48 protein-coding genes and 1 pseudogene (1 of these 49 only partly in view) are annotated in these 56,940 nt (G+C 70.8%); 25 read left to right on the top strand and 24 right to left on the bottom strand.

Annotated features, from left to right (window positions below; genetic code table 11):
* Positions 1-802 carry the 3' portion of an alpha/beta fold hydrolase gene (locus HLA95_RS19970; RefSeq protein ID WP_222184304.1) on the top strand. Its footprint begins 38 nt before the window's first position, so only the last 802 of its 840 coding nucleotides appear in the window; the start codon falls outside the window, past its left edge; the stop codon is at positions 800-802.
* Here the strand turns inward: HLA95_RS19970 and HLA95_RS19965 are convergent.
* Together HLA95_RS19965 and sugE are read right to left on the bottom strand one after the other, a co-directional pair.
* Positions 771-1,670 carry a Gfo/Idh/MocA family protein gene (locus HLA95_RS19965; RefSeq protein WP_222184302.1) on the bottom strand — a complete coding sequence of 300 codons (900 nt, stop codon included), beginning with the start codon at positions 1,668-1,670 and terminating at the stop codon, positions 771-773. The two genes, HLA95_RS19970 and HLA95_RS19965, sit on opposite strands and share 32 nt — an antisense overlap.
* Before the next feature lie 76 nt (positions 1,671-1,746).
* Positions 1,747-2,067, bottom strand: a complete 321-nt coding sequence (gene sugE, locus HLA95_RS19960; protein ID WP_191062327.1) for a quaternary ammonium compound efflux SMR transporter SugE — start codon at positions 2,065-2,067, stop codon at positions 1,747-1,749.
* Positions 2,068-2,139: 72 nt separating this feature from the next.
* Here sugE and HLA95_RS19955 point away from each other — a divergent pair, with 72 nt between their 5' ends.
* The 3 genes from HLA95_RS19955 (at position 2,140) to HLA95_RS19945 (ending at position 4,064) form a co-directional block, all read left to right on the top strand.
* Entirely contained in the window at positions 2,140-2,691 is a 552-nt protein-coding gene (locus HLA95_RS19955) for a TetR/AcrR family transcriptional regulator (protein WP_222184300.1), read from the top strand.
* Between the two features lie 274 nt (positions 2,692-2,965).
* Positions 2,966-3,211 (top strand): DUF2312 domain-containing protein, encoded by a 246-nt coding sequence (locus HLA95_RS19950; protein ID WP_159711236.1) that lies wholly within the window; start codon positions 2,966-2,968, stop codon positions 3,209-3,211.
* A gap of 115 nt (positions 3,212-3,326) precedes the next feature.
* The gene (locus HLA95_RS19945; protein ID WP_191061430.1) at positions 3,327-4,064 is read left to right on the top strand and encodes a DUF3750 domain-containing protein; all 738 of its coding nucleotides are present in this window, start codon (positions 3,327-3,329) and stop codon (positions 4,062-4,064) included.
* Between the two features lie 11 nt (positions 4,065-4,075).
* On the opposite strand, the pseudogene HLA95_RS28430 reads toward HLA95_RS19945, so the two are convergent.
* Positions 4,076-4,186, bottom strand: a pseudogene (locus HLA95_RS28430) (aquaporin); the annotation flags it as partial.
* A gap of 256 nt (positions 4,187-4,442) precedes the next feature.
* Here HLA95_RS28430 and HLA95_RS19940 point away from each other — a divergent pair.
* The 7 genes from HLA95_RS19940 to HLA95_RS19910 all read left to right on the top strand — a co-directional run bounded on the left by HLA95_RS19940 (position 4,443) and on the right by HLA95_RS19910 (position 10,039).
* Positions 4,443-4,793, top strand: coding sequence for an EF-hand domain-containing protein (locus HLA95_RS19940; RefSeq protein ID WP_191061429.1), 351 nt, complete (start codon positions 4,443-4,445; stop codon positions 4,791-4,793).
* Positions 4,794-4,846: 53 nt separating this feature from the next.
* The gene (locus tag HLA95_RS19935) at positions 4,847-6,091 is read left to right on the top strand and encodes a D-amino acid dehydrogenase (RefSeq protein ID WP_222184298.1); all 1,245 of its coding nucleotides are present in this window, start codon (positions 4,847-4,849) and stop codon (positions 6,089-6,091) included.
* 82 nt (positions 6,092-6,173) lie between these two features.
* On the top strand, positions 6,174-7,088 hold the full coding sequence (locus tag HLA95_RS19930) for a transporter substrate-binding domain-containing protein (RefSeq protein WP_191060700.1): 915 nt from the start codon (positions 6,174-6,176) through the stop codon (positions 7,086-7,088).
* A 78-nt stretch (positions 7,089-7,166) separates the two neighbouring features.
* Positions 7,167-7,835, top strand: a complete 669-nt coding sequence (locus tag HLA95_RS19925; protein ID WP_191060701.1) for an amino acid ABC transporter permease — start codon at positions 7,167-7,169, stop codon at positions 7,833-7,835.
* Between the two features lie 10 nt (positions 7,836-7,845).
* Positions 7,846-8,511 (top strand): amino acid ABC transporter permease, encoded by a 666-nt coding sequence (locus tag HLA95_RS19920; protein ID WP_191060702.1) that lies wholly within the window; start codon positions 7,846-7,848, stop codon positions 8,509-8,511.
* A 7-nt stretch (positions 8,512-8,518) separates the two neighbouring features.
* Positions 8,519-9,316 carry an amino acid ABC transporter ATP-binding protein gene (locus HLA95_RS19915; protein WP_191060703.1) on the top strand — a complete coding sequence of 266 codons (798 nt, stop codon included), beginning with the start codon at positions 8,519-8,521 and terminating at the stop codon, positions 9,314-9,316.
* A gap of 87 nt (positions 9,317-9,403) precedes the next feature.
* Positions 9,404-10,039, top strand: a complete 636-nt coding sequence (locus tag HLA95_RS19910) for a cell wall hydrolase (protein WP_191060704.1) — start codon at positions 9,404-9,406, stop codon at positions 10,037-10,039.
* Positions 10,040-10,043: 4 nt separating this feature from the next.
* Here the strand turns inward: HLA95_RS19910 and HLA95_RS19905 are convergent, their stop codons facing one another.
* The 10 genes from HLA95_RS19905 to HLA95_RS19860 form a co-directional block, all read right to left on the bottom strand.
* The gene (locus tag HLA95_RS19905; protein WP_191060705.1) at positions 10,044-10,439 is read right to left on the bottom strand and encodes a metallopeptidase family protein; all 396 of its coding nucleotides are present in this window, start codon (positions 10,437-10,439) and stop codon (positions 10,044-10,046) included.
* A 98-nt stretch (positions 10,440-10,537) separates the two neighbouring features.
* A complete protein-coding gene (locus tag HLA95_RS19900; RefSeq protein ID WP_191060706.1) occupies positions 10,538-11,014 on the bottom strand; it encodes a F0F1 ATP synthase subunit B family protein in 477 nt (158 codons plus the stop codon).
* A gap of 1 nt (position 11,015) precedes the next feature.
* The gene (locus tag HLA95_RS19895) at positions 11,016-11,612 is read right to left on the bottom strand and encodes a F0F1 ATP synthase subunit B family protein (protein WP_222184296.1); all 597 of its coding nucleotides are present in this window, start codon (positions 11,610-11,612) and stop codon (positions 11,016-11,018) included.
* An 83-nt stretch (positions 11,613-11,695) separates the two neighbouring features.
* Positions 11,696-11,920 (bottom strand): ATP synthase subunit C family protein, encoded by a 225-nt coding sequence (locus tag HLA95_RS19890; RefSeq protein ID WP_159711264.1) that lies wholly within the window; start codon positions 11,918-11,920, stop codon positions 11,696-11,698.
* Between the two features lie 89 nt (positions 11,921-12,009).
* On the bottom strand, positions 12,010-12,732 hold the full coding sequence (locus HLA95_RS19885) for a F0F1 ATP synthase subunit A (RefSeq protein ID WP_222184294.1): 723 nt from the start codon (positions 12,730-12,732) through the stop codon (positions 12,010-12,012).
* Between the two features lie 22 nt (positions 12,733-12,754).
* Positions 12,755-13,108 carry an AtpZ/AtpI family protein gene (locus HLA95_RS19880; RefSeq protein ID WP_191061743.1) on the bottom strand — a complete coding sequence of 118 codons (354 nt, stop codon included), beginning with the start codon at positions 13,106-13,108 and terminating at the stop codon, positions 12,755-12,757.
* 169 nt (positions 13,109-13,277) lie between these two features.
* The gene (locus tag HLA95_RS19875) at positions 13,278-17,342 is read right to left on the bottom strand and encodes an AAA family ATPase (RefSeq protein WP_222184292.1); all 4,065 of its coding nucleotides are present in this window, start codon (positions 17,340-17,342) and stop codon (positions 13,278-13,280) included.
* A gap of 13 nt (positions 17,343-17,355) precedes the next feature.
* The gene (locus tag HLA95_RS19870; protein WP_191061926.1) at positions 17,356-17,949 is read right to left on the bottom strand and encodes a DsbA family protein; all 594 of its coding nucleotides are present in this window, start codon (positions 17,947-17,949) and stop codon (positions 17,356-17,358) included.
* 88 nt (positions 17,950-18,037) lie between these two features.
* Positions 18,038-19,144 (bottom strand): tetratricopeptide repeat protein, encoded by a 1,107-nt coding sequence (locus HLA95_RS19865; protein ID WP_222184290.1) that lies wholly within the window; start codon positions 19,142-19,144, stop codon positions 18,038-18,040.
* A complete protein-coding gene (locus HLA95_RS19860; protein ID WP_222184289.1) occupies positions 19,141-19,662 on the bottom strand; it encodes a DUF721 domain-containing protein in 522 nt (173 codons plus the stop codon). The genes HLA95_RS19865 and HLA95_RS19860 overlap by 4 nt, the downstream gene beginning before the upstream one ends.
* 98 nt (positions 19,663-19,760) lie before the next feature.
* Between HLA95_RS19860 and HLA95_RS19855 the strand changes: the two genes are divergently transcribed.
* Both HLA95_RS19855 and HLA95_RS19850 read left to right on the top strand, forming a co-directional pair.
* Positions 19,761-20,855 carry an A/G-specific adenine glycosylase gene (locus tag HLA95_RS19855; RefSeq protein ID WP_255592103.1) on the top strand — a complete coding sequence of 365 codons (1,095 nt, stop codon included), beginning with the start codon at positions 19,761-19,763 and terminating at the stop codon, positions 20,853-20,855.
* Positions 20,855-22,819 (top strand): AsmA family protein, encoded by a 1,965-nt coding sequence (locus tag HLA95_RS19850; protein ID WP_222184284.1) that lies wholly within the window; start codon positions 20,855-20,857, stop codon positions 22,817-22,819. Before HLA95_RS19855 ends, HLA95_RS19850 begins: the two co-directional genes overlap by 1 nt.
* Here HLA95_RS19850 and HLA95_RS19845 read toward each other — a convergent pair.
* Together HLA95_RS19845 and rsmI are read right to left on the bottom strand one after the other, a co-directional pair.
* Positions 22,813-23,166, bottom strand: a complete 354-nt coding sequence (locus HLA95_RS19845; protein WP_191062313.1) for a YraN family protein — start codon at positions 23,164-23,166, stop codon at positions 22,813-22,815. The genes HLA95_RS19850 and HLA95_RS19845 overlap by 7 nt on opposite strands.
* Entirely contained in the window at positions 23,163-24,062 is a 900-nt protein-coding gene (rsmI, locus tag HLA95_RS19840; RefSeq protein WP_322100154.1) for a 16S rRNA (cytidine(1402)-2'-O)-methyltransferase, read from the bottom strand. The genes HLA95_RS19845 and rsmI overlap by 4 nt, the downstream gene beginning before the upstream one ends.
* A gap of 37 nt (positions 24,063-24,099) precedes the next feature.
* On the opposite strand from rsmI, the gene HLA95_RS19835 reads away from it, so the two are divergent.
* Together HLA95_RS19835 and HLA95_RS19830 are read left to right on the top strand one after the other, a co-directional pair.
* Positions 24,100-25,335 (top strand): penicillin-binding protein activator, encoded by a 1,236-nt coding sequence (locus HLA95_RS19835; RefSeq protein ID WP_222184282.1) that lies wholly within the window; start codon positions 24,100-24,102, stop codon positions 25,333-25,335.
* A 107-nt stretch (positions 25,336-25,442) separates the two neighbouring features.
* The gene (locus HLA95_RS19830; RefSeq protein ID WP_222184280.1) at positions 25,443-27,266 is read left to right on the top strand and encodes a GGDEF domain-containing protein; all 1,824 of its coding nucleotides are present in this window, start codon (positions 25,443-25,445) and stop codon (positions 27,264-27,266) included.
* Positions 27,267-27,307: 41 nt separating this feature from the next.
* Here HLA95_RS19830 and HLA95_RS19825 read toward each other — a convergent pair whose 3' ends face one another.
* Positions 27,308-28,057 (bottom strand): SDR family oxidoreductase, encoded by a 750-nt coding sequence (locus tag HLA95_RS19825; RefSeq protein ID WP_222184278.1) that lies wholly within the window; start codon positions 28,055-28,057, stop codon positions 27,308-27,310.
* Positions 28,054-29,223, bottom strand: a complete 1,170-nt coding sequence (locus HLA95_RS19820; RefSeq protein ID WP_191062099.1) for a tetratricopeptide repeat protein — start codon at positions 29,221-29,223, stop codon at positions 28,054-28,056. Before HLA95_RS19820 ends, HLA95_RS19825 begins: the two co-directional genes overlap by 4 nt.
* Positions 29,224-29,348: 125 nt before the next feature.
* On the opposite strand from HLA95_RS19820, the gene HLA95_RS19815 reads away from it, so the two are divergent.
* Entirely contained in the window at positions 29,349-30,413 is a 1,065-nt protein-coding gene (locus HLA95_RS19815; protein WP_222184276.1) for an SPOR domain-containing protein, read from the top strand.
* Here the strand turns inward: HLA95_RS19815 and HLA95_RS19810 are convergent.
* The 3 genes from HLA95_RS19810 to HLA95_RS19800 form a co-directional block, all read right to left on the bottom strand.
* Positions 30,400-31,716, bottom strand: coding sequence for an AmpG family muropeptide MFS transporter (locus HLA95_RS19810; protein WP_191061580.1), 1,317 nt, complete (start codon positions 31,714-31,716; stop codon positions 30,400-30,402). The two genes, HLA95_RS19815 and HLA95_RS19810, sit on opposite strands and share 14 nt — an antisense overlap.
* A gap of 81 nt (positions 31,717-31,797) precedes the next feature.
* Positions 31,798-32,397 (bottom strand): polysaccharide biosynthesis/export family protein, encoded by a 600-nt coding sequence (locus HLA95_RS19805; RefSeq protein WP_191061579.1) that lies wholly within the window; start codon positions 32,395-32,397, stop codon positions 31,798-31,800.
* 136 nt (positions 32,398-32,533) lie between these two features.
* Entirely contained in the window at positions 32,534-33,838 is a 1,305-nt protein-coding gene (locus HLA95_RS19800; protein ID WP_222184274.1) for an outer membrane beta-barrel protein, read from the bottom strand.
* Between the two features lie 241 nt (positions 33,839-34,079).
* Between HLA95_RS19800 and HLA95_RS19795 the strand changes: the two genes are divergently transcribed.
* From HLA95_RS19795 to HLA95_RS19785, 3 genes are all read left to right on the top strand, one after another.
* Positions 34,080-34,889: a metallophosphoesterase gene (locus tag HLA95_RS19795; protein WP_223861610.1), complete on the top strand. Its 810-nt coding sequence runs from the start codon at positions 34,080-34,082 to the stop codon at positions 34,887-34,889.
* Between the two features lie 375 nt (positions 34,890-35,264).
* On the top strand, positions 35,265-37,169 hold the full coding sequence (locus HLA95_RS19790; protein ID WP_191060691.1) for an autotransporter assembly complex protein TamA: 1,905 nt from the start codon (positions 35,265-35,267) through the stop codon (positions 37,167-37,169).
* Positions 37,170-37,256: 87 nt separating this feature from the next.
* The gene (locus HLA95_RS19785) at positions 37,257-42,278 is read left to right on the top strand and encodes a translocation/assembly module TamB domain-containing protein (protein WP_222184272.1); all 5,022 of its coding nucleotides are present in this window, start codon (positions 37,257-37,259) and stop codon (positions 42,276-42,278) included.
* An 11-nt stretch (positions 42,279-42,289) separates the two neighbouring features.
* Here HLA95_RS19785 and HLA95_RS28425 read toward each other — a convergent pair whose 3' ends face one another.
* The 4 genes from HLA95_RS28425 to HLA95_RS19770 are packed head-to-tail and all read right to left on the bottom strand — an operon-like array spanning position 42,290 to position 47,350.
* The gene (locus HLA95_RS28425; RefSeq protein ID WP_191058909.1) at positions 42,290-43,081 is read right to left on the bottom strand and encodes an ATP-binding cassette domain-containing protein; all 792 of its coding nucleotides are present in this window, start codon (positions 43,079-43,081) and stop codon (positions 42,290-42,292) included.
* Positions 43,078-44,826 (bottom strand): dipeptide/oligopeptide/nickel ABC transporter permease/ATP-binding protein, encoded by a 1,749-nt coding sequence (locus HLA95_RS28420; RefSeq protein ID WP_191058910.1) that lies wholly within the window; start codon positions 44,824-44,826, stop codon positions 43,078-43,080. Before HLA95_RS28420 ends, HLA95_RS28425 begins: the two co-directional genes overlap by 4 nt.
* Positions 44,823-45,770 (bottom strand): ABC transporter permease, encoded by a 948-nt coding sequence (locus HLA95_RS19775; protein WP_191058911.1) that lies wholly within the window; start codon positions 45,768-45,770, stop codon positions 44,823-44,825. Before HLA95_RS19775 ends, HLA95_RS28420 begins: the two co-directional genes overlap by 4 nt.
* 11 nt (positions 45,771-45,781) lie before the next feature.
* Positions 45,782-47,350, bottom strand: coding sequence for an ABC transporter substrate-binding protein (locus HLA95_RS19770; protein WP_191058912.1), 1,569 nt, complete (start codon positions 47,348-47,350; stop codon positions 45,782-45,784).
* 464 nt (positions 47,351-47,814) lie between these two features.
* Here HLA95_RS19770 and HLA95_RS19765 point away from each other — a divergent pair, with 464 nt between their 5' ends.
* From HLA95_RS19765 to HLA95_RS29205, 6 genes are all read left to right on the top strand, one after another.
* Positions 47,815-49,590, top strand: coding sequence for an N-acetylglutaminylglutamine amidotransferase (locus tag HLA95_RS19765; RefSeq protein WP_191058913.1), 1,776 nt, complete (start codon positions 47,815-47,817; stop codon positions 49,588-49,590).
* Between the two features lie 17 nt (positions 49,591-49,607).
* Positions 49,608-51,335 carry an N-acetylglutaminylglutamine synthetase gene (gene ngg / locus HLA95_RS19760; protein WP_191058914.1) on the top strand — a complete coding sequence of 576 codons (1,728 nt, stop codon included), beginning with the start codon at positions 49,608-49,610 and terminating at the stop codon, positions 51,333-51,335.
* Positions 51,336-51,495: 160 nt separating this feature from the next.
* Positions 51,496-52,674, top strand: a complete 1,179-nt coding sequence (locus HLA95_RS19755; protein WP_191062103.1) for an osmoprotectant NAGGN system M42 family peptidase — start codon at positions 51,496-51,498, stop codon at positions 52,672-52,674.
* A gap of 108 nt (positions 52,675-52,782) precedes the next feature.
* Positions 52,783-55,416 (top strand): bifunctional diguanylate cyclase/phosphodiesterase, encoded by a 2,634-nt coding sequence (locus tag HLA95_RS19750; RefSeq protein ID WP_222184270.1) that lies wholly within the window; start codon positions 52,783-52,785, stop codon positions 55,414-55,416.
* A gap of 141 nt (positions 55,417-55,557) precedes the next feature.
* Positions 55,558-56,226, top strand: coding sequence for an SET domain-containing protein (locus tag HLA95_RS28970; RefSeq protein WP_191061542.1), 669 nt, complete (start codon positions 55,558-55,560; stop codon positions 56,224-56,226).
* Between the two features lie 271 nt (positions 56,227-56,497).
* Positions 56,498-56,818, top strand: coding sequence for a transposase (locus HLA95_RS29205; RefSeq protein WP_322100153.1), 321 nt, complete (start codon positions 56,498-56,500; stop codon positions 56,816-56,818).
* The last annotated feature ends 122 nt before the right edge of the window (positions 56,819-56,940 follow it).

Genomic DNA, 56,940 nt, shown 5'->3' with positions numbered 1-56,940 from the left:
GGCCACCGTGATCGCGCTGCACGGCTTCAATGACCGCAAGGCCGCGTTCAACCAGGTGGGGGAGTGGCTGGCCGCGCGCGGCTATCGCCTGGTCGCCTATGACCAGGCCGGCTATGGCGCCCGGCCGGACCGGGGCTTCTTCGCCGGCACCGAGCAGCTCGTGCGCGAACTGCTCTTCCGCATCCGGGCCGAGCACGCCCGGGCACCCGAGGTGCCCATCTGGCTGCTGGGCGAGAGCATGGGCGGTGCCGTGGCCCTGGTCGCGGCCGCCCGTGCCGGAACGGACCTGCCGGTGGCGGGCCTGATCCTGAGTGCCCCGGCGGTCTGGGGCGGCGACCTGATGGGCCCGCTCAACCGGCTGGTCCTGGCCTCGGCCGTGGCGCTGGTCCCGGAGCTGATCCTGACCGGGCGTGGGCTGGACATCTTGGCGTCCGACAACATCCCGCTGCTGCGCGAGCTGGCCCTGGACCCGCTCTACCTGCCGGGCTCGAGGGTCGACGCGATCGGCGGGATCGTGCGGCTGATGGACGAGGCCGACGAACTGGGGCCTACCGTCCGCCTGCCGGTGACGATCCTGAACGGCGAGCTCGACGAGGTGATCGTGCCGGAGGTGCAAAAGGCGTTCGTCGCCCGCATGCCTGCCGAGACCTGCCGGGAGCTTCGCTATCCCGAGGGCTGGCACCTGCTGCTGCGCGACCTGCAGCGCGAGCTGGTGTTCCAGGACATCCTGAAGGTGCTGGAGGGCCAGCGACCGGGCCGGCCCTGCGGCGTCACCAGGGACGCGCCGCCGCCTCGATCCTGAGCGCCAGGTCCAGGGCCGCGAGACCCGCCCGCCCCGGCACCGCGCAGGGCCGCTCGCCGCGGATGGCCTGGGCGAAGGCCTCCAGCTCGGCCCGCACCGTATCCACCGCCTCGAAGCTCTCCACGCTGGCCGCCATCCGGTCGCCCGCCGGCGTGGCCTGGGCCACCGCGCGGTTCTGGAAGTCGATCTCGACTGAGCGGGCTTGCGTGTCGAGGAAGGTGGCGCGCCGGGAGGTCGCCTGGGCGATCCGGCTGGCGGTCACGTCGGCGACCGTGCCGCAGGCAAAGCGCAACCGCGCCTCGACCCGGTCCAGCCGCTCGGACAGGACCGGCCGGCCGAACACTTCCAGGCTCTCCAGCGGGCTCCTGACCACGTCCAGCAGCAGGTCGAGGTCGTGGATCATCAGGTCCAGGATCACCGACACGTCCAGCGAGCGCGGCTGGAACGGTGCCTGGCGCAGCATCTCGATGCGCCGGGGGTCCTGGAGCAATTGCCGGCCATGGATCCAGGCCGGGTTGAACCGCTCGACATGGCCGACCTGGAGCACGCGGCCGGCCGCCTCGGCCTGCTCGACCAGTGCTCGCGCCGAGGCCACGTCGGCGGTGATCGGCTTCTCGACGAACACGTGGGCACCGGCTGACAGGAAGGCGCTGGCGATCTCCGCATGGGCGCTGGTCGAGGTGGCGACGCTCACCGCATCGACCTGGCCCAGCACGTCCCGCCACTCGGTGGAGAAGCGGGTGATGCCGGGGTCGTTCGCGACGTTGCGGTCCACCACCGCCACCAGCTCGGCACCGGGCATGCTCGCCCATTTCTGGACGTGCCAGCGCCCGAAATGGCCAGCACCGACCACGGCGACCTTCAGCATCGATCGGTCCCTTCCTTCGCCAACGGGTGGCGCCGCCTTCCATAGCGGCCCCGTCCGCACGGCGCGAGGTCCTCGCCTAGCCGGGCGTGGCCAGCTTCAGGCCGATCAGCCCGGCCACGATCAGGACGACACTCAGCACCCGGAGCGGGTTCATGGGCTCGCCCATCAGGAAGGCGCCCACCAGGAACGAGCCGACCGCGCCGATCCCGGTCCAGCTCGCATAGGCGGTGCCGAGCGGCAGGCTGCGCATCGCGACCGCCAGCAGCCAGACGCTGCCCAGCATGGCGATGGCGGTCACGACCGAGGGCAGCAGGCGGGTGAAGCCGTCCGACTGCTTCATGAAGCTCGCCCAGACGACCTCGAGGACGCCAGCGATGCCGAGATAGATCCAGGCCACGTGGCTGCTCCATGCTGGCTGACAGGAAGCGGGCAGTTTATATCCGTCCGGACGGTCGGAGAAGTGAGCACGATGGGACGCAGGCGCAGGATCGACCGCTCCGCGGTGCTGGCGGCGGCGGAGGCCGTGATCGCCGAGGCAGGGGCGGCCGGGCTCACCATCGACGCGGTCGCGGCACGCGCCGGGATCAGCAAGGGCGGGGTGCTCTACTGCTACCCGAGCAAGCGCGCCCTGGTCGATGCACTGCTGGAGCGCGATCTCGGCGGTTTCGCCGCGGATGCACGGCGGCTGGCCGGCAGCGACCCCGACGCGCCGGTCGCCCGGCTGCTGGGCCATGTCGCGGCGACGCGGGCCGAGCCGGAAGGCTGCCGGGCCAAGGCCGCGAGCCTCCTGACCGCGGCGATCCGTACTCCGGGCGAGCAGGAGCCGATCCGCGCCGACTATCGGCGCATCCTGGCGGGCGCCGACACCGGGACGGCCGAGGGCCGCAGGGCGCTGCTCGCCTTCTTCGCCGCGGAGGGCATGTTCCTGCTGCGCGGGCTGGGCTTCGTGTCCCTGCCGGCAGAGGACTGGGACCTGCTGCTGGCGGAGGCGGAGGAGCTCGGCCGCCAGGGTGGAGCCTAGGATAATCGACCAGGGACGAAGCGTCGCTTGCATCGGGCTCGGCCGAACGGCTATGCACTCGGGCGTCAGATCGCCCGATGCCGTGCGGCAGCATGCCCGACGCGGTCACTTCGTCCGGCGACTGCGAGGACCGAGTAGGCAGGGAAAACCGTGCGGCGGGTAACAATTCCCCCGCAGGCCGGTGAGGCGCGAAGAAGGGGCTCGCTCGGGCCCCTTTTTCGTGAGGTGGCACCTGCCCGGTCTGCCCTGACATGAACGAGAGGAATGGTCGCCGATGCCCGACGTCGCCGGGATCGCTGGTGAGCAGCTGCGTCTGTTCGTGGACAAGATCGAACGACTGGAAGTCGAGAAGAAAGAGCTCCAGGAACAGATCAAGGAAGTCTATTCCGAAGCCAAAGGCGAAGGCTTCGATGTGAAGATCCTGCGCAAGCTGATCTCGCTGCGCAAGATCCGGCCCAACGACCGCCAGGAGCAGGACGAACTGCTCGACCTGTACAAGGCCGCGCTGGGCATGATCTGAGCAGACCGTCTCTGTAACAGCCCGCAGCGCGCCGCGTCACGTTCGTGTAACATCTTCCTCCTTTACGGGGGGCGGGCCCATCGCCATGTTCGAGTTCCTCGGACCGGTGTGGGACATGCAACGAACGGTGGAGATACTCGCACTCCTGCTGCTGCTGCTGGGCGGCCCGCTGCTCGTGGCCTACACGCGTCCGGAAGTGCTGGACTGGCGGTCGGCCAACCATGCGCCGACCAACCTCCTGCCGGCACCGGCCGCGCATGACGGGGCGGTGGTGGCGGTCATGGCGGCGCGGGCCTGGGGCTGGCGCGGCGCGTTCGCCGTCCATACCTGGATCGCAATGAAGCCCAAGGGGGCGGCCCGCTACGACCGCTACGAGGTCGTGGGCTGGGGCGTGCAGCGCGGGATGCGCGCCGTGCGCCAGAACATGCGCCCGCCGGATGCGCCATGGGCCGGCAATCCGCCCACGATCGTGCGCCTGATCGAGGGTGCCGCGGCGGAGGCGGCGATCCCCAAGATCGAGCGGGCGGTGGCCGAGTACCCTTATCCCGAGCGCTATGTGATCTGGCCGGGGCCGAACTCCAACACCTTCGTGGCCCACGTGGTCCGGCGGGTCCCGGAGCTGGCCACCGAGCTGCCTGCCCATGCGGTCGGCAAGGACTGGCTGGCCCACTGGTTTCCCCTGGCGCCGGCCATGAGCCGCACCGGCGTGCAGCTTTCGCTGTTCGGCGTGCTCGGGCTGACCGTGGCCCTCGACGAGGGCATCGAGGTCAACCTGCTGGGCCTAGTGATCGGCGTCGATCCGCTCGACCTGGCCATCAAGCTGCCGGGCATCGGCCGGGTCGGGATGCGCTGACGGCGGGGGGCCGCGCCCAGGATCGGCGCCACCCAGAACAGCCAGACCTGGCGCAGCGCCCAGCCCGCGAACGGGGCCACGTCCAGGCTGCGCACCGGGTTCGCCGAGATATTGGTGACCGGGCGATCCTGGAGGCTTCGACAGTAATCATCTTCGCCGGCATCCACGTGACTTGGCGACAATCGAACCGATGCTTTGCCAGGCCTGCCGGACCGCGACGGTCACCGCCGGCTGGCGGCACACCCGCGGCTGGTCAGGCCATCGGCGGCGGGCTAGCTTCGGCATCGCCGGGCACCCTCGCGGCCAGCCGGTGATCGTCCGGGCGGAGTGACGGGGTGCCATCCGCCAGAGCATCCGACCTGCAACAGAGGCTCGCGCATGAACTATCTATCCCTGGCCCTCGGCTGGTCGATCGCCGTGGCCGGCCTGTCCATCGCTGGGCCGGCCCACGCTCAGGCAGTCACGTCCGAGACGCTCAGCGTCATGGATATCGACGGCAGCGGCGGGGTGGACCAAGCCGAGCATGGCATCGCCATGGGTGCTGCCTTCGCCCATGCCGACCAGAACGCCGATGGTGTGCTCGATGCGGAGGAGGCGGCGGTGCTCTCGCTGCCGGCGCAGGTCGATGCGGACGGGGACGGGCGCATCACCATGCAGGAATATCTGGACAGCACCCGGCAGGACTTCCAGGCGGCCGACCAGGACGGCGACGGCCTGCTGGTGCCCTGATCGACCGGACATCGATGGGCCTGCCGGCGGACGGCGGGCAGCGGGAGTGAAGCATGCGCGTCGTCGTGCTGGGTGGCGGGGTGGTGGGCGTCGCCTCGGCCTACTGGCTGATGCAGGACGGCCATCAGGTCGAGCTCGTGGAGCGCCGGGAAGCGGCGGGCCTGGAGACCTCCTGGGGCAATGGCGCCGTCATCCATGTGAGCTCGGTCGAGCCCTGGTCGGCCCCGGGCGTACCGCTCCAGGTGCTGCGCTGGATCGGCAAGGAGGATGCACCCTTCCTCTTGCGCCTGGGCGCGCTGCCGCGGATGTGGCGCTGGGGCCTGGAGTTCCTGCGCAACTGCGCCGAGCCCAGGCACCGGGAGAACGCACGGGCCAATCTCGAGCTGGCGCTCCTGAGTGCTAGGTCCATGGCCGAGATCCGTGCGGCCACCGGTGTGAAGTATGATCACGCTGCCCATTGCGTGATGAAGACCTTCAACGATCCGCTCTCGCTCACGGCGGCGACCGCGGTCCACGAGGCGCTCGCACCCTATGGCCTGGTCACCGAGCGGCTCGACGTCGATGCCTGCGTGGCGCGCGAGCCGGCGCTGGCGGGCGGCAGGGACCGGCTCGCCGGCGGCCTGTATTTTCCCCAGGACGAGATCGGCGACTGCCCGAAATTCGCCCAGGGGCTGGCCGCCTGGTGTGCCGAACGCGGTGCGGTCCTGCACTTCGGCACGACGGTGGAGCGGATCGAGCTCGGCCAGGGCCGGGTGACGGGGGTGCTGACCTCGAAGGGGCGGATCGCGGCCGACGCGGTGGTGGTGGCGCTCGGCAGCTTCAGCCCGTTCCTCCTGCGCGGCCTCGGCCTGAAGCTGCCGATCTACCCGGTGAAGGGCGTGTCGATCACCGCGCCCAGGCGGCTGTGGCCCGATGCGGTGCGCAACGCGATCCTGGACGATGCTGGCCATTATGCGCTGACCCCGGTGGGCGACCGGCTGCGCGCGGTCGGCACGGCCGAGATCACCGGCTACGATCCGACGCCGGACCCGCAGCGCATTCGTGCCCTGGTCGACAAGATCTGCGTCCTGTTCCCGGAGTTCGGGCAGGTCGCGGCCAGCCCGGAGGCGGTGTCCTGGGCGGGGCTGCGGCCGGTGATGCCGGACGGCCGGCCGGTGATCGGCCAGACCCGCCTGCCCGGCCTGTTCCTCAATACCGGCCACGGCCACACCGGCTGGACCATGGCGGCCGGCTCCGGCCGCCGGCTGGCCGAGGCGGTGCGCGCTGTGGGCGGTACGGGCATGGCGAGCGCTGCCTGACGAGGGCCGGCGGGCTGCTTGCTCCCGCCCTGCCCGATCGATAGACCTCGGGGATCAGGGAAGAGATGGGACTGCACGACAGATGACTGACAAGATCATTCCGGTTCCCGAGGGCAGCATGGTCCGCCGCGGCATCCTCGGCCTGTCGGCGGCCGGTGCCGCCGTGGGTGGCCTGGCCAGTGCCGGACTGGGTCTGCTGGCGCCGACGTCGGCGCGCGCCCAGGAGGCAGGAACCAGCCGGCTGCAGACCGTCCTGGAGCGCGGCCACCTGATCGTCGGCACCGGCAGCACCAACCCGCCCTGGCATTTCGAGGACGAGAGCGGCACGCTGGTCGGCATGGACATCGACATGGCCCGGCTGCTCGCCCGGGGCCTGTTCGACGACCCGGAGAAGGTCGAGTTCGTCCTGCAGGGCCCCGATGCCCGCATCCCCAGCCTGATCACCGAGAAGGTCGACATCGTCTGCCAGTTCATGACGGTGACCCCGGGCCGGGCCCAGCAGGCCGACTTCACGGTCCCCTATTATCGCGAGGGCGTCGGCGTCATGATGATGGCCGACGGCGACTACAAGACCTTCGACGACCTGAAGGCCGCGGGCAGCGACCTCACCCTTTCCGCGCTGCAGAACGTCTTCATCGAGGACTGGGCGCACAAGGAACTGCCGGAAGCGCGCGTTGACCAGTTCGAGAGCCCGGACGCCGCCCTGCAGGCGCTCAACGCCCGCCGGGTCGACGGCTATTTCGGCGACCAGTCGGCGATCCGCTGGCTCATGCAGCAGGCTCCGGATCGCTATATCGACGCCGGCCGGGGCTGGATGCCGAATTCCTACGCGTCCGCCGTGAAGCAGGGCGACCCCATCTGGCTGAACTGGGTCAACACCGTCTATCGCGAGGCGATGCTGGGCGTGGATTTCGACTACTTCGCCGCGTCCTACCAGAAGTGGTTCGGCATCACCCTGGAGACCCCGAAGGTCGGCTTCCCGAGCGAGTTCGCTTGACCCTCGCGAGGTAGAGGATGGCCGACGGGCCGGGCCTGATCGCCCGGCCCTTGGCGGCGCGGCTGCGGAGTCGGCAGGTTGCTCAACTACAACTTCAACTGGTCCGTCATCTGGCGCAATTGGGACGCGTTCCTGGATGCCCTGCTGCTCGGCCTGGGCATGGCAGTGCTCTCGCTCCTGGTCGGCTGCATCATCGGCCTGCTGGTCGCCTATGCCCGGCTGGCGCAGAACCGCGTGCTGCAATGGGCGGCCTGGGCCTATGTCGAGCTGATCCGCAACACGCCGCTGCTGCTGCTCGTGTTCATGTGCTATTTCGGCCTGCCGGAACTGGGCATCCGCTTTTTGGACAAGGTGGAATCCTTCGTCCTGACCCTGTCGCTCTATGCCGGTGCCTACATGGCCGAGGTGTTCCGCGCCGGCCTGTCCTCGATCCCGCGCCAGTATGTCGAGGCGGCCAAGGCGATCGGCATGCGGCCCTGGCAGCGCCAGCGCTGGGTCGTGCTGCCGGTGATGTTCCGCATCACCCTGCCCTCGCTCAGCAACAACCTGATCTCCCTGTTCAAGGACACCTCGCTGGCCGCGGCGATCGCCGTGCCGGAGCTGACCTTCACCGCGCGGCAGGTCAACGCCAACACCTTCCGGGTGATGGAGGCCTGGCTCACCGCGACGGCCCTCTACCTCGTCACCTGCTATGCGATCGCGCTGGCCCTGCGGGCGGTCGAGCGGCGCTACGCCTCGATCCGCTGAAGGGCCGGCCATGGAACGCGGAACCTTTCTCTACGAGGTCTGGGTCGCGCGCTGGTCGCTCCTGTCCGGCTTCGGCATCACCCTGTCGGCCTCCGTGCTCACCATCGCGATCGCGACGCTGCTGGGCCTCATCCTCGGCATCGGCCTGACCTATGGCTGGCGGCCGCTGCGCTGGCTGATCCGGATCTATGTCGACGCGCTGCGCGGCATCCCGGTGCTGGTGCTGATCCTGTTCGCCTATTACGGGCTGGCACTGTTCAAGATCAACGTGCCGCCGTTCTGGGCCGGCGTGATCGCACTTGCGGCATTCTCCATCGCGCACATCGCCGAGACGATCCGCGGCGGCATCGAATCCCTGCCTCAGGGTCAGACCGAGGCCGCCAAGGCGATCGGGCTGCAGTTCCACCAGCGCCTCGCCTACGTGATCATCCCGCTCGCCACCCGCCGGGTGCTGCCGCCCTGGATGAACACCTGTGCCGAGATCGTGAAGAACACGACCCTGCTCTCGATCATCGGCGTGGTGGAATTCCTCCTGTCCAACCAGCAGGCGATCGCCCGGAACTACCTGGTGCTGCAGTTCTATCTCTTCGCGGCAGTGGTCTACCTCCTGATCAACTTCACCATCTCGCAGCTCGGCGCGAAGCTTGAGCGCCGCTACGCCCATTTCCGCTACTGAGGTCATCATGGCGACAAGCAAGGCCGCCCTGCTCCTGCAGGCGCGCGGGGTGACCAAGAGCTTCGGTGACCTCGAGATCCTCAAGGGCATCGACCTGGACGTCCGCCAGGGCCAGGTGGTGGCGCTGATCGGCGCGTCCGGCTCGGGCAAGACCACCTTCCTGCGCTGCATCAACCTCCTGGAGGAGTATGAGCGCGGCGAGATCCGGCTGGACGGCGAGCAGATCGGCTACCGGGTCGAGAGCCGGGAGCGCCGGCGCCTGAGCGAGGCGCAGGTGTCCGCCCAGCGCGCCCGGATCGGCATGGTGTTCCAGAGCTTCAACCTGTTCCCGCACATGAGTGCGGAGCAGAATGTCATGCTGGGCCTCACCAAGGTGCGCGGCAAGCCCAAGGTCGAGGCCCAGGAGATCGCCCGGCACTGGCTGGACCGGGTGGGGCTGGCCGACCGGCGGGACCACTACCCCTACCAGCTTTCCGGCGGCCAGCAGCAGCGGGTCGCGATCGCGCGCGCGGTCGCGATGGAGCCCCGGCTGCTCCTGTTCGACGAGGTCACCTCCGCCCTCGACCCGGAACTGGTCGCCGAGGTGCTGGCGGTGATGCAGGACCTGGCGAGGAGCGGCATGACCATGCTGCTGGTCAGCCACGAGATGCTGTTCGTGCGTCAGGTCGCCGACCATGTGGTGTTCATGGATGGCGGGGTGGTGGCCCAGGCCGGCGCCCCGGCCGAGGTATTCGAGCGCCCGGCGACCCCGCGGCTCAGGCAGTTCCTGGGCCGCTTCCACGGCATACTGACGGGTGCCGGCTGACCCGAATTCGGCCAGCCACCGCCGCTCGGAACTGGACAGCTTGTCGCAGGTTGTCCACCCACGCCTTGTGGAAGCGGGGGTCGGACGATGCGGTTCGGGCAGTCGGGGTTGCTCGTGATGCTGGCGGCCATGCTATCGGCGGGGCTGTCGGTGCCGGTGGCGGCAGCACAGGAGGAGCAGGCGGAAGCTGCCGAGGCCAAGGCGGTGGTGCTGGAGGAGAAGGTAGCCGACCAGCCGGAACCGGTTCCGGCGGCACCTGCGGACGAGATCACGCCGGCCGAGGCCGAGGCGGTCGATCCGGCCGGCTCCAAGCCGCTCGACGATCCGCTCACCTGCCTGGCGCGCACCATCTACTGGGAGGCCAAGGGCGAGGGCGAGGCCGGCATGACCGCGGTGGCCGCGGTGGTGATGAACCGCCTGGCCGATCCGGCCTTTCCCAAGACCGTGTGTGCCGTGGTGACCGATGGGCGGGAGAACGCCACCTGCCAGTTCTCCTGGTGGTGCGACGGCCGCCCGGACGACGTCGAGGAACCGGAGCCGTACGCCCAGGCGGTCGAGATCGCCCGCCGTGCCCTGAATCAGCAGATCGACGACCCGACTGATGGTGCGGTGAACTTCCACCTGGACACGGTGCATCCGGACTGGGCGGACGAGTTCGTCCGGACCGCGACGATCGGCGCCCACCTGTTCTACCGGGCACCCGAGGTGACCGCGACCAAGTGAGGCGTCAGCCGAACTCGACCCGCTCGATGTCCTCGTCGCTCCAGCCGAAATGGTGGGCGATCTCGTGGATCAGGACGTTGCGCACCAGGTCGTTGAAGTCGACGTCGGTCTCGCACCACTCGGCCAGGATCGCCTGGCGGAACAGGAAGATCATGTCGGGCTGGGCACCGCTCTCGCGGGCCTCGTGCAGGCCCACCGGGATGCCGGCATAAAGGCCGGTCAGGTCGTAGGGGTTCTCCAGCCCCAGGTCCTTCACCACCTCGTCCTCGGCCAGTTCCTGCACGACCACCGGGACGTCGCGCAGCGGGGTGCGGAACGGCTCGGGCAGGTCCGCCAGGATCTCCTGGCCCAGCCGCACGATGTCGTCCGCCGACGGTGGATACCAGCCCCGCTCATTCATGCCCGCAACCTCACCCCGTTGTTCTCGCCATCAAATGGAACGGGCCCCGCAGGCAAAAAAGACCCGCGAGGCCCGCTACCGGACGAGAGGCCATTCGCTCAGGCGAGCTTCTGGCGCACGTCCTTGATGGCGGAGCTGATCAGATCCTGCTCCTTGGCCGGATCGAGCTGCTCGGCGAGCAGGCGGCGGGTGGTGCGGATCGCGAGGTCGGCGGCCTTGCCGCGGATCTCGGCGACCGCACTGGCCTCCTCCTGGGCGATCCGCTCCTCGGCGGCGCGGGTGCGCCGCTCGATCGAGGCGGCCAGGTCGGCCCGGAGCTGCTTCTCGACCCGCACGTTCTCCTCGGCACCATGCTGGAGGATGCTGGCGGCCAGCCCCTCGCCGTCATGGAGCTGGCGCTGGTGCCTGGCGAGCAGCGCCTGAGCCTCCTCGCGCAGGCGCTGCGCCTCGTCCAGCTCACGCCGGATCTGGTCGGCCCGCCGGTCGAGCGCGCCGATGAGCTGCTCCTTGACCGGCTTCCAGAGCACCAGCGCCAGGATGATGAGCGAGATCAGCAGCCAGAAATACTCGATCATCTCACGCGGCCTCCTTCGTCACCGCGGCCAGCGCCGCTTCGGCCGCCGCGCGCGGGACCTCGCGGCCGATCAGGCGCTGGGTGGCGGCCTGGGCGACCTCGACGGCCACGTTGTGCAGTTCGGCCAGTGCCGCGTCGCGCGCCGCCTGGATCCGCTGCTCGGCAGCCTCGACCTTGGCCGCCAGATCGGCGTCCAGCTCGGCCTGCCGCGCGGTGTTCTCCGCGATCAGCCGCTCGCGGGTGGCGGCGATCTGGCCGCTGGCCTTGCCCTGCGCGTCGGCCACCACCTTCTGGTAGCGCACCAGCGCCGCCTCGGCCTCCTCGCGCAGCTTGGTGGCGCGGTCGAGGTCGGCGGCAATCCGGTCCTGACGGGATTCCAGGACCTCGCCGACACGCGGCAGGGCCTTGGTCTTGAACAGCCAGAACAGGAGCAGGAAGCTCACCGCCAGCCAGAAGATCTGGCTGGGGAAGCTCGAGGGATCCAGCTGCGGCAGGCCGGCCGAGGTCTCGTGGACCTCATCCGTGGCCTGGGCGAACACCGGGGCCGCCAGCACCAGGGCCGGCAGGCTCGTGATCATTGAACGCAACAGACGCTGCATCGGCCCCGTTCTCCCGAAGACATCCAGAGAATGCCCGGGCGGCCGACCTCCGAGAAGGAGATCCGCCGCCCGGCCATGGAAGATCAGGTGAACAGGATCAGGAAGGCGATCAGCAGCGCGAACAGCGCCACCGCCTCGACCAGCGCGAACCCGATGATCGCGTAAGGGAAGACCCGCTGCTGCACCGAGGGGTTGCGGCCCACGGTCGAGATCAGGGTCGAGAAGATGTTGCCGATGCCCAGACCAACCCCGAACAGCGCGAAGGTCGCGATGCCGGCACCGATCATCTTTGCTGCTTCGACTTCCATAAAACTCACTCCAAGAAGCGGCGCGGACATGCGCCATTGTCCACCGTCACTTCACGTCCACATGGGGGCCTGGCGAACCTACGGCCCAATCAGTGCATGTGGATCGCGTCGTGCAGGTAGATGCAGGTGAGGACCGTGAAGATGTAGGCCTGCAGGAAGGCCACCACGACCTCGAAACCAAGCAGCGCCACGGTCACGGCCAAGGGCGCGAAGCCGAAGATGCCGAGCGCCGTGACGAAGCCCGCGAAGACCTTCAGCATCATGTGGCCGGCCATCATGTTGACGAACAACCGGACCGACAGGCTGATGGGGCGCACGCAGTAGGAGATGATCTCGATCGGCACGAGCAGCGGGATCATCGCCTTCGGTGCGCCGGCGGGCACGAAGAAGTGGGCGAAATGGGCGCCATGGATGGCAAAGCCCAGCGCCGTGATCAGCACGAACACCGTGATCGCCATGGCGAAGGTCACGATGATGTGGCTGGTGAAGGTGAAGGCCATGGGCACGAGGCCCAGCATGTTGCCGAACAGGATGAACATGAACAGCGTGAAGATCGCCGGGAAGTAGCGCATGCCCTCCCGGCCGGCATTGTCCTTGATCAGCCCGGCAATGAATTCGTAGGCGAGCTCGACCACCGACTGGAGCCTGCCCGGGATCAGGGCAGCATGCTTGGTGCCGAGCATGACGAGGCCGTAGGCGGCAGCCACCGTGATCATCATCCACAGGGACGACTGCGTGAAGGAGAGGTCCAGGCCCGCCACGTTGATCGGCACGAGCGGGTTGATGACGAATTGATGAAGCGGGTCGGCCACTGGATCGCCCTCGTCCGGTTTGTCAGCCCGAACCGCGGTCCTGCCCGTCCCCCTTGCCGCCATGCGGATCGACCATGCCGATCCGCACCAGATGGCGCCAGGCGTTGAGCATGCCGGCCGCGGTGCCGAGCAGGAACAACAGAATGGTCAGGAACGGGCGCGTGCCGAGCCAGCTGTCCAGCGCCAGACCGAGCCCTACCCCCGCCACCACGCCGACCACGAGCTCGATCCCGACGGTGAGCCCGGTGCCGAAGTTGAGCTTGGACTGGTTCCGGTCGGCGCCGTCCCCCTTGCCCACGGCTTCTCGCTGGTCCCGCGCAGCACGGATGCGCTGGTCCAGGTCGGCGAAGGCGCGGTCGTGGTCGTCGTCTGCCATCCATCCCATACCACAGGGACGCACGCGAACGGACGACGCCCGTTCGGTCCGACCCGAGGCGAGCGGCAACCTACTCGGCGGGCGACGCAGGTCAAGCAGGCGTGATCGCGACAGGCTGGCTCTTTTGGTCGATTCTGTGAAGGCTCGGGCAGAAATCGGCCCCGGCCGGTCAGGCCGTGCGCCGCATCTCCAGGGCGCGGCCGAGTTCGACCGACACCAGCCGGCTGACGCCGCGCTCGATCATGGTGACGCCGTAGAGCCGGTCCATCCGCGCCATGGTCAGGGCATGGTGGGTGACCACCAGGAAGCGGGTGCCGGTCCGCGCCGCGATCTCCTGGACCAGGTCCACCAGCCGCCCGACATTGGCGTCGTCCAGCGGCGCATCGACCTCGTCCAGCACGCAGAGCGGCGAAGGATGGGCGAGGAAGAAGGCGAAGATCAGGCAGAGCGCGGTCAGCGCCTTCTCGCCGCCGGACATCAGGGACAGGCTGGTGAGCTTCTTGCCGGGCGGGCTCGCTTCCAGCTCCAGCCCGCCCTTCAGCGGGTCGGTGGGATCGGTCAGGGTCAGCCGGGCGCTGCCACCATTGAACAGGCGGGTGAACAGCTCGGAAAAATGGCGCTCCACCACCGCGAACTGGTCGAGCAGGCGCTGGCGCGCCTCGCCGTCCAGCGAGCGCACCGCCTTGAGCAGCCGGGCCGCCGCCTCCTCCAGCTCGGCCCGCTCAGCCGACAGGCGCTCGAACTCGGCACGCGCTGCCTCGGCTTCCTCCGCCGCCAGCAGGTTGACCGCACCCATCCGGTCGCGGCTGGTGCGCAGCCGGCGGGCGCGCTCCTCGAGCTCCGGCAGCGAGCCGGAGAGGGCGCCAAGCTCCGGCTCGGGCAGGACCTGGTCCGGGAAACGCTCGGCCAGCTCCTCCTTCAGTGCCGCCAGGGCCGTCTGCGCCGCCTGGCGTGCCGTCCGGGTCTCGGCGGCCGCGAGCGCTGCCTGGCGTTCGGCCTGCTCGGCCACCACCAGCACCTCGCGCCGCTCGGCCAGCGCCGCCTCGGCCCTGGCCGCCGCGGTCCGTGCCGCGTCCGCCGCCGCCGCCTCTTCCGCCTCCGCCTGGACCAGTGCCCGTGCTTCCCCCTCCAGGCGGCCGGCTTCCGCCGTGGCCCGCGCCGTGCGCTCGGCCAGCTCCGCGGCCAGCCGGCCGGCATCGGCGATGGCGGCGTCCAGGCGCGCGGCCTCCGTCTCCAGCCGGCCCTGCCGCTCCTGGCGATGGGCGGCACGTTCCGCCAGGAGCCGCAGCTCCGTGCCGGCCTCCGCCAGGCGCCGCTCGGCCTGGGCCGCCGCCTCGCGGGCAGTGGCCAGCGCCTGCTCGGCATCCTTCGCCGCTGCCCGCGACCGGACGAGATCCGCCTCCGCGGCGGCCAGCTCCCCGCCGCAGGCCGACCGGCGCGAGGCAGCGTCCGCCTGTTCCTGCCGGTGACGGGCCAGGGCCGCTTCCGCCGTCGCGCGCTCGGCCAGGAGCGCGGCCCGCTGCTCCTGGAAGGCCGTCTCCGCCAGGCGCATCCGGCCAGCAAGGCCGGCACTTTCGTCGCGCAGCCGGACGATGGCCGCAGCCAGCCGCTCGCCGTCCTGGCGGGCCTGGGCCTGCTCCCGCTCGGCCTGGGCGACCGCCTGGGCCAGCTCGGTCGAGCGCTGGCGCAGCCGGGCCAGCTCCGCCTGCCCTTCCCGCGGGTCGACCGCAGCCGCCTGCTCGGCCGCCATCTCGGCCTCGTCCCCCTGGAGAGCCGAGGCGGCAGCCTCGATCCGCCCCAGCAATTCGTCGAGCTGGGCCCGGCGGTGCTGCCAGGCCTGGTCCGCGGCCAGGGCCGCCCGGGCGGCCCGCTCTGCGGCATCCAGGCCCTGGCGCGCCCGGGCCAGCGCCTGCTCGCAGGCCCCTACCGCCTGGCGCGCGCTCTGCCGGGCCACCTCCGCGGCCTGGTGCTCGGCCCGGCGCGCCGCAGCCACCGGCCGGTCGGCATCGAGCTGCCGGGTCAGCCGCTCCAGCCGGTCGCGCTGGGCCAGCAGCAACGCCGCCGCATCCCGGGCACCCGGCAGGCGTACATAGCCGTCCCAGCGCCACAGGCCGCCATCCGGGCTGACCAGCGCCCCGCCGTCCGGCAGATGGCGCTGCAGCCGTGCCGCTTCGTCCGGCGGTGCCAGCCAGACAGGACCCAGGGCGCGGGCCAGGGCATCCGGCACGCGCGCCAGATCGGCCAGCCGCGGCAGGTGGGCCAGCTCCGCCGGTGGCTCGAACGGTGCAGCCGAGCCCGCCAGCCAGTGGCGCGGCGCCTGCGGGTCCAAGGAGGCGGTCAGGCCCTCGCCCAGTGCCGCCGCCAGGGCCGCGGCCTGTTCCTCGGCCACCGTGATCGCGGCGATCACCTCGTCGGCCCGGATCGGCGGCAGGACCTTCGCCAGCTCCTGCCGCTCCTGCTCCAGGCGAGCCAGGCCGCTGGCGGCGGCGCTGGCGGCCGCAAGCCTGGCCGCATGCTCGGCTTCGGCGGCCGTGAGCGCATGGTGCGCCTCCGCCAGCTCCTGCTCGGCTCGGGCGAGAGCGGCGCGTGCGGCGGTCACCGCCTCGGCGCTGCTGCTGACCGCGGCCTCCGGCCGGGCACCGAGCTTCGCCACCCCGTCGCCGTGCTCCCGGCGCTGCCGGTCGAGCGCGGAGCGGCGCTCGGTCAGAGCAGCCAGCCGGCGCTGGAGGCGGCGATGCTGCTCCTCGATCTCCCCCTGGCGCCGCTCCAGGGCCGGCAGCGCCGCCGCCACCGCCTGCCGCTCGGCGCGCAGGCCGGCCAGGGCCGCTTCCGCGGCGGCCAGCCGCTCGGCGGCAGCGGGCTGGGCAGCCTCGGCTGCCGCCAGTTCGCCAGCCAGATCCGCGGCCTTATTAGCCAGCGCCAAGGATGCGGGATCCGTCTCGGGCAGCACCAGCCGATCCAGCCGGGTACGCTCCGCCTCGATGGCCGCCTGCAGCCCGGCATCGGCCCGGACCAGGCCCTCCAGCGTCTCGCGCAGCCGGGCGACCCTGGCTTCGGCTTCGAAGCGATGCTCGCGTGCGGCCAGCGCATCCGCTTCCAGCCGGGTGCGGTGATGGCTGGCCGCCGTGGCGGCGGCTTCCAGCTCCGGCTGCTCGGCGGCACGCTGCGCCGACTGCGCCGCTGCCGCCTCGGCCTCCACGGCCAGGGCCCGCCGTTCCTCGGCCAGCGCCTCGATGCGCTGCTCCGCCTGCACGCGCTCGGCCAAAGCGGCATCACGGCGCGCCGCCAGCTCCGCAGCCTCGGCAGCCGCGCGGTCCGCCTCGCTCCGGCGCGCCGTCACCCGCTCTGCCAGCGTCGCATGGCGTGGCACCAGCCGGGCCACACCATCGCGCGCCGTGGCGGCCGCGGTTTCGGCGGCCTGCAGCCGGGCGATCTCGGCCTGCCGCGCCTGCTCGGCCTGGTCGGCCAGCCGGTCCGCGTCCCGGGCGGCAGTGGCCGCGGCCTGGAAACGCTGGCGGGCATCCAGCAGGCGGGCGGCGGCAAGCGCGGCCTCGGCCTCGCGCAGCTCCTTGGCCACCTTCCGGTAGCGCTCGGCCTGGGCCGCCTGGCGGGAAAGCTGTTCCATCCGGGTCTGCAGCGCGCCGATCAGGTCGGCGATCCGGGCGAGATTGCCCTCGGTCTGCAGGAGCTTGCTCTCGGCCTCGCGCTTGCGGCTCTGCAGCCCGCCCACCCCGGCCGCTTCCTCCAGGAAGCGCCGCCGGTCCTCGGGCTTGGCCTCAGTGACCGCCTGGACCTGGCCCTGCGCCACGATGGCAGTGCCGCGCGCACCGGCACCGGCGTCCTGGAACAGACGCTGCACGTCGCGCGCCCGGACCTCGCGGCCGGCGATGCGGAAGGTCGAGCCGTTGCCGCGGGTGATGGTGCGGCGCACCTCGGCCTGGCCGTCCGTGGCGTGGCGCGAATAGTCGGTGAGGTCGCCCTCGACCACGACCATGACGTCGGCCAGCTCGCGCGCGGGCCGGCTGCCGGTCCCGGCGAAGATCACGTCGTCCATGTCGTCGCCGCGCACGCCGCGCGCGGACGCCTCGCCGCTCACCCAGCGGAGCGCGTCGACGATGTTCGACTTGCCGCAGCCGTTCGGGCCGACGATGCCGGTCAGCCCCGGCTCCAGCGTCAGCTCGACCCGGTCGGCGAACGACTTGAAGCCGTGGATGACGATCCGGGTGAGGCGCAATGCCCGCCCCTCGTCAGTTCACCAGGGGGTCCAGGATCTCGGAAAAGCCCTCGACACCGAGATTGCCGGCATGGAGCTGGTCGTTGATGAGGAAGCTCGGGGTGGACTGGATCGAGTGCTGCTGCTCGCCGTCCAGCCGCATCTTCAGGATCGAATCGCCCAGCTCCTTGTCGGCGAGGCAGGCGTCGATCCGCTCGTCGCTCAGGCCTCCCAGCTTGGCGAGCTGGCGCAGCGCCGCCGAGGGATCATCGGCCACCGCCCAGCGGTCCTGGTTCTGGAAGAAGGCGGACAGGAACAAGGGGCCGCGCTCCTGCCCGGCGCAGTGCGCCAGGATCGAGGCCTGCAGCGCCGCCTGGTCCAGCGGGAAGTCGCGGAAGACCAGCCGCACCTTGCCGGTATCGATATACTTCTTCTTCAGCTCGGGCAGGGTCTCGTTGTGGAAGGACGCGCAGTGCGGGCAGGTGAGCGAGGCGTACTCGATCATGGTGACCGGTGCGTCGGCCGAGCCGATGACGAATTCCTGGGCCGTCTCGGCCAGGGCCGGCCCCGTCCCGGCCAGGCAGCAGGCGGCGACAGCGGCGAGGAGCAGCGAGCGACGATCCGACATGACTTCTCCTAGCTTGGGGGCGATAGGCCTGGCCTGCGCGCGGGCACCGGCCATTCCATAACCGTTGCGCGAGCGCAAGACGAGCGGTTCACGTGCTGGGCGGTGCTTCCGGCCGAAGCTGTTGCGCCCACTGGTCAGCGGCGACCTGCGCCTGCTGGCGCTGGGCCGGGCTCAGCACCGTGGTCAGGCGGTCGAGCCGCTCGGGCGCCTTGGGATGGCCGTTGCGCGCCGCCAGGAGGTACCAGCGATAGGCGGAGACCGGGTCACGCGCACCTAAGCGGCCCCGGTCGTACAGGTCGGCCAGCTTGTACATGGACTTCTCGTCGCCGACGGCGGAGGCGCGCTCGTACCAGGTCGCCGCCTGCTGCGGCTCGGTGGGCCAGGCGGAGGTATCGGAATAAAGATCGCCCAGGCGGGCATAGGCGCGGCTGTCGCCCAGGCGGGCGGCCCGCTCGAACAGCTCCACGGCGCGGACCTTGTCCACGGTCACCCCGTCGCCGTCGGCATAGCGCTTGGCGATGTTGAACAGGGACTGGGCGTCGTCGTTCTGCCCGGCCAGCTCGTAGTAGCGCAGCGCCTGCTCGACATCGACGGCCACGCCCGCCTCGCCGCGCTCGAACATCCGGGCGAGCTTGACATAGGAGCTGACCCGGCCGGCCTGGGCCGACTGGGTGTACCAGTAGACCGCGAAGTCGCCGTTCTGCGGCACGCCGCGGCCCTCGCGGTAGAGGTCGCCCATCCATTCCTGGGCCTGGGCATCGCCGTCATCGGCGCGCGGCTCGATCAGCTTGTGCGCCTGGTCGTAGTAGCGCGCCGCCTCCACCAGGTTCCGCGGCACCCCGCCCTCGCCCAGATAGAGCAGGTTGGCCAGGCGGAGCTGCGCGTCGATCAGGTTCTGCGCGGAGGCCTGGCGATAAAGGTCGAGGGCGCGCTGGCGGTCGGCTGGCGTCGCCTCCGGCCCGTCCTCCAGCACCCTGGCATATTCGTAGAGTACCAGCGGGTCGCCTGAGCCGGCCAGCGCGGCATAGACGGCCAGCGCCTCCTCGCGCTCACCGTCCTCGGCCAGGGCGCGGGCCCGCGCCAGATCCGAAGCGGGCACCGAAGGGGCGGCCGTAGCGGCGATCCGGGGCGCCGGCTGGCCGGCACAGGCGGCGAGGGCCAGCAACGCCAGCAGCGCCAGCAGGGTCCGGCTCATTTCCCTGTTCCCCCGGCCCCTGACCGGTCCGCGACGGCGATCGCACAGCCCAGCCGCAGCAATGCCGCCGCCAGCTCCGGGTCGGCGACCTCGGCGGTGGCCCCGCTCAGCCGGGCGAGTTCGGCGTCATCGGGCCGGGCGGGGCGGCGGCGCCGTGGCGGGGGCGGACGGAGCAGAGGGGCCTGCACGATCCGCAGGCGCGCCACGGCCGGATAGCCGTAATGGGCGTTGACCCGCTCCACCACCTGCCGCTCCGAGAACTGGAGGTCGAGTGCCGCCGAGGCCGCCGCGTGCAGCACCAGCGTACCGCCGCTCTGCCGGCCCGGTGCGAAGCTCACCCGCACCGGCTGGCAGCGCGCCGCCAGCCGCTCGCCCACCACCAGCGGCCAGTCGCGGATGAGCGTGGTCGCCGCCAGGCCGCGCCGGCGCGCCGCCGGGGCGATCACCGCCTCGACGAACTCCCCCAGCCTCTGGCTCCGGGTCACCCGCACCACCGCTCCGCTCGACATTCCGGGCATGACGCCCAATTTCGCACCGGCGAGCATATCGCCCTGGCCCGCCGGGATGGAGCATGCCACAGCGACGGCCATCGGAAAAAGCACAAGAGCAGTATCGCTTGGCTCGAGCCTCCACTGTCCTGGCCCCACCCCTGGCTCCCGTGGCCGACCTGCTCGCCTGGTACGACCGGACGCGCCGCCGCCTGCCCTGGCGGGCCCTGCCGGGCGAGCGGGCCGATCCCTGGGCCGTGCTGGTCAGCGAGATCATGCTGCAGCAGACCACGGTCGCGACGGTGAAGGGCCGCTTTGCCGAATTCCTCCACCGCTTTCCCACCCCCGCAGCCCTGTCCGAGGCGGGCATGGACGAGGTGCTCCATGCCTGGCAGGGCCTGGGCTACTACCGCAGGGCGCGGGCGCTGAAGGCCTGCGCGGAAGCGATCATGACCCGCCATGGCGGCCGGGTGCCGGACGAGCTGGAGGCCCTGCTGGCGCTGCAGGGGCTGGGTCCCTACACGGCCAGGGCAGTGGCCGCGATCGCGTTCGACCGGCCGGTCGTGCCGGTGGATGCCAATGTCGCGCGGGTGGTCGGCCGGCTGATCGCGCTGGAGCTGCCGCCGGCCAGGGCCGCCCGGCGCCTGCAGGAAGCGGCCGACACGCTGGCCCAGGCCGAACGACCGGGCGACGTCGCTCAGGCGCTGATGGAGCTAGGGGCGCTGGTGTGCCTGCCACGTGCACCGGGCTGCCTGGTCTGCCCCTGGCGCGATGCCTGTGCCGCCCATGCCACGGGCGAGCCCGAGCAGTATCCGGGCCGTGCCGAGGCGAAGGCCCGCCAGGAACGCCATGCGGTGGGCTTTCTCCTGGAGCGGCCGGACGGTGCGATCCTGTTCCGGCGCCGCCCGGACCAGGGGCTGCTCGCGGGCATGATGGAGCTGCCTTCCACCGACTGGCTGCCGGAGCCGCCGGGCAGCGCCGAGATCAAGGCGGCGGCGCCCAGCGGCGGGGAATGGCAGATGCTGCCCGGCACGGTGCGCCACCTGTTCACCCACCTGGACCTGTCGGTGCGGCTCCTGCGTGGTAGGATCGAGCACAGGCCGCCCGAGGGTGTGTGGGCGACGCCGGCGAACCTGGCCGGGTTGGCCCTGCCGACGCTCACCGTGAAGCTGCTCCGCCATGGCGGCGCCTGGGTCGGCAAGGGCGGGAAGGGAGTGCGTTGATGCGCATCGTCACCATCATCCTGGCGATCGTCGCCGTCCTGGTCGTGGCGGTGGTGGCGGCCCCGCTCCTGGTCCCCCGCGACTGGCTGGTCGCGAAGGTCTCGGACGCGATCAGGGACGCGACCGGCCGGCCGTTCGCGATCGAGGGTGATGTGTCCCTGGCGCTGATCCCCGCGCCGCGCCTGGTGGCCGAGCGGATCCGGCTGGGCGAAGGCGACACGCCGCTGCTCCAGGTCGGCGAGCTCGAGGCGGTGGTGGCGGCCCTGCCGCTGCTGCAGGGCCGGGTCGACGTGCAGCGCTTCATCCTCGCTGCACCGGTGGTACATCTGCGCGTCGACGAGAACGGCGTCGGCAACTGGCAGACCGATAGCGGCACCCCGCAGGCGGGCGGCACCGGCGGCACTTCGGGCGAGGGGGGCGGCGGCAGCCTGCCTGACCTGGCCCTGGGCGAGGTCCGGGTCGAGGATGGCGTGGTCGACTATGCCGATGCCCGCAGTGGCCTGGCCGAGCGGGTCGAGGACATCGACATCGAGGTGCGGGCGCCGGACCTGCAGGGGCCATCCAGCGTTGCCGGCACGGCCAGCTTCCGGGGCGAGCAGGTGGGCGTCGACCTGACGGTGCAGGACACGGGGGCGCTCATCGAGCAGCAGCAGAGCCAGGGCAGCCTCAAGATCACCGGCCCGGTCGCGGCGGCCTTCACCGGCATGCTGTCGGCGTCGCCCTCGGGCACGGTGCAGGTCGACCTGCCCGAGGTGGCCCGGGCGGTGCGCTGGCTGGAGCTGCCGGTCCCGCCGACGGCGCCAATGCCCGAGCGGATGGCGCTCACGGGCCGGCTCGCCGTGGCCGGCCAGGTCGTGACCTTCGACGACGCCAGGTTCGCCAGCGACCTCCTGCAGGCCACGGGTGCCTTGCGGTTCGACGGGACCGGCGCCCGGCCAAAGCTCGGCGGCGAACTCGCGACCGACGTGATCGACGTCGCCCGACTGAGGCCGCCTCCGGCGCCGTCCATCACGGACGAGCCGCCGACGCCGGCCGCACCGGCTCCCGATGCCGGGCCTGCCGCCGATTCCCGCGACCGGCCATTGAACCTGCCGACCTCGCTGCCGCTCGACCTGGACGTGGCGGTGGCGGCCAAGGGCATCGAGGCGCCGCAGGCGACGTTCGGCCCCACCCGGGTGCGGGTCACCTCGGGCGCAAACTTCGTGCTGCTCAACCTGGTGGAGGCGCTGGCCTACAGCGGCAAGATCACCGGCCGGGTGAACACCGCGGCGGATGCCCAGGGCGTGCCGAGGGTGGCAATCAGGCTCTCCGCCGCCGGCCTGCAGGTGGCCCCGCTGCTGCGCGACCTGGCTCAACAGGAGCGGCTGGACGGGCGGATGGCGCTGAACGCGAACCTGACCGGCGACGCGCGCACGGTGCGCAGCCTGATGGGCGGGCTGGACGGGACGGCCGACGTCACCCTCCTGAACGGCGTGGTCCACGGCTTCGACCTGTCGCGCCTCTCGGGCGATCCGGTGCAGGTCGCGGCACGCCTCGCCCAGGGCGGGCTTTCCGGCGGTAGCACGCCGTTCGGCCGTGCCGAGGCCAGCTTCACGATCGCGAACGGGATCGCGCGCACGGACGATCTGGCGGCCGAGACCCCGCTCGCCAACATCAGCGGCACGGCCCGCCTGAATCTCGGGGCAGAGCGGATCGAGGAGATGCGCCTGATCCCCAGGCCCGTGCCCGGCCGCGGCGGCGTGTTGGGGCGGATCCCCGAGGTGCCGATCCTGGTGTCCGGCCCCTTCAGCGGCCCGAGCGTGAGCGTCGATGCCGACGCCGCCCTCGACATGCTGGCCAAGGACCCGAACACGGTGAACCGGGTGCTCGACCAGGTGAACAAGCTGGGCGGCAAGGACGGCAAGCCGCTCATCCCCGAGGAGGCCGGCAACCTTTTGCGAGGGCTGCTGGGCAGAAGTCAGTAGGGAGCGCCGTCCTCGACATTGGCCAGGTGCAGCGGCAGGCGCCAGGGTACGATCACCACGAGGTCGAAGCGCAGGACGGTGGCGGGCTCGACCTGGTGGCCGGAGAGCCAGTACTCGGCGGCCCGGCGCCAGCGGCGGCGCTGCTTCGGGCGCAGCGCGTCCAGGCCATCGGCATGGCTGCGCCTGGCCTTGACCTCGACGAAGGCCAGCACCCCGCCGCGGCGCGCTATCAGGTCGATCTCGCCGACCGGGGTGCTGTACCGCCTGGCCAGGATCCGCCAGCCGCATAGGCGCAGCCAGAATGCCGCCACTCGCTCCGCCCGCCGCCCGGTCCGGTCCGCGCTCACGCACCGTCCTTGCGAGCCACCCGGCGATACACCGCGTTCGCGTCCAGGTTGAAGCGCGCGGCCACGAACCTCGCGGCCTGACGGGGAGACATGCTCGCGGCCGCTTCCGCAAAGGCTGCGGCGAGCGTGGCGTCGTCCACCTCCACCGGCCCGGCAGCGGGCGGGCCGATCACCAGCACGATCTCGCCCCGGGGTGCCGCCTGGCCGGCAAAGCGCTCCGCCAGCTCGGGCAGCGCGCCGCGCACGGTCTCCTCGAACCGCTTGGTCAGTTCCCGGCACACCGCGGCCGACCGTGGCCCCAGGACCTCCGCGGCATCGGCCAGCGCCTCGGCCAAGCGGTGCGGCGCCTCGTAGACCACCAGCGTGGCGGGCACCGCGGCCAGTTCGGCCAGGACCGCCCGCCTGGCCGCCGCCTTGGCCGGGAGGAAGCCCTGGAAGAAGAACCGGTCGGTCGGCAGGCCGGCCACCACCAGGGCCGCCAGCAGGGCCGAGGCGCCGGGGATCGGCCAGACGCTGCTGCCCTGGGCGATCGCGGCACCCACCAGCTTGAAGCCCGGGTCGGAAACCAGCGGGGTGCCGGCATCCGAGATCAGCGCCAGTTTCGCGCCCGCGGCGAGGTCGGCCAGGATCCTCGGCCTGACCGTCTCGGCATTGTGCTCGTGATAGGGCTGGAGCGGCCGGTTCACGCCCAGATGGGCGAGCAGGCGACGCGAGATCCTTGCGTCCTCGCACAGGATCCGGTCGGCACCTGCCAGCACGTCGCGCGCCCGCGCGGTGACGTCCCCGAGATTGCCGATCGGGGTCGCCACCACATAGAGGCCGGGCGCGAGTTCTCCTTTCGCGCCGGTTCCGCTAGCTTCCCGCTCGTCGAACCCGTCCAACGGTTCGTTCGCCACGTCTGCCCTTTCCTCGGCCCCTTGAGGTGATCGCGTGATGCGCCCTGCGAAGACGACCCCGCTCGCCACCACGGTCGCGCTGGCCGGCATCATGCTCGTGGCGGCCTGTGCCCCGCAACGCCCGGTTCCGTGGCGCCAGACGCTGCCGAACCCGGACGTGGCGGCACCGCTGCCCGAAGCGCCGAAGGGCCCGCCCAAGGCCGCTCTGCTCCTGCCCCTGTCCGGCCCGTCCGAGGCGATCGGCCAGGACCTGATGGACGCCGCCCAGATGGCCCTGTTCGACGCCGGGGAGAACCAGCTGGAGCTGCTGCCGTTCGATACCGGCAGCGAGCCTGAGGGTGCGATGGCGGCGGCACGCGCCGCGGTGGCCAGCGGTGCGGACGTGATCATCGGCCCGCTGTTCGCCCGCTCGACCACCGCCATCACGCCCATCGCCAACCAGGCGAATGTCGAGGTCCTCTCGCTGTCGAACGATTCGAGCGTGGCCAGGCCGGGCGTCTGGGTGCTGGGGCTGCAGCCCGAGGAGCAGGTGGAGCGGGTGGTGCGCTTCGCCGCCCAGAACGGCATCGGCCGGGCAGCCGCCCTGGCCCCGGCGGATGCCTATGGCGAGAAGGCGGTGCAGGCCTTCCGCCAGGCCGCCGCCACGTCCGGGCTGGAGCCCGTCGGGATCGCCACCTATCCGCCATCCGACAGCACCCCCAGCGATGCGGTGGGGCGGATCGCCCGGGCGCTGGGCGTGGTGCCGTCGGATGGCCAGCGCCCGGCCACGCCGCCACCGCCCGGCGGTGCGGTGCTCCTGGCCGACGGAGGGGCCCGGTTGCGCGCGGTGGCTTCGCTGCTGGCCTATCACGATGTCGAGCCGGAGCAGATCCGGCACCTGGCGACCATGCGCCTCGCCGACGACCCCTCCGCTCTGCGCGACCCGCAGTTGCAGGGGGCTTGGCTCGCCGGCCCGGCCCCGGAAGCGTCCGAGCAGTTCGCCGACCGGTTCAGCCAGGTATATGGCCGCCCGCCCAGCTCGGTGGCGCTGCTCGCCTATGACACCACTGCGATGGTGGCCGGCCTGTCCCGGCTGGGGCCACTCGAGCCCGACCGCTACACCGACAGCCAGGGCTTTCTCGGCCGTGCCGGCATCTTCCGGCTCCTGCCGGACGGCCGCACCGAGCGCGGGCTGGCAGTCATGGAAGTGAACCAGGGCACGCTGCGCCCGGTCGACCCGGCCCCGACCCTGTTCGGCGGCGGCATGGCGACGCTCAGTGGCAGCAACTACTAAATCGCGCTCCGGTTAAGACTTTCCGAAGTTAAATCAACTTACACTTGTGTCGCTGGCCGGGCTGGTTTACCGAAACGTGACCAAGGCTCGGCACGTCAGGATGCGGCATGGTGCAGGACAACGGTCCGCGTGACAGGCCGCCATCCGGCCTCTTCGAGATGGCTGGCGCGTGGCGCGGGCCGCCGCTGGCCGGTCATGCCAACGTGACCAGCCTCGCCGCACGCTGGACCACCGGCCGGCACGCGGAGCGGCGGGCAGCCATCCGGATCCTGCTCCTGGGCGAGGATGCCGAAGGCACCGAAACGGTCCGCCTGCTGCTCGAGCATGCCGGCAGCGAGCGCTATGTCTTCCGCTGGCTCGTCGAGCCGCCGCTCGATTTCCGGCTGGACGGCACGAGCTTCGACCTGGTGATCGTGATGGCCGAGCCGGCACTGGGCAGCGGCATGGCAACCTTCAGCGCCCTGCGCGCCGCCGGGCTCACCGCGCCGATCGTGCTCGCCAGTGCCGGCGTGGAGGACGACCTGGTCGAGCGCGCGGTCGATCTGGGCGTGGCCGACGTGCTGGACGCCACCGACCTCGACCTGCAGACCCTCGACCGCACGGTGCGAGCCGCACTGGCGCGGGCCAGCCGCGACCGGCAGCTCTACCAGGCGGTGCGGCGCGACGACCTCACTGGGCTCGCCAACCGGGCCTCGTTCCGCGATCGCCTCGATCACGGCCTGACCCTGGCGCGGCGCAGCGGCAGCAAGCTCGCCCTGCTGCTGGTCGACGTGGACGACTTCAAGTCGATCAACGACCGGTTCGGCCATCCGGGCGGCGACGAGCTGCTGCGCCGGGTAGGCGAGCGGCTGCGCTCCAGGGTGCGCGAGAGCGACACCGTGGCGCGGCTGGGCGGCGACGAGTTCGGCGTGCTGCTGCTCAACATCGCCCGGCCCGAGGATGCCGCGGTGGTGGTGCGCAAGCTGCTGGAAGCGCTGAAGCCGCCGATCGACCTGGACGGGCAGCCGGCCCAGGTGACCGCCAGCATCGGCGTGGCGATCTATCCCGACCATGCGCTGGAGGCCCAGCGCCTGATCCGGCTGGCCGATGCCGCGATGTACCGCGCCAAGCGCGCGGATGGCGGCGGCTGCTGCTGGCACGACGACAGCCGGCCGCTGGCCTGCCCCGATGCGGAGGAGCTGGCCGCCGCCATGGCGACCGATGCCGTGTCGTTCGTGCTGCGCCCGCAGGTCGCCCTGCGGGTCGGGCGGGTGGCGATGGGGATGCGGCCGGTCTGGCGCCACCCGCGCCAGGGCCTGCTCGACCTGCTCGCGATGCGCACGCTGCTGGAGGAGGCCGGCGTGGTCGAGCAGCTCACCGAGCGGCTGCTGCTGGCAGCGGCGGGCAAGCTCGCCGAGTGGCAGCGGCATGGCTTCGGCGAGGCACGCATCACCCTGCCCATGCTGTCGCGCCGGCGCCTGGCCTGGGCGGGCCTCGCCGACCGCATGGCGGCCGCGGCCAGCCGGCAGTCGATCCTCCCTGAGCGCCTGGAAATCGAGATCGACGAGCAGTTGCTGGTCGAGGACGCCCAGACCGGTGGCCAGGGGGCCGCGGCCTTTGCCCGCGCCGGTGTGCCGGTAGCCCTGGACCGGTTCGGCGCCGGCACCATGGCCGTCGGCCTGTTCACCACCGTGCGCCCCTCGTCGATCCGGCTCTGCCCGACGGCTCTGGACGCGGACGGGCCGGCCGACCGGCTGACCCTGTTCCAGGCGATCACCGCGCTCGCCCACCGTTTGCAGATCCACAGCATCGCCACCGGCGCCGACTCGCCCAGGCGGATGGAGCAGGCGCGCCGGATCGGGGTGGGTGCGATCGAGACCGCGATCGCCTGCCTGCCGGCCGACGATCCCTGCCTGCCATGGCTGCGGATCGCGATGCGGCGGGCCGTCTGAACGGCACCGGGGAAGGACAGGCCGGGCTGGCGCTCTGGGCCTCAGCCGAGATGCATGCCGCCGTCGGGCAGCAGCAGCTGGCCGGTCACCGCGTCTGCCTGGAGGAGGTAGCGCAGCGCAGCGACGATCGCCGCGGCGTCGCCCGTCTCGCCCAGCGGTGCTCGTTCCGCCAGGCGGTTGAAGGTGGCATCGTCCATGTCCGGGTCGCGGATCGCCACGCCCGGCCCGATCGCGACCACGCGGATCGCGGGCGCCAGCTCGCGGGCCAGGATCCGGGTGGCAGTCCAAAGCGCGGACTTGGCCAGCGTGTAGGACAGGCGCCGGCCGCTCGGCCGCAGGATCCGCTGGTCGAGCAGGTTCACGATCACGCCACCAGCGCCTGCCGGCAACTGGCGGGCGAAGGCCTGGCTCAGCAGCAGCGGCGCCACCAGGTCGATCCGCAGCACCTCCTCGAGCTGCCGTGCCTCCAGATCGGCCAGCCGGTCGTCGGGGAACACGGCGGCACTGTTCACCAGCACCCCCTGCGGCCCCAGAAGGCCCTTGGCCGTGGCGAGCAGCGCCCCGATGGCGGCGAGATCGCGCAGATCGGCCGGCACGAGCACCGCCTCGCGGCCCATGGCCCGGATCTCGCCGGCCAGGCGCTCGGCATCATCGTCGACCGCGCGGACATGGAGGGCCAGGTCGTAGCCGTCCTCGGCCAGCGCCAGCGCCATGGCCCGCCCCAGCCGGCGCGCGGCACCGGTGACCAGTGCCCGCCGCGGCACGGAACCGGCTTTGATCCTGGCAGTCACCGTTCCAGTTCCAGGAACTCGTGCCAGATATAGCCCTGGCCGCCGTCCGGGATCACCACCTCCAGCCAGCCGTCGCGCTGGCCCACCACCTGCACCCGCTCGCCGCTGTTCAGGCTGCCCAGCCGGTTCGAGCGGGTATTAGGGCCGACCCGGTAGTTGACCGCCCTGGTGGTCACGTAGAAGGCCCCTTCCCGGGCAAAGCCCTCCTCGCTCGCGGCGGCGGTCCGGTCGGAGTCGGCCTGGGCGCTGCGGCGCCTGGCCCCCAGTGCCGTGGCCATGTCCAGGTCGTGCCGGGCCTCCTCCGTCCGCCCGAGCGCCTCGAAGGCGCGGCTGCGGTTGAGCCAGGCGTCGATGTTGGTGGGCTCCAGCTCGATCGCCCGGCCATAGTCGGCCAGCGCATTCTCCGTGTCGTTCAGCCGCCAGCGGATCGAAGCGCGGTTGACATAGGCCGCCGCGAAGTCGGGTCGGAGCCGGATCGCCTGGTCGAAGTCGGACAGGGCGCGCTTGTCGTCGTCCAGGTTGGCCCAGGCACTGCCGCGGGCGTTCCATGCCGCGGCCATCTTCGGCGCCAGCTCGATCGCCGTGGTGAGGTCGACGGTGGCCTCGGCGAGATAGCCCTCGCGGCGCAGGAGGTCGCCACGGTCGAAGAAGGCCTCCGCATAGCGCGGGTCCAGCTCGAGGGCGCGGTTGAGCGCGGCATAGGCCTGGTCGAACTCGCCCTTCTGGTCGAGCAGGACACCCTTGCGGCGCCAGACCTGCGGCGAGCGGGGGCTCAGGGCCTGCGCCTCCTCCACATCGCGCAGCGCCGCATCGATTCGGCCGAGATCGGCCCGGATCGCGGCCCGGATCAGCCAGGCGCCGGCATGGTCCGGCTGCAGCCCGATCGCCTCGTCCAGGTCCACCAGCGCCTCGTCCACCGCACCGACCGCCCGGCGGGCCAGGGCACGGTAGCGCAGGAACTCGGCGCGGGTGGCGCGGTCGTCGGGCGGCAGGGGGACGAGCGCGTCGGTGCAGGCATCGATCCGGAAGCCCGGGTGGCGGACCTCCGTCCGGCAGGCTTCGGCCGACCCTTCCGCCGCCATCGTGACGGACGTGCCGAGTGCTGCGGCAGTCACGAAGGCTAGGCTGATATCGCGGCCGATCCGGGCTAGACTCTTGGAGGGCACGAGCGATCGTCCGTCGACATGTCTTGCGGGAGTTCCTGTTGGTGCGCAGGCCAAGGGCAGTAGCCATCATCCTACACTCGACGTGGCGCGTCATCCATGTCCTGGTAACGATGGCGTTCCTGTCCGTGTCAACGGTCACGGCCGCGCGGGCAACCGAGGACCCGCTGATCGATGCGTACCTCAAGGGTGTCGACCTGTACCGGCGCGGCGACCTGGACGCGGCGATCCCGGCGCTGCGCCAGGCCGTGCGGCTGTCGGAGCAGCGCTTTGGCCCGCAATCGCCGGAGCTGGCTCTCGACCTCAACAATCTGGCCGAAGCGCTCCGCCGCCAGGGCGACCTCCGGGAGGCGGAACGGCTGCTGCGCCGTGCCCAGGCGATCGACCAGGCGCAGGACGAGCCCGATCCCCTGGCGGCCGCTACGACGCTGAACAATCTGGGCCTGGTGCTGGCCGCCAAGGGCGATGCGAGGGCGGCGCTGACCGCACACCGGGCAGCACTCGCGGCCGTGGAGAAGGTGCGCGGCAACGATCATCCCGACACGGCGCGCGCCGCCTACAACCTGGCGCTCGCCGAAGCGGCCGCGGGCGACCCCAGGATCGCCCAGGCGCTCGCCGCCCGCGCCGCCTTCATCGTCGAGCGTGCCCTGGGCGACCGCCATCCCCTCACCCGGCAGATGCGGGCGACCGAGGCCCGCCTGCGCGCCCTGCCCGCGCAGCTGCCGCCGCAGGCCACGGTGGCCAAGCTGGACGGTACCGCCGAGCCGGCCGGCACAGCCGCGGTGCCCGATGCCCCGGTCAGGGCGCAGCGGACGGCAGCGCTGGCGGCGGTGGAGCCGGCCGCGGCACCGGCGGCGGTGCCCGCCGCAGCGCCGGCCGCGATCCCCGCCGCGCCCACCACCCGCCAGCGCAGCGGTGAGGCCGCGGCCGGCGGCGGCGAGCGCAGCTTCGCGGTGCAGTTGATGGCGCTGCGCAGCGAGGCGGATCTGGATGCGGCCTGGGACGAATTGCGCCAGCGCCATGCCGAGCTGGCCCAGGCCGAGCGGCTGCCCACGACCTCGGTGGAGATCGCCGGACGCGGCCGGTTCTACCGGCTCCTGGTCGGCCCTTATGCGGTGCGCACCGATGCGGAGCGCCTGTGCAGCGGCCTGAAGCAGGCGGGCGGCGAATGTCGGGTGATCATCCGGAACTGACCGGCAGGGCCGGCGGCGCCCGGTCGGCCACCGCCACCCGGTGACGCAGCCAGAGCACCAGCAGCAGGCCCGGCAGGGCGAACACGGCGGACAGGATGAAGAAGCCGGGCCAGCCCAGCGCTTCGGCGATGAAGCCGGAGGCGGGCACCACCGCGAACTTGGCGAACAATTGCATGAAGGAGGTAAGCAGCGCGTATTGCGTGGCGGTGAAGTGGGCCGTGCACAGCGAGGACAGGTAGGCCACGAACACGGCGGTCCCCATCCCGCCGGTCAGGTTCTCCACCAGGATGGCCAGGTAGAACGCCCACTTGACCGGCCCGGTCACCGCCAGGGCGGCGAATGCCAGATTGGAGGCGCCCTGCAGGATCCCGCTGACCAGGAGGGCCGGCAGCAGGCCCAGCCGGAAGGCCAGCGCCCCGCCCAGCACCCCGCCGAACAGGCCGACGAACAGGCCGAACGTGCCGGACACTTCGGCGATGTCGGTCTTGGTGAAGCCGAGGTCGAGATAGAACGGGTTGGCCATCAGCGTCAGCATGACGTCGGAGGCCTTGTAGAGCGAGATGAAGGCGAGGATGACGCAGGCGACCGCCAGGCCGCGCCGCTGGAAGAAGTCGGCGAACGGCGCCACCACCCCCTGCTCGATCCAGCTGCGCCACCCGCCTGCCGGTCCGGCCGGGTTGGGGTCTGGGGCCACGGCGGGCTCCGGCGCCAGCAGTGCCGCCAGGCAGCCCACCAGCACGAGCAGCGCCATCACGAGATAGGTGTCGGTCCAGCCGATCCGGTCGGCCAGGAACAGGGCACCGGCACCCGCCGCGAACATGCCGAGCCGGTAGCCGATCACCACGACGGCGGCTCCAGCACCCAGCTTCTCCTCGGGCAGCACTTCCACCCGCCAGGCGTCCACCACGATGTCCTGGCTGGCCGAAAAGAACGCCACCGCGAGCGCGGCCATGGCCAACCCGGCCGTGCCCACGACCGGGTCGGCCATCGCCAGCAGTGCGATCGACAGGATCAGCCCCGCCTGGGTGACCAGCAGCCAGGAGCGCCGGCGCCCGAGCAGGCGGGTGAGGCCGGGCAGCGGCAGCCGGTCCACGAGCGGCGCCCAGGCGAACTTGAAGCTGTAGGGTGCCAGCACATAGGCGAACAGGCCGATCGTGCCGGTGCTGAGCCCGGCGTCGCGCAGCCGGGCGCTGAGCGTGGACAGGACCAGGAGCAGTGGGAGGCCACTGGAGAAGCCCAGCAGGAGGATGAAGAGGATTCGCCGGTCCCGGTAGGCCGCGAGCGAATCGAGATAGGCCTTCATGACGCCTGCCCGGGAGAACCGGCCACGGCCGACCGCTCCTGCGGCCGGCCGCCATGCCGATGCTCGAAGATCGCCGGCGCTTTAGAAGAAGCGTTCCGGGACCTCGATGATGTCGCCGGGTGAGACCCGCTGATCGCCGCTCACGATCACCCCTCGGGCGCCGGAGCCGCCGCGCTTGAGCATCACCTCGTCCCGCGAGGCGCGGTAGCCGAAGCCGCCCGCCAGCGAGATCGCCTGGTCGACCGTCATGCCGTCGACATATTCGTAGGAGCCCGGCCGGTTGACCTCGCCGGTGATGTAGAACGGCCGGAAGTTGGTCACCGCCACGCTGACCTGCGGGGAGATCAGGTACTGGCCTTCCTCGTAGGCCTTCTGGATCTCTTCCTCGAGCTGCCGGGTGGTCAGGCCGTTGGCGTTGATCGTGCCGACCAGCGGCATCGCGAACCGCCCGGTGCCGTCGAGCTGGAACTCGCCGGACAGGTCCTCGTGGCGGAACACGATGATGCGCAGGCGGTCGCCACTGCCGAGCTGGTACTCGGGCGTGGGCAGCGTCTCGGGTGCCTCGGCCGAGCCCACCACGTCGGCTGGTGTGGAGGTGGTGCCACCACATGCGGACAGACCGACGGCAGAAAGGGCCAGCAGCACCAGCAGTGCCAGCTTGGCGGTCATCGAACGCATCATCGCGGATTGTCCCAGCTTCTGTCGACCGGACGGGCCCAAGGAGCGGCCCGGACGGCCGCCATCTTGGGGTCGAGCTGCGAGGTTAGGCAAGGATCCGGTAACGCCTGGGTCATCTTACCCCAGGCACTCCGGTGCATCAGATCTGCGCCCTCAGCCGCAGCAGCACGAGGTGCTTGTCGTAGTCGCCGCCCTGGGCGCTCGAGTCCTGCTGCCGGTAGATATACTCGGCACCGGCGGAGAAGTTGCGGGTGATCAGGTAGTCAGCGCCGACCCCGCCCTCGTAGATGTCCTTCTCCAGGTCGCTGTCCTTGTAGTCCTGGTTGTTGTAGCGCAGGTGCGCGTTCAGGATCAGGTTGCGCAGCAGCTCATGGTAGCCGCTCAGGACCACGTCGGTCGCAAGGCGCGAGGAGCCGCCGGAGCTGGACGGCAGGAAGTCGCGCGACGCCTCGAGCTGCAGGGTCGACAGGGTGGTGACGTTCCAGGTCAGCCCGACATCGGCCGAGACGCCGTCCTGGTCGTCGAACGTGTCGCTCTTGTAGGCCTGCTTGACGTAGCCGATGCTCGCCTCGCCGAACAGCACCGCGGTGAAGTCGACGGTCGTGCCGACGCTCAGGCCATACTTCTCGGAATCCTGGTCGCGGCCGCCCGGGCTCGGATTGTCGTAGTTGTAGAACAGGTAGTCCGCCTGGGTGAACAGGCCGATCCTAGGCGAGATGGCATAGCTCAGGCGCAGGTTGCCGCCATATTCCTGGCGGTTGCGGTAGTCCTGGTTGACCGTCACGCCGCCGGCGTCGAACGAATCCCAGTCATAGAGGCGGTAGATCAGGTTGCCGCCGACCATGATCCGGTTGAAGCGGTGCGAGTAGCCACCGGTCGCCATATAGCGATCATACTCGACCACGTCGCCCTCGCCGACCGAGACCCGGTCGTCGTCGTCCTTGCCTTCATGCAGGTGGTCGTAGGAGACGTTGCCGCGGAACGCCCCAGCGCGCGACACGTCGTAGCGGCCGCCGAGGCGCAGGCCGTAGTCGACGAAGTCGTTCTCGTCCTGGTCGAGATATTTCGCGGCGTTCAGATAGACGTTGCCGGTCAGCTGATGCCGCGACCAGTCGGTCCTCACGCTGAGCTGGGGGGTGAGACCCAGAATGACGTCGCTCTTCTCGTCATCCTCCTCGGCATTGACGTTGCTGTCGAAGGCCACCGACGTGTCGATGCTCGGAAAGAAGAAGAACGAGCCGCGCCGGATACCCAGGGGATCATAGTCCGGGCGCGGCCGGTCCTGCACCGGCACGTTCGGATCAACCTCCTGCCCCTGGACCTGGTAGTCACTGTCCAGCGCCTGCTGCGCCGAACCGAGCGCACCGGTGTCCTGAGCCGACGCCATGCCGGCAAGCACGGTCAGCGCCCCCGCCGCGGTCGTGGTCAGCAAGGTCCAGCGCATCGGGGCCATCCTCTACCCTTCATCATCTCCAGCCGATGCCGGCAGGAGGTGCATTACAGTAAGCGTCCGGGGTACAACCGCCGGTGCATCTCGATCGGAGATTGTTTAGACTTCGGAAGACGGCGCTGACAACCGACCCGGCCGCCGTCTATAGCGGTCGCGGGCCACCGGGTATCCCGGCAGGTGCCATTTGTGCCCGTCGGGCAACAAGCAGTGGTGACGGCGGGGAAGGTAGGCGGCGTTGCTTGGAAGGCTGTTCCGCAAGAGCCGCGAGCGCGAGGAGGTCGGCCCGCCCGTGCCATCGGTGGCCGGGCGGCCGCCACGCTTGCCGCGCGGCATCCGGGTCTATGCGGTGGGCGACGTGCATGGCCGCCTGGGCCTCCTGCGGCAGCTGGAAGCGATCATCGAGGCCGACCACCACGCCCGCGGCGACAGTTGCCGCCCGTGGATCGTGTACTTAGGCGACTATGTCGACCGCGGCACCGACAGCCGCGAGGTCATCGACCACCTGATCGCCGGCCCGCCGGACGGGTTCGAGGGCATCCACCTCCTGGGCAACCACGATCTGTGGCTCCGCGAGTTCCTGGAGGACCCGGCCTACGGGCCGAGCTGGTACAAGCATGGCGGCGACGCGACCCTGCTCAGCTACGGGGTGCGCATGGATCCCGCCAAGGCCGAGCCCGCCCGCTTCCGCGAGGCGCAGGCCGCCATGCGCGCGCGGGTGCCCGAGGCGCATCGCCGCTTTCTCGGCAGCCTGGAGCTGGGCTTCTCCATCGGCGACTATTTCATGGTCCATGCCGGCATCATGCCGACCCGGCCGCTCGACCAGCAGAGCGTCGAGGATCTGCTCTGGGTGCGCGAGCCCTTCCTCAACCATGACGGCGAGCTCGCCAAGGTCGTGGTGCACGGCCACACGGTCGAGCAGCAGCCGGTCGAGCGCCGGCACCGGATCGGCATCGACACCGGCGCGGTATGGACCGGGATGCTGACGGCGGTCGGGCTGGAAGAGGACCGGCGCTGGTACCTGCAGACCAGCACCGGCGAGGCCTGAACGGCACGTTCCCGCTGTCCGGCGAGGCGATGACGTTGCCGTGGCGGCCCCGCGACCCCAGGATCATGGGCAGGCCGGCGGGAAACTGTCCGCGTCGGTACATCCGCCGCTGACGGGTGCGCTGTGACCCTTCGGCCACCCGTTCTCCCCATGCGTGCGACCCTGCCGATGCCGGACCTTGATGCCCCAGGAAAATCGTGCACCCATCGGACTCCGACAGCCCTGCCCATGAGCATTTATGGCAGTAGAATTTATTCTGTCAGCGACTTCACGCCCTGGTCGAAATAGCGATACAAAAGCAAGAAATACTATGATTATCCCTTCGCAGGATCGGCACGTCCTGGACCGGCAGCACCTCCCATCGGCAGGAACGGCGTGAGGGCCTGCCGAGGGATCGGCCGGCGCTTCTGCCGCAGCCTCGTCCTGGCCGGGCTGCTGGTGCTCGCGGCCTGTGCCGGCGAGGACGAGGAAGGCCTGCCGGGCGTCGAGACGGGTCCGGGCATCCCCTACACGGTGACGTTCGAGGGCCCGATCAGCGACGAGCTGGCCCCGCTCCTGGACCAGGCGTCGGTGGCGAAGAACGAGGAGGACCGGCCACCCCCCGACGAGCTGGTGCTCACCCAGCGGGCCCGGCGCGACATCGACAACCTCACCCGCGCGATGCACTCCCTGGGCTATTATGACGGGACCGTGCAGTGGCGCGACGAGCTGGCAGAGCCCGAGGCAGCCGCGGCACCCGCTCCCGCCGCGGGCGCCGCACCGGCAGCCCAGGCCGAAGCCGACGAGGAAACGCCCCCTGCCCGCCGGCTGATCTTCACCCTCGACCCCGGCCGCCGTTACCATCTGGGCCAACTCGGCATCGAGGTCGTCGGTACGGAGCCGGCCGGGGCGGACCTGCCCACGATCCAGGAACTCGGGCTGGAGGCGGGGGAACCGGTGGATGCCCAGCGGATCCTGGATGCCGAGCAGCGTCTGGTCCGCCTTCTGCGCGAGCGCGGCCACCCGTTCGCCACCGCCGAGGAGCGCCGGGCCGAGCTCGACCAGAGCGAAGCGACCCTGAACGTGACCTTCGTGGTCGATGTCGGCCCGGTCGCCCGGTTCGGCGAGATCACGCTCACCGGCATCGAGGGCATCGACGAGCGTTTCCTGCGCGCCCGGCTCACCGTGCACGAGAACGAGCCCTTCACCCCGGCCGTGCTGGAGGAGTCGCGACGCGAGCTGATCGACACCGGACTGTTCGCGACCGTCCAGGTGGTGACCCCGAACCAGCTCGACGCCACCGGGCGGCTGCCGGTCACCTTCGAGGCGACCCAGCGGGCCCAGCGCTCGATCGCCGCGGGTGCCAGATACCGGACCGATGAGGGGCCGGGCGTGTCGCTGTCCTGGGAGCACCGCAACTTTTTCGGTGCCGGCGAACGGCTCAGCCTGAGCGGCCTCGTGTCCGCCGAGCGCTACGTGCTGAGCGGCCAGTTCCGCAAGCCGGACTTCTTTTCCCGCCGGCAGAGCCTGCTGATCGACGGTGCCATCTCGCACGAGGACGTCGAGGCCTATACCAGCGACTCGATCCAGCTCGGTGCCGCGATCGAGCGGCGGCTCACCAACGAGATGACCGGCACGCTGGGCGTGGCCTACCGGCTCTCCAATGTCGAGCAGGCCGGCGAGCGCGAGACCTACGGCCTGGTCTCGATCCCGGCAGGCCTGGACTGGGACACCACCGACAACGTCCTCGATCCGACCCGCGGCGGGCGGATGATCCTCAACGCCAGCCCCTATTTCGACACGCTCGGCTCGGGCGCCGCCTTCGTGAAGGCACGCGGCACCTACAGCCACTATTTCAGCCTCACCCGCAGCCGGCGCGTCGTGCTGGCGCTGCGCGGCTCGATCGGCACGATCACCGCCGACAGCATCGACGACGTCCCGCCGGACGAGCGCTTCTATGCCGGCGGCGGCGGGTCGGTGCGCGGCATCGGCTTCCAGCTGGCCAGCCCGCTCGATGCCGACGACGACCCGATTGGCGGCCTGTCGATCGTCGAGCTCAACACCGAGCTGCGCTGGCGGTTCACCGACACGATCGGCATGGTCGCCTTCCTGGACGCGGGCTCCGCCTTCGCCGACCCGACCCCGCTTTCCGGCGGCGACCTGCGGCTGGGTGCCGGCATCGGTGCCCGCTACTACACGCCGATCGGCCCGGTGCGGCTCGACGTGGCCGTGCCGCTGGATCGCCGCGAGGGCATCGACGATGACTACCAGATCTATGTGAGCATCGGGCAGGCATTCTGAGTGCCGCCGCTTGGCGCGAGGCCAGCGGCATCCCATCGTTTACCCACGGCCGGCCCCGGGCCGGGCCGCTGCGGGAGGAGCGTCTTCTTGATCTGGCTGGGTCGTCTTTTCGCCTTGGTGGTCGCCCTGCTGGCCGTACCGCTCGGCCTCGTGGTGCTGCTGCTGGCGGCGATCCAGTTGCCGCCGGTGCAGGACTATCTGGCGAACACCGTCCAGCGGCTCACGGCCGGCAGCGATTCCGAGATCCGCATTGCCGGGCTGCGCGGCAGCCTGCCGTTCGCCCCGGCAATCGGAGGCCTGAGCATCGCCGACCACAAGGGCGTATGGCTGGAGGCGGAGGACCTGCACCTGGACCTGGCCTGGACCGAGCTGTTCGGTGGCCGGGTCCATGTCCGCGACCTGAGTGCCGGCCGGATCGCCGTGGCCCGGGCACCGGTCTCGACCGCACCGGAGCCGCCGCCCGAACCCTTCTCCCTGCCCGATCCGGCCAGCCTGCCGCGCGTCCTGCCCTCCCTCCGGGTGGACCGGCTGGCCGCCCAGCGCATCGAGCTGGGCCAGCCTTTGCTGGGCGAGCCGATGGTGCTGGCCCTGACCGGCGAGACCGCCACGCGCGACCAGGGCCAGCGGGCGGATGCCCGGTTCGCCTTGCAGCGGGTCGACCAGGCCACGCTCGGCCTGGACCTGGCCGCTTCAATCGATCTGGCGGCACAGCGGCTCGACCTGAACGTCGCCGGCCACGAGACCGGTGGCCTAGTCGGGCGGCTGGCCGGCCTGCCCGAGGCGGGTGACCTCCGGCTCGACCTGAACGGCAACGGCCCACTCGACGACTGGCGGGGCCGGCTCTTCCTGGACCTGGCGCAGGTGGCGGCCATGGATGCCGATCTGCGGCTGGGCCTGACCGACCGGGCGTCGCTCGGCATGGACGCTGCGCTGCGGCCGGCAGCCGGGATCCTGCCGGCGGACCTGGCGCCGCTCGTGGGCGAGCAGCCCGAGCTGTCTCTTGCCGCCACGTTCGAGGGCGACGGCTCGATCGCGGTGGAGCGACTCGATGCGACGCTCGCCGCAGCGACCCTGAACGGCAGCGGCCTGCGCGTGCCGGCGGGCGAGGGAGAGCTGGCCGGTACGCTCACCGCCGACCTTCCGGACCTGACTCCGCTGGCGCCGCTCGCCGGCACCGAGCTGGCCGGCTCCGCCCAGGCAGTGCTGCGCCTGGCCGGCACCCGCGAGCGACCGGCCGCCGATCTGAGCCTGCGCGGCGAGAGGCTGGCACTCGACCGGCTGGGCCTGGCGCAGCTCCAGACCGACCTGTCCCTCCAGGCCGATTCCGCACTGGGCGAGCCCCTGGAGGGCGGCAGCTTCGATCTGCGCCTCGCGGCCGATGCACTGACCCTGGCGGAGGAGCCTCTGGGCGATGGCGGCCCGGTCACGTTGGCCGCCACCGGTGCCGCGGCCCGCGCGGGCCAGGTGCGGATCGACACGCTGGACCTGGCGGGGCTGGGCGCGAAGCTGACCGGCCAGGCCGATCTGGACACGAGCACGCTGGCCGGTACCGCGTCGCTCGATGGCTCGGTACCGTCCCTGGCGAGCTTTGCCGCCTTTCTGCCCGAGGGCTGGAAGTCGCTGGATGGCCAGGCAGCCCTGGACGCGCAGATCGACCTGACCGATGGCGGCAGCGGCGATGGCGCCAGCAGGCTCGACCTCCGCCTGACCGGGCTGGACGGCATGCCGACGGCGTTCGTGCCGATCCTGGGCGACACGGTGACGGTCACGGCCGACGCGGTGATCGACGATTCCCGCGACATCACCCTGAACAGCTTCGCCGCCCGGCTCCGGGCCGCCGAGATCACCGGGACGGGCCGGGTGGCCCTGGCGGACGGGCCGCTCGACCTGCGCCTGAACGGCGCCGTGCCCGATCTCGGCGCGCTGTCGGCCCTGGCGGGGATGGAGCTGGCCGGGCAGGCCGACCTGGACGTCCGGGCGTCCGGCACGCTGGCCGAACCCACGGCCGAGCTGGCGCTCACCACCACCGGTCTCGGCGGCCTGCCGGCCGATCTGGCCGAGCTGGTCGGCGCTTCGCCGGCACTGACGGCAGCCGCCTCCAGGATGGACGACGGCCGGCTGGTCCTGTCCCGGCTGGACCTGACCACCGCGGCCTTGGGGGTCACCGGCGAGGGCAGCTTCCAGCCGGCCGACGGCACACTGGCGGCAAACCTCACCGGCGAGGCTGCGGAACTGGGCTTTCTCGGCCGCTGGCTGGGCGGCGAGCCGACTGGCCGGGCGACGCTGGAGCTCGTGGCGGACGGGACGGTGGAGCAGCCGGCAGCACGGCTGACCCTGCGTGCCGAGCAACTGGCGAACCTGCCCGCCCGGTTCGCCGATCTCCTGGGCAAGGAGCTTACCCTCGAGGCCCATGGCGGCGTCACCACGGCAGAGGACGGCTCCGGAAGGACCGCCCGGCTGGATTCGATCGACCTGCGCACCGCCGCCCTCGGGCTCACCGGCGAAGGCCGGCTGGGCCTGGACGACCGAAGGCTGGCCGGCACGCTGCGGGCAGAGATGCCTGACCTCACCAGGGCGGCCGCCGCCGCCGGCACCGAGCTGGCCGGCAGCCTGACCCTGGATGCCACCGCCAGCGGCGACCTCGACCATCCGGCCGTGCGGGTGCAACTGGCCGGCGAAGAGGTCCAGGCCGCCGGCCGATCGCTGGGCCAGGTCCGGGCCACGCTCGATGCGGCCGACCTGATTCAGGCACCCGAAGGCACGCTCGACCTGGCGGTGCTCGCCGACCGGACGCCGCTGACCCTGAAGACCGGCTTTGCCAAGCAGGGCGACCAGGTCGAACTCCGCCAGGTGCAGTTGCGCGGGCCGGGCCAGGCGCGGCTGGACGGGGACCTTTCGGTCGACCTGACCGGCCCGCTCGCCAGTGGCCGGCTGACCGGCGGGGTCGGCAGCCTGGCCGAACTGGAGCCGCTGGTGGGCCAGCCGCTGTCCGGCACGCTCGAACTGGACCTGCGCGCGGCGCGGGACGAGGGCCAGTCGGCCCAGGCCAGCGTGCGCGGCAGCCTCATCGCCCTGCCGGGTGTGATCGAGCTCGGCAGTCTCGACCTCCAGGCAGGCCTCACCGACCTTCTGGGAACGCCGAAAGTCGACGCCCAGCTGGTGGCGCAGGACCTGGCACGCCCGGATGTGGACCTGGACCGCACCACCGTGCGGGCGGTGGGGCCGCTGGACGCGCTGGCAGTGACGCTCTCGACCGGCGGCCATGCCTTCGTCCCGCTCACCCTGGACGCCGCGACCACGATCCGCCGCAGCGGCGAGGTGATGCGGCTGGACCTGACCCGGCTGGAGGGTCAGCTCGCCGAGCTGCCGCTGCGCCTCCAGCAGCCGGCCAGGGTCGAGCTGGCGCCCGGCCGCACCGAGCTGTCCGACCTCGACCTGCGCCTGGGCCAGGCCCGGCTGTCCGGCGATGCCAGCCTCGCCGGCACGGAGGCGAGCGGCGGGCTGCGGCTGGAGGGGCTGGATCTCGCGACGCTGGCAGAACTCGGTGCGCCGCCGCTGGCCGGTACGGTCGAGGCCGACCTCGCCATCGCGGGCAGCACGACGGCGCCGCGCCTCGACCTGAGCGTGACCGGCCGCGGCCTCAGCGTGCAGGAGGTGGCCGGGGTGCCCCCGGCGCCACTGGATCTGGACCTGTCGGCCCAGACCACCGGCCGCCAGGCGACCGTCACCCTGGACCTCCAGGGCTTCGGCGAGCAGCCGCTGCGCCTGGTGGCCGATCTACCCTTGCGCCTGGCCCTGCAGCCGTTCGAGGTCGACCTGCCGATGGACGGTGCGATCGGCGGCTCGCTCACCGGCACGCTGGATCTCGCCAGGGTCGGTCGGTTCGCCGCACTGGACGGCCAGCAGGTCGCCGGCCGGCTGGTGAGCGACCTGCGCTTCGGCGGTACGATCCTGCAGCCACAGGCCAATGGCAGCATCGACGTTCGCCAGGGCGGGTTCGCCGATGTCACGAGCGGTGCGGGGATCCGCGACCTGAACCTGACGATCCGGGCGAGCGGGCAGCGGATCGAGCTGACCGAGCTGTCGGCGAATGGCAGCCGGTCCGGCCGGATGACCGGCACCGGCCAGGCCAATCTGGGCGACCCGGCGCTGCCGTTCGGCACGCAGCTGCGTTTCGACGAGTTCAGCCCGATCTCCAGCGACCAGATCCAGGCCGAGCTGAGTGGCACCTTCGAGGCCAGGGGCGATCGCAGCGGCGCCGATCTGATCGGCCGGATCCGGGTCAACCGGGCCGACATCTCGATCCAGGACCTGGGCGGCGGCGCCCAGTCGATCCCGGTGATCGAGGTGAGCGACGGCAACGGGCAGGCGAACGGCCGCAACGACCAGGCTGCACCGCCCTATCCGATCAGGCTCGACATCGTGGTGGACATGCCCGAGCGGGTCTTCGTGCGCGGGCGCGGGCTCGATTCGGAGTGGGGCGGCCGAGTGGAGGTCAGCGGGACCGCCGCTGAGCCCGTGGTGACCGGCCAGATCGAGTTCCGGCGCGGCTTCATCGACTTCCTGGACCGCCGCTTCAACCTGACCACCGGCCGGGTGACCCTGGACGGCGGGGTGCCGCCGGACCCGGAGCTCGACATCGCGGCGGAGTTCGAGGCGAACACCCTGACCGGCATCCTGAGGGTCACCGGGCGGGCCAGCGATCCGCAGCTCGAGCTCACCAGCGACCCGGTGCGGCCGCAGGACGAGATCATGGCCGAGATCCTGTTCGGCCGCGACCTGTCGACCATCACCCCGGCCCAGGGCCTGCGCTTGGCCGCGGCGGTGAACACGCTGCGCGGCGGCGGGGGGCCCGGCATCTTCGACCGGCTGCGCCAGGGCCTGGGCGTCGACACGCTGGAGTTCGGCGGGTCCAGCCCGGAGGATGCCTCGGTGAAGGCGGGCCGCTACATCTCGGAGGACGTGTACCTGCAGGTCGAACGCGGCGTGGCACCGGGCTCCGGCCGGGTCGTGGTGGAGGTCGAGGTGGCGCCGAACGTCACCGTCCAGACCGAAACCACCGAGGACGCGGAAAGCGGCTTCGGCGTCCAGTGGCGCTACGACTACTGAGGGCCGCCCAGCTAGAGGCGCGGGACGGAGGCCACCAGGCGGCGGGTGTAGGGATGGCTGGGTGCCGAGAACAGTTCCTCGGGCCTGCCCTCCTCGACCACCGCCCCTGCCGACATCACCACGACCCGGTCGGCCAGCGCCTCGACCACGGCGAGGTCGTGGCTGATGAACACATAGGTCAGGTCGTGGCGGGCCTTCAGCTCCACCAGGAGGCGCAGGACCTGGGCCTGCACCGACACGTCGAGCGCCGACACCGGCTCGTCCAGCACGACCACCCGGGCACCTGCGGCCAATGCGCGGGCGATGGCGATCCGCTGTGCCTGCCCGCCCGAGAACTCGTGCGGGTAGCGGTCGAGCATGGCCGGGTCGAGCCCCACCCCTTCCATCAGCTCCCGCAGCCGGGCCGGGTGATCGCCTGGGGGCAGGCCGGCCAGGAAGCGCAGCGGCACGGCCAGCGTCTGCCGGATCGTCCGGCGCGGGTTCAGGGACGAGATCGGGTCCTGGAACACGTACTGGACTGATCGACCGAGCGCTGCCGGCCCTTCTGCCGCCAGCCGATCGATCGGCTGCCCCGCCACCAGGACCTGGCCACTGCTCGGGCGCAGCAGGCCTACCAGGCAGCGGGCGAGCGTGGTCTTGCCGCAGCCGGATTCGCCGACGATCCCGAGCGTCTCGCCCGGCGCCACCGCCAGGGAAACGCCGCCAAGCGCCGTCACCGGCTTCCGCCTCCGGCCGAACAGGGCAAAGCGCGGGCGATAGGTCTTCACCAGGTCCCGGACCTGGACCGCGGGAGCACCGCTCATGCCGGGGCCTCCAGCGGGTCTGTGCGCAGGATCTCCTTGGCCCGCCCGAGCACCGGCACCGCCGCGATCAGCCGCCTCGTATAGGAATGGCGGGGCCGGTGCAGCACGTCCAACACCGGCCCCGTCTCGACGATCTCGCCGCCATGCATCACCGCCACCCGGTCGCAGATCCGGGCGATCACGCCGAAGTCGTGGCTGATGAAGACCAGCGCCAGCCGGCGCTGCCGCCGCAGCTCGGCCAGGAGGTCGAGGATGCCGGCCTGGACCGTCACATCCAGCGCCGTGGTCGGCTCGTCGGCGATGATCAGGTCCGGGTCGTTGGCCAGGGCCATCGCGATCGAGACCCGCTGGCGCTGGCCGCCCGAGAGCTCGTGCGGATAGGCCTGCATGATCCGGTCCGGCTCGGGCAGGCGGACGGCGGCGAACAGCTCGTGGACCCGTGCCCGGGCCGCACCGGCTGCTTGGCGCTGGTGCGCCTGGATGGCCTCGATCACCTGGTCGCCCACCCGCATCAGCGGGTGCAGCGTGGTGAGCGGGTCCTGAAAGACATAGGCGATCCGGCCACCGCGCAGCCGGCGCAGGAGACCGGGCGGGGCGGCCAGGAGGTCGTCCTTCTCGAAGCGCACGACACCGCCCGTGATCACGCCCGGCGGCGAGGGCACCAGCCGGGCCAGCGCCAGTGCGGTCACCGACTTGCCCGAGCCGGATTCGCCGATGATGCCCAGGCACTCGCCGGGCGCCACGGCGAGGTCGACCCCCTGCACGGCGAGGTTCCGGCCCGACCCGGTGTCGAAGGCTACCTTCAGGTTCCGGACGTCCAGGAGCGCGCCCGCGTCCCCGTCATGCCCGGCCGGCACGTCCGGCCGCTCGACCCTGGTCGCGGTACCCGGCTTGCCGGGCAGGCCGGTGCGCAGCCGGGGGTCGATGGCATCGCGCACGCCGTCGCCGATCAGGTTCATGCTCATCACGATCAGGAACACGAGCAGGCCCGGCACGGCCGCGACGTGCGGCGCGTTGATCAGCACCTTGCGCCCCTCGCCCAGCATGGAACCGAGGTCGGCCTGCGGCGGCTGCGAGCCCAGGCCCAAAAAGGACAGGCCGGCCGTTTCCAGGATCATCCAGCCGATCGTGGTCGACACGGTGATCACGATCACCGGCATGACGTTCGGCAGCACCTCCTGCAGGAGGATGCGCGCACTGCCCATGCCGGAGAGCCGTGCCGCATCCACGAACTCGCGGTGGCGCAGGCCCGCCGCCACGCCACGCACGTTGCGGGCGAAGAACGGGATGTTGACCACCACCACCGCGTAGAGCGCGTTGAGCAGGCCCGGCCCCAGCACCGCCACGATCGCCAACGCCAGCAGGAGGTAGGGAAACGCCATCAGCGTATCGATGCCGCGCATCAGCAGCGTGTCGGTCCAGCCGCCGAGATAGCCAGCCAGCAGCCCCACCGTGGAGCCCAGGACGGCGGCCAGCAGGGACGCGGCCACGCCGACCGCGAGGCTGAGCCGGCTACCCCAGACCAGGCGGGCCAGGAGGTCGCGGCCGAGCGCATCGGTGCCGAGCCAGGCGCCTTCGCTGAACGGCGGCAGGAGGCGCCGTGCCGGATCGGTGGCGTCCGGGTCGGCCAGCGGCAGGATGGGCGCGGCCAGCACGACGGCCAGGATCAGCGCCAGCACGAGGAGGCCGGCTGCCGCCATCCGGTTGCGCAGCAGGCGCGCGAAAAAGCCCCGGGCAGCTTTCATGCGGCGATCCTGGGATCGAGCAGGCGCTGCACCACGTCCGCCAGGAGGTTGAACAGCACATAGCTGGCGGCCACCACCAGCACGCCGCCCTGCACCAGCAGGATGTCGCGGGTGCCGATCGCGTCCACCAGCATCCGGCCGATCCCGGGCCACTGGAACACCGTTTCGATATAGACGGCACCGCCCAGCACGAAGCCGGCCTGGATGCCGATCACCGGGATCACCGTCACCATGGCGGCTTTCAGCGCATGGCGGAACACGACGCCCCGCTCGCTCACCCCCTTGGCGCGCGCGGTGCGCACGAAGTCCTGGCGCAGGACCTCCAGCATCGCCGAGCGGGTGAGCCTGGCGATCACGCCGGCGGCCACCACGGCGAGCGTGGTGGCCGGCAGGATCAGGTGCCAGAGCAGGTCGACGAGGCCGCCGCCGCCATAGATCGCATACATGCCGCTCACCGGCAGGAGCCGCCACCGCACCGCGAACAGGAGGATCAGGAGCAGGCCCAGCCAGAAGCTCGGCAGGGAGATGCCGATCAGCACGGCGAAGGTCACGAGCTTGTCGGCCAGGCCGTACTGGTAGACCGCGGACACGATCCCGGCGAGCAGGCCCAGCACCGAGGCCAGGACCAGCGCCGCCCCCGCCAGGATCAGGGTCGCCGAGAAGCGCTCCAGCACCTCGTCCAGCACCGGGCGGTTCAGGCTGTAGGACCGGCCGAGATCGCCCGTCACCACGTTGCCGAGCCAGGTGAGGTACTGGACGGGCAGGCTCCGATCCAGGCCGAGGTCGCGGTTGATCCGCGCGACGTTCTCCGGGGTCGCATAGGAGCCCAGGATCGCCTGGGCCGGATCGCCCGGGATCAGCGCCATGATCAGGAACACGATCAGGCTGAGCCCGAACAGGACCGGCAGCAGGGCCAGCAGGCGGCCCAGGACATAGGCGGGCAAGGCCGGCTGCCCTACTGCTTGCTGACGTCGTCGAGCAGCAGGAAGAAGGACGGCTGCAAGGCGAAGCCCTGGACCGTTCCGGTGGTCACGGCGTTCTGCTGCCAGTGCGCGATGAACGCCCAGGGCGCGTCCTCGACGATGATCCGCTGCGCCTGCCGGTAGAGCTCGCCACGCTTGTCCTGTTCGCTCTCGCGCCGTGCCTCGTCCAGGATCCGGTCGAGCTCCGGGTTGGAGTAATAGCCCGAGTTGAACCCGCCATTCTCCGGCAGGGCGTCGGTGCGCAGCGTCAGGTAGGGGAGCGTGTCCGGGTCGTTGGTCATCCAGGCCATCTCGGCCATGTCGGCCTTGTCGCCCAGGCCCGCATTCACGTTGGCGAGATAGGTGTTCCACTCATAGGTCTGGATCTCGACCTCCAGCCCGACCTTGGCCAAGTCGGCCTGGATCGCCGTGCCGATCGCGACCGGGTCCAGCATGCCCGAGCCGCTCTCGGCGACATAGAAGGTGAGCCTGGCGCCCTCGGCCCCGGCTTCGGCCAGGAGTGCCTTCGCCTTGTCCGGATCGTGCGGATAGCCCTCGATCGTATCGTCGTAGGCCCACTCGAAGGCGGGTGCGATCGGCCCCTTGGCCGGCACGGCCGTACCCTGGAGGATGTTGTCGGCGATCACCTGCTTGTCGATCGCGTAGTTCACGGCCTGGCGGACCCGCTTGTCCTGGAGCGGCCCCTCGCGCGTGTTCAGGATCAGGAACCACAAATGCGGCCCGGCCTGCTCGTGGACCTGGAAGTCGCCGCCGCTGAACTGGCCGAGCGCGTCCGGCGGCACCTCGACCATCACATCGATCCCGCCGGCCAGCATCTCGGCGGCACGGGTGTTGGCATCCGCGATCGGCCGGAACACCACCGTCTGGAGCTTCGCCGGCTCGCCCCAGTAGTCCGGATTGCGCTCGATGGTCACCTGCTGGCTACCGACCCACTCGACGAAGCGGAACGGCCCCGTGCCGACCGGATTGCGGGCATAGTCCTGGCCCTGCTCGGTGACCGCGCTGGGCGAGACGATCAGCCCGGTGGGATAGGCGAGATTGGACAGGAAGGGCGCGAACGCTTCCGTCAGGGTGAAGCGCACGGTCTGGGGATCCACCACCTCGACCTTCTCGATGGCGGAGAAGAAGAAGGCCAGCGGGAACGGGCCGGTGCCGGCGGCCGGGTGGTTCTCGTCCAGCATCCGCTCGAAGTTGAACTTCACGGCCTCCGCATCAAAGGGGGTGCCGTCGTGGAAGGTCACGGCCTGGCGCAGCTTGAACTCGTAGACTCGCCCGTCCTCGGAGATCGTCCAACTCTCCGCCAGCGCCGGCTCCACCTCGAGCGTGCCCGGCTTGTAGCGCACCAGCCCCTCGTAGAGATTGACCAGGATGCGGAAGTCGTTGGTCGCCGTGCTGACCGCGGGATCCATCGAGGCAGGCTCGGCGATCTGGCCGACCACCAGGACGTCGGCCGGGATTTGCGCGTCGGCCGGGCGCAGGGCCGGCAGGACGAGCAGGCCCGCCAGGAACAGGCTGGCGAGCGCCGAGCGGATCACGGTCATGGTCTGGCGTCCTTCCCCGATATGGCTGAATTCCGGGCAGCCGGCAGGAGCGCGGCCAAGCCCCGAGCACCCCGATCATCAACGGCCGGATGGCCCTGTCGTTGCATCCCATACTACAACCGGAACCGGACAAAGCTCCCGTTACCGGATCGTAACGACACGGAAAATCCAGCTTCGGCGGTTGATGCTCAAGGCCGGTACTCTATGTGGTACCTGACAGGGATGTATTAGCCTACGGGTAGGGGATTGGTCCGACGAAATCATTCTGGCCGGGCGTCGTGATCAGCGCCCACTGTATAGGGTATTATCCTTATGCCCGTCAGGCCGGCGGCAGCTCCGGACATTGCTGCCACCGCCATTGCAGGATCGCGGCCGGCTCGGGGTCCGGCGCAGGGAGCGAACGGCCACGCCAAGCTTTCACGTAGGCATCATCATCATCGGAAGCGGACGAGGAGTATTGCAGCATGTGCGGGTTCTGCGGCGAGGCGCGCTTCGATGGCCGGCCGGCCGGGACGGCTGCCACCGAGGCGATGAACGATGCCCTCGCGGCACGCGGACCGGACGATAGCGGGATCCTGGCGCGCGGCCGGGTGACGCTCGGCCACCGCCGGCTCAGCATCATCGACCTGTCGGCCCGCGGCGAGCAGCCGATGGTCGATCCCGACCTCGGGCTCAGCATCGCCTTCAACGGTTGCGTCTACAATTATCGGGAGTTGCGCGCCGAGCTGGAGGGCCTGGGCTACGGCTTCTTCTCCCATGCCGACACCGAGGTGATCCTCAAGGCCTACCATGCCTGGGGCACGGACTGCGTGCGCCGCTTCAACGGCATGTTCGCGTTCGCGATTCATGAGCGCGAGAGCGGCCGGCTCGTGCTGGCGCGCGACCGGTTCGGGATCAAGCCGCTCTATCTCGCCGAATCCGATGGCGCCCTGCTGTTCGCCTCCTCGCTGCCTGCCCTGGTCAGGAGCGGCCGGGTGGACAAGTCGATCGATCGCGTCGCCCTGCAGTTCTACATGACCTTCCATGCCGTGGTGCCGGCGCCGTGGACCATCCTGAAGGGTGTCCGCAAGCTGCCGCCGGCGACCGTGCGGGTGATCGAGCCGGACGGCACCAGCCGCGACGAGGTCTACTGGCGGATCAGCTACACGCGGAGCGCCGAGGACGAGGCCCGACCGGCCGAGGAATGGCGCGACCTGCTGCTCGAGGAATTCCGCCAGGCAGTGCTGCGCCGGATGGTGGCCGACGTGCCGGTGGGCGTGCTGCTCTCGGGCGGCCTCGACTCCAGCCTGATCGTGGGCCTGCTCGCCGAGTTCGGCCAGTCGGGGCTCGAAACCTTCTCGATCGGCTTCGAGGCAGCCAATGGCGAGAAGGGCGACGAGTTCCGCTATTCCGACCTGATCGCCCAGCATTACGGAACCCGCCACCACAAGATCTTCGTGCCGGAACGGGAGATGCTGGAGGCACTGCCCGGCGCCATCCGCGCCATGTCCGAGCCGATGGTCTCCTACGACAACGTGGCCTTCTACCTCCTCTCCAAGGAAGTGGCGCGCCACGTGAAGGTGGTGCTGTCCGGCCAGGGGGCCGACGAGGTCTTCGGCGGCTATCACTGGTATCCGCCGCTCGCCGGCTCCAACGACCCGGTGGCCGAATATGCTAGGCGCTTCTTCGATCGCGACCACACGCGGCTCGGCCGGGAGCTGACGCCCGAGTGGCAGATCGACAGGGACGAGGCGCGTGCCTTCGTCGCCGAGAGCTTCGGCCAGCCCGGGGCCGACGACCCGGTCGACAAGGCGCTGCGCCTGGACAGCACGGTCATGCTGGTGGACGACCCGGTCAAGCGGGTCGACAACATGACCATGGCCTTCGGCCTGGAAGCGCGCGTGCCCTTCCTCGATTACGAGCTCGCCGAGTTCGCCGCCCGTATCCCATCCCGGCACAAGCTGGCGCAGGGCGGCAAGGGCGTGCTGAAGGAAGCCGCCCGCAAGGTCATCCCGTCCGCGGTGATCGACCGGGAGAAGGGCTATTTCCCGGTGCCGAGCCTGAAATACATCGAGGGCAACCGGCTGGACCTCGTGCGCGATGCCCTGTCCAGCCAGGCTGCCCGGGAACGCGGCCTGTTCCGCCAGGACTATCTGGAGCGGCTCTACGCCAACCCGCGCGATGCCATCACGCCGTTGCGCGGCTCGGAGCTCTGGCAGGTCGGGCTGCTGGAGCTGTGGCTGCAGGAGCAGGGGATCTGAGCGGGGTGACGAGCGAGATGGCGACCGCGAGCGAGATGGCGACCAGGCGCGAGGCCTCGGTCGATTGTGGCTGGGGCTCCCTCCTGTTCGGCCAGACCTTCGACCAGCCGGAACGGCTCGTCGCGGCAATGCGCTCCGAAGGAGCGGAGCGTCGCGACGTGGCGATCTATGTGCAGGATCCGCATGTGATCCTGTCCCTGGCACCGCACGAGATGTTCCTGGACCCGTCGCACACCTACCGCCTGGACCTCGCCGACTACGAGCCGGGCACCCGGCCGATGCTGGGCTTCCGGATCCGCCTCATCCAGGATCCAGCGGACATGGATGCCGTGAACGGGCTCTACGCCACCCGGCACATGGTTTCGATCCGGCCGGACTATTTCGATGGCCTCACCCATTCCGAAGCGATCCGGCTGATGGTCGCCGAGGACGAGGCGAGCGGGCAGATCCTCGGCACGATCATGGCCATCGATCATCAGGCAGCCTTTGGTGACCCTGAGCGCGGCTCCTCCTTCTGGTGCCTGGCGGTGGACCCGCAGGCGGTCCAGCCCGGCATCGGTGAGGCGCTGGTACGTGCTGCGATAGAGTTCCTTTCCGGCCGCGGCGCCGCCTATGTCGATCTCACCGTCATGCACGACAACGAGCAGGCGATCGCGCTCTATGAGAAGCTGGGCTTCAAGCGGGTGCCGTTCTTCACCATGAAGCGCAAGAACCCGATCAACGAACGGCTGTTCACCGGCCCGACCCCCGATGCCGCACTCAATCCCTATGCGCGGATCATCGTGGACGAGGCGCGCCGGCGCGGCATCGACGTCAACGTCACCGATGCCGAAGGCGGCTTCTTCCGCTTGTCGCTGGGCGGGCGCTCGATCCATTGCCGGGAGAGCCTGAGCGAGCTCACCAGCGGGGTCGCGGTCAGCATCTGCGACGACAAGGCCGTCACGCGCCGGATCGTCGAGGCGGCGGGCGTGGTGGTGCCGGAGCAGGTCGAGGCGCGCGATCGGGCGACGCTGGAGGCGTTCCTGAAGAGCCACGGCAGCGTGGTCGTGAAGCCTGCACGTGGCGAGCAGGGCCGCGGCGTCGCCGTGGGGCTGGACACGATCGAGGCCGTGGAAGCCGCGGTCGAGACAGCGCGCCACCACTGCGACCGGGTGCTGGTCGAGCGGCGAGCCGAGGGCGAGGATCTGCGGCTCGTGATCATCGGCTTCCGCCTGGTCGCGGCAGCGATACGCCGGCCGCCCCGGGTCACCGGGGACGGCAAGAGCTCGCTCAAGGAGCTGATCCAGGTCCAGTGCCGGCGCCGTGCCGCCGCAACCGGGGGCGAATCCACGATCCCGCTCGATGCGGAAACCCTGCGCTGCGTGGCGGCCGAAGGCTACCGTCTGGAGGACGTGCCGCCGGCCGGCATCGAGATCCAGGTGCGGCGCACCGCCAACCTCCATACGGGCGGCACGATCCACGACGTGACCGACGAGGTCCACCCGCGCCTGATCGAGGCAGGCATCCGCGCGGCGCGCGCAATCGACATTCCGGTCGTGGGCATCGACTTCATGATCCGCTCGCCGCGCGAGCCGGACTATGTGTTCATCGAGGCCAACGAGCGGCCGGGCCTCGCCAACCATCAGCCCCAGCCCACTGCGGAGCGGTTCATCGACCTCCTGTTCCCCAACTCGGTGCCGGCGGCGGTCCGGCAGGCGGTGCTGGCCGAGCGGGTCGCCGAGATCGCGGCAACCAGCCGCGCGTAAGGTCGGCGACCGCGCTTCCGAAGTGACGGGTGCCGGCGGAACCACCGCCGGCACCCGGCCCGGCCGAATTGCGCCCTTCCGTGGCGTCCGGCTTTTGCCTAACCCATGGTCCGTGCGGCGGTCCTGGCGGACCGACGCCGGCAGCTTTGGGCGGAGCGACATGGCGCGACTGGCGATCGACACGGAATATCTCGCAGCGCAGCTCGCCCGCCTGCTCGAGGTGCCGAGCCCGACCGGGTTCACCGACACGATCGTGCGCGAGGTCTGCATGGAGCTGGAGCGGCTGGGCTTGGTGCCGACGCTCACCAGACGCGGCGCGGTGCGGGCGGTGGTGGCCGGCAAGGAGAGCCGGCCCGCGCGCGCGATCGTGTCCCACCTGGACACGCTGGGCGCGCAGGTGAAGCAGCTCAAGGACAATGGCCGGCTGGAGCTCGTCCCGATCGGCACCTGGTCAGCGCGCTTCGCCGAGGGCGCCAGGGTCACCGTGTTCACCGAGCAGGGCTATGTCCGCGGCACGATCCTGCCGCTCAAGGCCTCGGGCCACATCTTCAACGAGGAGGTCGACACGCTGCCGGTGGGCTGGCGCCATGTCGAGCTGCGCCTGGATGCGGGCGTTGCCAGCCGGCGCGATCTGACCCGCCTGGGTGTGGAAATCGGCGACATCGTCGCGATCGACCCGCAGCCGGAGTTCGTGGCGAACGGCTATGTCGTTTCCCGCCATCTCGACGACAAGGCCGGCGTGGCGCTGATGCTGGCGGCACTCAAGGCGCTGGCGGCGTATGGCGAGCAGCCGGCGGTCGACACGCATTTCGTGTTCACCATCGCTGAGGAAGTCGGGGTGGGCGCGTCCTCGGCACTCACCGACGACGTGGCCGCGGTGGTCGCGGTGGACAACGGCACGACCGGCCCCGGGCAGGACTCGGCCGAGTTCGGGGTGACGGTGGCGATGGCCGACCAGACCGGCCCGTTCGACTATCACCTGACCCGCTCGCTGGTGCGGCTGTGCCGCGAGCATGACATCCGCTACCAGAAGGACGTGTTCCGCTACTATCGTTCCGATGCCGCCGCGGCGCTGGTGGCGGGCCACGACATCCGCAACGCGCTCGTCACCTTCGGAGTCGATGCGTCGCACGGCTATGAGCGGGTGCACATGCACGCGCTGCGCTCGGTGGCGGAACTGCTCACCGCCTACGTGCTGAGCCCGGTCGAGATTCCGCGTGACGAGACGGAGGAAGCCCACGGCATGAAAGGCTTCCCGCGCCAGCCGATCCCGCACCGCATGGCCCATGACCCGCGCAATACCGACGCACAGGATCGGCCGGAGCGGGTGCCCGTCTGACCTGCGGGCAGGCCGGAGCGGCTGCCGGTTCGTGTCGGGCGGGTTCATCCTTTCTTAGGATTACCATGGCAAGGTCGCGACGACGGGCAGCCAGCAGGTGTGCAGATCATGTCGATCGCGTTGTTCCGGCGTATCTGCGGGGCGGAATCGGTCCGGGGCTGCGGCATGCGGTTCGGCCTGCGCCTGGTCACGAGCTTCGCCGCTCTGGTGATCGCCGGTGCCGTGGGGCTTGCCGCCGTAGTCGGCCTCGGGACCCGTGAGCAGGATCTGGCCGCGTCGGCCGCCTCCGCACGGCTGGCCGCGACCGCGATCCAGGCCCGCAACGCGGAGATCGGCCGCGTCGTCCGCGATTATGCGCTCTGGTCGGAAGCCTATCGCAACATCCATCCGACGGTGAATGTCGAATGGGTGTATGATGGCGCCAATTACGGCAGCAACATCTACGATTCGCTCGGCTACGAATATGTCTTCATCATCGATGCGGCGGGCGATACCCCCTATGCCGTCGATCGCGGCGAGATCGTGCCGGTCGATGCGGCCGAGGTGATCGGCCATGGCCTCGAGCGGCTCCTGCGGCAGGCGCGCAGCCGCGGCGGGCGTGACGGCCAGGCGGCAGTGGGTGCGGTGACCGTCGCGGGCAGGCCGGCACTCGCCGCTGCGGTCATGATCTTCCCGCATGACGACACGGTGGCGGGTGCCACCACCGAGACCGCGCCGTTGCTGGTGTTCGTCGATGTCCTGGATGAGGAGGTGGTCCGCAAGATCGCCGCCGACTATCTCCTGAACGACCTGGAATTCGAACTGGTCCTGAGCGAGCGCCCGGGCCATTGGGCAGCCCTGCCGCTGGTGGCTGCCGATGACGCCCAGCTCGGCTGGCTGCGCTGGCGACCGGACCGGCCGGGCACGATGCTGCTGCATGCCGCCCTGCCCTGGCTCGCCGCGGCGGCGGCCGGCCTGCTCTTGCTGATCATCCTGACCGGCCGCTCCCTGCGCCGCGCCGCCGTGACGGTGGCGGCCAGCGAGGGGCGCTTTCGCGACGTTGCCACCTCGTCCTCGGACTGGATCTTCGAGACCGACCATGAGCTGCGCCTGACCTACGTGTCGGGGCGCTTCGAGGAGGTGACCGGCATCCCGGTCCACGCGGTGCTGGGCCGCTCCCTGGTCGCGGTAGTGCGCCCGATCGACAGCGCCAGCGGCGGGTGGGCCAGCGTGACCGGCGGCACGGCCCGCACGCCGCTGCGTGATCTGCGGGCGACGGTCCGCGACGCGGGCGGCCGCCAGCGGACGCTCCGGCTGGCCTGCCTGCCGATCCTGACCCCGGAAGGCGGGATCGACCGCTTCCGCGGTGCCGTCACCGACATCACCGACGAGGTGGAGGCCAAGGCCCGCGCCGAGTTCCTGTCGCTGCACGATCCGCTGACCGGGCTGCCCAACCGCCTGATGTTCGCCGAGCGGCTGGCCGAGGTGGTGGCCGTGGCGCGCGTGGAGGCCAGATCCAGCGCCGCCCTTTATCTCGACCTCGACAAGTTCAAGGAGGTCAACGACACGCTGGGCCACCCGATCGGCGACCGGCTCCTGTGCGACGTCACCGCGCGGCTGCGCGCCCTGGTGCGCAGCACCGACATGGCCGCCCGGCTGGGCGGCGACGAGTTCGCCATCCTCCTGTCCGGCTGCGGCGGGGTGGACGAGGCCGAGGCCTTCTGCCGCCGGGCGCTCGCGGCTATCGCCGAGCCGTTCGACCTGGAAGGGCAGGCCGTCCACGTGAACGCCAGCATCGGCGTGGCGGTGCTGCCGGCCGACGCGGACGAGGCGGACCTGGCGATGCGCTGCGCGGATCTGGCGCTCTACCAGGCGAAGAGCGAGGGACGGGGCACGTTCCGCTTCTATGCGCCGGCGATGAACTCGGAGCTGCAGCGGCGGCGCGACACCGAGCGGGAGCTGCGCCGTGCCCTGGAGGCACAGGAACTGGAGCTGCATTTCCAGCCGAAATGCCGGGCCGACACGGCCGAGCTCGCCGGCTTCGAGGCCCTGGTCCGCTGGCGCCATCCCGAGCGCGGGCTGGTGATGCCGGGCGGCTTCATCGATGTGGCCGAGCGGACCGGCTTGATCCTGCCGATCGGCGAGTGGGTGCTGGAAGAGGCCTGCATGGCGGCGGCCCGCTGGCCGGGCTATCCGGTCTCGGTCAACCTGTCGCCCGTGCAGCTGCGCAGCCCGCGCCTGATCACTACGGTGCGGCGTGCGCTCGACCGCTCAGGCCTGGAGCCATCCCGCCTGGAGCTGGAGATCACCGAGAGTTTCCTGGTGCACGACCTGGAGGGCGCGCGCGGCGTCCTGCTGGAGATGAAGGCACTCGGCATCCGCTTGGCCATGGATGATTTCGGCACCGGCTACTCTTCCCTGTCCTATCTGCAGAGCCTGCCGTTCGACCGGATCAAGATCGACCGCTCCTTCGTGGCGCGCCTGGGCGGCGCGACCAAGGCGGAGGCGATCGTGCGCGCGATCGTCACGCTGGCCCACGGGCTCGGCATCGCAACCACCGCCGAAGGCGTAGAGGACGCCGACCAGCTTCGCTTCCTGCGCGAGATCGGCTGTGACGAGCTGCAGGGCTACCTGTTCGGGCGTGCCGTGGAAGCCGACGCCATCGACGCCACGATCAGCACCGCCCAGGAGCGTGTTTCCGCTGGCTCGTCGCGGCCCGTACCTTTCGCGATGCCAGCCGATCCGGCGCTGGCTGCCGGCTGAGCGGCATCTGGTGCCTCTCGCAGGCAGGCACGATCTATGCAACCAGAAGACATAAAGATTGAACATCAAACAACCAATAGTTTAGATATCCCTCAGCCGATGGCGTCGGCTTGCAGGGGGTTTCTGGATATGGGCGAAGCGGTGACCGATCCGACCGTGCCGGCTGCCATGCCGGCCGCCGGGATGATGCCCGAGGCGAAGGCAGTCCCGCGCCCGAGGCCGGCCCTGCTTGCCGGCACTCCGTCGGCACCCGGGCCGGCCGAGCTCGCCGCCATGCGCCGCAACCTCGGCCGGTGCCGGAACATCTACATCGCCGATGTACGCGGTTGCGGCCTCGGCATCTTCTCCGCCGTCCCGGTTCGGGCGGGGCGAGCAATCGTGGTCGAGGAGGATGCCGGCTATTTCGATGGGATGATCGACGAAGCCCAGGTGCGGCGGCTGGGTCTCGACCTCAGCATCCACTGCTTCCAGGTCGGCCACGACCGCTACCTGTTGCCCCGGGGCAGCATCGACGACCTGATCAACCATTCCTGCGAGCCGAACTGCGGGATCCGCCTGAGCCCGCTCGGCTACCGCCTGATCGCGCTCCGCGACATCGCCACGGGCGACCAGCTCACCTATGACTACTCCACCTATATCGGCAACCCACGGGAACGGATGGCCTGCGCGTGCGCCTCGCCCTGCTGCCGCCGCGAGGTCGGCCCGTTCCGCGAGCTGCCGCCCGAGCGGCGTGCCTTCTATCTGGCGCATGACGTCGTGGGGCCGTTTCTCCTGGACAAGGCACGCCCTGCGGCGCGCTTAGCAGGCTAGTTGACTGTCGGTAACGTCGCTCGTTGGCCATCTCGTGCGTTGGATCGGCATGTCCTGGCTGGAGCGCCATGCCTGATCGACCTGATCCTTCCGACCTGAGTGACGTAGAATAGAGGGCTAAAGTCGCTTCTCCCTTCGTCATGCCGCCTCGGGCGTCCATCGAAGTGGCCGTGACAGGTCATAGCCCAGACAATCTTCTATCTGGTCCGCTCCGGCTGTACCTGGTGCATGCTATCACGCCACTATCGATGCAAAGCATCGATCGCATAGAATGATGTCCGCACAGCGCACAGGGCCGGCCGTACACTCGCAACTGCCCCCCTGCGTGATCAATTCACAGACAGCACCGACAACTGGCGCGGGCGCAGCCAGGAAGACGTTCGGGCGCAAGCGGCACATTCTGGTGGATACGTCGGGCCTGATCCTCCTGGCATACATCCACGCTGCGAACCTGCACGACACGGTCGGGGCACGGGATATGATCGAGGCAGCACCCATGGCTGTCTTGCCGCAGTTAGAGCTGGTGTGGGCGGATGGCGCGTGTAACGGACCGTTCGCAAAGCCGCCGGATAATGAATGTATTGGTGCATGAAGGTCGCGTTCCACCGCCAGCGTCAGGCATAACATCAGGCATAGCGTTACGTGTAGGGTCCGTGATCATCGTTGCATGCGCGCGAAGGTGGTGTCCCAGCGGTAGTCCTGGGTGCGGATGCG

The organism is Geminicoccus harenae, from assembly GCF_019800005.1.
Classification (GTDB): Bacteria; Pseudomonadota; Alphaproteobacteria; order Geminicoccales; family Geminicoccaceae; genus Geminicoccus; species Geminicoccus harenae.
The sequence above is the reverse complement of the archived record's forward strand: the minus strand, read 5'-3'. Positions and strand labels throughout refer to the sequence as shown.

Excerpts from the sequence above, each read along its gene's own strand:
- HLA95_RS19835 (WP_222184282.1), top strand. The coding sequence starts at position 24,100 with ATGCGCCCTGCGAAGACGACCCCGCTCGCCACCACGGTCGCGCTGGCC.
- HLA95_RS19865 (WP_222184290.1), bottom strand. The coding sequence starts at position 19,144 with ATGAGCCGGACCCTGCTGGCGCTGCTGGCGTTGCTGGCCCTCGCCGCC.
- HLA95_RS19890 (WP_159711264.1), bottom strand. The coding sequence starts at position 11,920 with ATGGAAGTCGAAGCAGCAAAGATGATCGGTGCCGGCATCGCGACCTTC.
- HLA95_RS19750 (WP_222184270.1), top strand. The coding sequence starts at position 52,783 with ATGTCGATCGCGTTGTTCCGGCGTATCTGCGGGGCGGAATCGGTCCGG.
- HLA95_RS19900 (WP_191060706.1), bottom strand. The coding sequence starts at position 11,014 with ATGATCGAGTATTTCTGGCTGCTGATCTCGCTCATCATCCTGGCGCTG.
- HLA95_RS19930 (WP_191060700.1), top strand. The coding sequence starts at position 6,174 with ATGACTGACAAGATCATTCCGGTTCCCGAGGGCAGCATGGTCCGCCGC.
- HLA95_RS19950 (WP_159711236.1), top strand. The coding sequence starts at position 2,966 with ATGCCCGACGTCGCCGGGATCGCTGGTGAGCAGCTGCGTCTGTTCGTG.
- HLA95_RS19800 (WP_222184274.1), bottom strand. The coding sequence starts at position 33,838 with ATGCGCTGGACCTTGCTGACCACGACCGCGGCGGGGGCGCTGACCGTG.
- HLA95_RS19810 (WP_191061580.1), bottom strand. The coding sequence starts at position 31,716 with ATGAAGGCCTATCTCGATTCGCTCGCGGCCTACCGGGACCGGCGAATC.
- HLA95_RS28420 (WP_191058910.1), bottom strand. The coding sequence starts at position 44,826 with ATGAAAGCTGCCCGGGGCTTTTTCGCGCGCCTGCTGCGCAACCGGATG.
- HLA95_RS19910 (WP_191060704.1), top strand. The coding sequence starts at position 9,404 with ATGCGGTTCGGGCAGTCGGGGTTGCTCGTGATGCTGGCGGCCATGCTA.
- HLA95_RS28425 (WP_191058909.1), bottom strand. The coding sequence starts at position 43,081 with ATGAGCGGTGCTCCCGCGGTCCAGGTCCGGGACCTGGTGAAGACCTAT.
- HLA95_RS19805 (WP_191061579.1), bottom strand. The coding sequence starts at position 32,397 with ATGATGCGTTCGATGACCGCCAAGCTGGCACTGCTGGTGCTGCTGGCC.
- HLA95_RS19765 (WP_191058913.1), top strand. The coding sequence starts at position 47,815 with ATGTGCGGGTTCTGCGGCGAGGCGCGCTTCGATGGCCGGCCGGCCGGG.
- HLA95_RS19770 (WP_191058912.1), bottom strand. The coding sequence starts at position 47,350 with ATGACCGTGATCCGCTCGGCGCTCGCCAGCCTGTTCCTGGCGGGCCTG.
- HLA95_RS19860 (WP_222184289.1), bottom strand. The coding sequence starts at position 19,662 with ATGCCCGGAATGTCGAGCGGAGCGGTGGTGCGGGTGACCCGGAGCCAG.
- HLA95_RS19965 (WP_222184302.1), bottom strand. The coding sequence starts at position 1,670 with ATGCTGAAGGTCGCCGTGGTCGGTGCTGGCCATTTCGGGCGCTGGCAC.
- HLA95_RS19920 (WP_191060702.1), top strand. The coding sequence starts at position 7,846 with ATGGAACGCGGAACCTTTCTCTACGAGGTCTGGGTCGCGCGCTGGTCG.
- ngg (WP_191058914.1), top strand. The coding sequence starts at position 49,608 with ATGGCGACCGCGAGCGAGATGGCGACCAGGCGCGAGGCCTCGGTCGAT.
- HLA95_RS19880 (WP_191061743.1), bottom strand. The coding sequence starts at position 13,108 with ATGGCAGACGACGACCACGACCGCGCCTTCGCCGACCTGGACCAGCGC.
- HLA95_RS19830 (WP_222184280.1), top strand. The coding sequence starts at position 25,443 with ATGGTGCAGGACAACGGTCCGCGTGACAGGCCGCCATCCGGCCTCTTC.
- HLA95_RS19955 (WP_222184300.1), top strand. The coding sequence starts at position 2,140 with ATGGGACGCAGGCGCAGGATCGACCGCTCCGCGGTGCTGGCGGCGGCG.
- HLA95_RS19905 (WP_191060705.1), bottom strand. The coding sequence starts at position 10,439 with ATGAATGAGCGGGGCTGGTATCCACCGTCGGCGGACGACATCGTGCGG.
- HLA95_RS19850 (WP_222184284.1), top strand. The coding sequence starts at position 20,855 with ATGCGCATCGTCACCATCATCCTGGCGATCGTCGCCGTCCTGGTCGTG.
- HLA95_RS19895 (WP_222184296.1), bottom strand. The coding sequence starts at position 11,612 with ATGCAGCGTCTGTTGCGTTCAATGATCACGAGCCTGCCGGCCCTGGTG.
- HLA95_RS19935 (WP_222184298.1), top strand. The coding sequence starts at position 4,847 with ATGCGCGTCGTCGTGCTGGGTGGCGGGGTGGTGGGCGTCGCCTCGGCC.
- HLA95_RS19945 (WP_191061430.1), top strand. The coding sequence starts at position 3,327 with ATGCAACGAACGGTGGAGATACTCGCACTCCTGCTGCTGCTGCTGGGC.
- HLA95_RS19940 (WP_191061429.1), top strand. The coding sequence starts at position 4,443 with ATGAACTATCTATCCCTGGCCCTCGGCTGGTCGATCGCCGTGGCCGGC.
- HLA95_RS19870 (WP_191061926.1), bottom strand. The coding sequence starts at position 17,949 with ATGTCGGATCGTCGCTCGCTGCTCCTCGCCGCTGTCGCCGCCTGCTGC.
- HLA95_RS19915 (WP_191060703.1), top strand. The coding sequence starts at position 8,519 with ATGGCGACAAGCAAGGCCGCCCTGCTCCTGCAGGCGCGCGGGGTGACC.
- HLA95_RS19755 (WP_191062103.1), top strand. The coding sequence starts at position 51,496 with ATGGCGCGACTGGCGATCGACACGGAATATCTCGCAGCGCAGCTCGCC.
- HLA95_RS29205 (WP_322100153.1), top strand. The coding sequence starts at position 56,498 with ATGATGTCCGCACAGCGCACAGGGCCGGCCGTACACTCGCAACTGCCC.